Origin of the sequence: Pseudomonas sp. SWRI92 (genome assembly GCF_014268685.1) — a bacterium.
In the GTDB taxonomy this organism is placed as follows: domain Bacteria; phylum Pseudomonadota; class Gammaproteobacteria; order Pseudomonadales; family Pseudomonadaceae; genus Aquipseudomonas; species Aquipseudomonas marvdashtae.
The window spans coordinates 57,672-113,550 of sequence record NZ_JABWQY010000004.1 but is presented as its reverse complement, the minus strand read 5'-3'; the positions used below and the strand labels follow the sequence as shown (position 1 = coordinate 113,550).

Here is a 55,879-nt window from a genome sequence, read left to right as displayed (position 1 = left end):
CGCAGAAAACCGCCAGCGCCGACGCCGCCTTGAAAAAAGCCAAGATCGATTTGGCCATGAGTCGGGCACAACTGAATAAATCCTTGAAAGCGTTCGGCCATCCACCGACCTTCGAGCAGCAGTCGCAACTGATCGTGCTGCAACGCCAGTTCGAGACGGCGGAGCAGGTGCTGGCCCAACTGGAAAACAGCGCTTGCCCCGTTGCTTCAGCGCCAGCCGCCATGCTGGTAAACGACGCCGAGCTCAAGCGGGCCAAGATCCAACTGGCGATGCGTCGCGCAGAGCTGAGCAAGGCCCGGACTGCCGCGGCCTCGCAGGAGCAACTGCAAGCGTTGGAGCAAGCCGTAAAAGACGCCGAACGGCAAGTGGACGCCCATGCCGCTACCTGACCCGGTGGACGAACGACTGCGACAAGCAATGCGGCAAGTGCTGCTGGCGGCGCTGCCCGGAGTGCTGGTGTCGGTATGGGTCTACGGCTGGGGCGTGCTGCTCAACTTGCTGTTGTCAGGCCTCGCCGCACTGGCGATCGAGGCGCTGGTGTTGCGTCTGCGGCAATGGCCACTCAAGCCGGGCCTGGGCGACGGTAGCGCATGGGTCACCGCCCTCTTGCTGGCCTTGGCCTTGCCGGCGTATTGCCCTTGGTGGCTGATCGTCACCGCGGTCGCCTGCGCCTTGTTGTTTGGCAAGCATTTATGGGGCGGAGTCGGCAGCAATCCGTTCAACCCGGCGATGTTGGGGTATGCCCTGGTGCTCGTGGCGTTTCCCCAGTATCTGAGCCAATGGCCCTCGCTCCACGGCATGGGCCTGCTCGAAGGCTTGCGGCAGGTTGCTGGCATTGCCCAGGCGCCCGACGGGTGGGCCGGAGCCACAGCGTTGGATAGCCTGCAGATCAATAAAAGCCTGACCATCGATGAGCTGTTCGCCAGCGACCCGGCGTTCGGTCGCTGGGGTGGACACGGTGTCGAGTGGATCAACCTGGCCTTCCTCGCCGGAGGCCTGTTTCTGTTGCGACAACGGGTATTCAGTTGGCACGCCCCGGTGGGCATGCTTGTCAGCTTGTTCACGATCAGCTTGCTGTGCTGGAACGGCTCGGGCTCGGACTCCCACGGCTCGCCACTGTTTCATCTGCTGACCGGAGCCACCATGCTGGGCGCGTTTTTTATCGCGACCGAACCCGTGTCGGGCGCGAAGGCCCCGCTCGCCCGGCTGTTGTTCGGCGTTGGCGCAGGATTGCTGGTCTATCTGATTCGCACTTGGGGCGGTTTCCCGGATGGCGTGGCGTTTGCGGTGTTATTGATGAATCTCGGTGCGCCCGCGCTGGACCGTTTCGTCGAGGCACGACAAAGGCGTTCGGTGGCATGAAAAACGTCACGGGCATTGTAATCTTGATACTGCTGACCGGCCTTTGCATCGGCGCCACGTATGTCATGCAGATCAATACCACCGGGCGCATCGAAGCCCAGCGACAAGCGATAGCCAGCAAAACCTTGTTCGACGTATTGCCGGCTGACCGCTACGACAATCAGCCGCTGGAGCGGCCCGTCCTCGCGGCTCCGGTCACGCTATCTCACAGCACCTTGCTGGGCGGTTACCTGGCGACCCACACCGGCCGGCCCAGCGCAGTGTTGTTACGCAGCCAAGTACTGGGTTATGAAGGCAGCATCGAACTGCTGACCGCTATCGACCCGACAGGCCGGCTACTGGGAGTGAAAACACTGCGCCAGTCGGAAACTCCAGGCCTGGGCGCGGCGATCGCCGGCTGGCCGAACACATGGCTGCAAGCCTTCCACGGAAAGTCACGCCAGGCGCCTACCGATGACGGCTGGGCCTTGAAAAAGGATCAGGGCCAATTTGATCAACTGGCTGGCGCGACGGTCACGTCCCGGGCTGTGCTCCAGGCTGTACACGACGCGCTGCGTTACTTCGACGAGAACAAGGCTCGGCTGACAGGAGCGACTGATCATGAATAAACCTGCGGCCTGGACCCGTGGGCTGGTGCTCGTCCCCCTGGTGGGCGCAAGCGACTCGCTGATCAACTCGCTGCTCCTATGGTGTGCCTGGGTTCTGATCAGCTTTACTCATGGCGGCACGATGATTTTGCTGAGGCAAAGCCTCACGGCCAACCAACGGCTTCTGGCGTCCATCGTCCTGGCCGCGGCGCTGACCGCTTGCGCAGGCCTTGTTGCACAGGCTTGGATGCTGGAGCGCCACGCAGTGTTGAGCCTGTATATCGGATGGATCGCCGTGAGCTGCGTAGCGCTGGAGCACGCAACCATCGTCGAGCCCCGCATGGCTGCCCATCTCAGGCTGGCGGGACAGTTTGGCCTGTTGATCATCACCCTGGGCGCTCTGCGGGAACTGATCGGCAGGGGCCTCCCGCTGGCGCTGCTCGCCCCTGGCGGATTCATTCTGCTGGGCTTGCTGCTGGCGGCTTACCAAGCCTGGAAAACCATCAAAGCCCCATCACCCCAAGAGGAACCGCCGCGCCCATGAACGCCGCAAAACGCCTGGAAATATTTCGTCGTTTTCATGAAGACAACCCGGAGCCGAAAACCGAACTGGCCTATTCCTCTGCGTTCGAGTTGCTGATCGCGGTGATTCTGTCGGCCCAATCCACCGACGTCGGCGTCAACAAGGCTACGGCCAAACTATTCCCCGTGGCCAATACGCCACAGGCGATCCATGCCCTTGGCGTTGAAGGGCTGTCCGAATACATCAAGACCATCGGGCTGTTCAATAGCAAGGCAAAAAATGTGATCGAAACCTGTCGCCTGTTGATTGAGCGCCACGGGGGGGAAATCCCACAGACTCGGGAGGAGCTGGAGGCCCTGCCGGGCGTCGGTCGCAAGACCGCCAACGTAGTTCTCAATACGGCGTTTCGTCAGCTGACGATGGCGGTCGATACCCACATTTTCCGTGTCAGCAACCGCACCGGCTTGGCCCCAGGCAAAAATGTGGTGGAAGTGGAGAAGAAGCTGCTGAAATTCGTACCCAAGGAATACCTGCTGGATTCCCATCACTGGCTCATCCTCCACGGGCGTTACGTTTGCCTGGCGCGCAAGCCACGCTGCGGGAGTTGCAGGATCGAAGACCTCTGCGAATACAAGCACAAGACATCGGACGATTGAGGCGCTATTGCTCTTATTGATAAGTCGATTGAAAAAATCTTTTTTACCAGCCGGTGGTTTATCGATATAAGGAGCGCCAATGGCATTCTTAGCCTGGAGTCGAACCCATGAGTACTGGCAAAGAACAATTGGATGTAGAGGACGATTTCATCGCCGTCGAGGCTGACGACGCGGAACCTGCGGTCGTGGAAGTGGCGAAAACCAACCTGAGCAAACGCCGCACCATCGATAACCTGCTGGAAGAGCGTCGCTTACAGAAGCAACTCGCCGAGTATGACTTTGATCTCTGACACGTAAAAGCCTCCCTGATGGAGGCTTTTTACTGATTACGCGTAGCCGGAAACTCAAACCAAGCCATTTCGCTGTGCCAGTTCGATCAGGTCGACCAGCGAACGGGCATTGAGTTTCAACAACAAGCGAGTCTTGTAGGTGCTGACGGTCTTGTTGCTCAGGAACATCCCATCCGCTATTTCCTTGTTGGTCTTTCCGCGAGCCAGTTCCTGCAGGACCATCATTTCCCTAGCGGACAGGCGATCAACCATATCGGACTCGCTGGCATTCCCAAGGCTTGAACGAACCGTATGCAATGCTTGGTTAGGGAAATAGCTGTAGCCGGACAGCACCGCCTTTATTGCACTTAACAGCTCGGTCAAATCCTGTTGTTTGCAAACATAGCCGGCGGCGCCTGTCTGCATGCAGCGCATAGAGAAATGTCCGGGCGCTTGTGATGTCAGCACTAACACTTTCAAGGGTGACGGATTGGCGGTCAAACGAGCGATGACCTCCAACCCATCCAATTTCGGGATTCCAATATCCAGGATGACGATGTCGGGCATTTGTTCCCTGGCAATCTGTAACGCATCGACGCCATTATCTGCTTCAGCGATAACTTCATATCCATGGCGCTCCATTAGCAAACGTACAGCAAGACGAATGACGGGATGATCATCCACGATCAGCACTTTATTCATGGGCAAATCCAAATTCGCTGTTCGAGTTTTTAGAGCACGCACAATAGCCTAGTCATTTCGGCCTTGGCATGCCGCCCCCCATGACCGCTCGCACCGAAAGACATAACCTACAAGCAATACAGAAAAATCCTACAAATAACCCGAGAAATAATGTGCCACGATTTTTTCCACAGGCATGAAGCGGCTTATTCTGACGAGCCGGAAACCCTATGAACAATGCGACTTTTCCCGAAAAAACTTCCCTGACGGCAACATCAAGAGAAAGACATTTATCATAAATAGTTACTGATTTATTTATAGACAACAGCAAAAATTTCGCCCAAAGGAATGAGTTTCTGTATAAAAGATTCTATCTGATTGACGACAAAACAAAGGCACCATCGATATTCTTAACGCTTCAGAGCACGCAACACGACTTAATTCATCAATCTCAATATTCGAGCATGAAACTATTTATGAGTATCAACTATGAACAAACCACTGAGAACCGTTACCAACCCCCTGACCCTTATCGCTATATTCGCAACTTTATCCGAAAGCACCGCAGCCATTTCCCTGCCGTTCCTGGATGACCAGGATCGCGAATACTTCCTATGGTTCCTGATCAGCTTTCCGTTCTACTTGTTATTTCTATTCTTCACTACGCTCAACTTCAATTACCGCTCTTTGTATTCACCTTCGGATTTCCGCAAGGGCAAGCATTTCACGAAAAACATGGACGACTCCTCCAGGGATAGTGATCGCCCACGTCGTTCACCCGGTAAAAGACGCAGGCGTTCTGCCAGATAATCTGCCATATCAACAGGGAACTCGAGTCATCACGGGATGAGCCGGAAGGGAGGGCGGTATAAGAAATATATAAAAAAAGGCCTGCTTATAGCAGGCCGTTTTTTTTTAAAACCGGATCAGAACAACTTACGACCCTTGTTCGCCGCAATGCGCATGCGCAGGGCGTTGAGCTTGATAAAGCCGGCCGCGTCGGCCTGGTTGTAGGCCCCACCGTCTTCCTCGAAGGTCGCGATGTTGGCATCGAACAACGACTCGTCGGATTTGCGTCCGGTGACGATCACGTTGCCTTTGTAGAGCTTCAACCGCACGACGCCATTCACGTGAGCCTGGGAGGCATCGATCATCTGTTGCAGCATCAGACGCTCCGGGCTCCACCAGTAGCCGGTGTAGATCAGGCTGGCGTACTTGGGCATCAACTCGTCTTTCAAGTGAGCCACTTCGCGGTCCAGGGTGATCGATTCAATCGCCCGGTGCGCGCGCAGCATGATGGTACCGCCCGGGGTTTCGTAGCAGCCTCGGGACTTCATGCCAACATAGCGGTTCTCGACGATGTCCAGACGACCAATGCCGTGTTCGCCGCCGATACGATTCAGCGTCGCCAGAACGGTGGCCGGGCTCATTTCCACGCCATCCAGCGCGACAATGTCACCGTTGCGATAGGTCAGTTCCAGGTACTGCGGCGTATCGGGGGCTTTCTCCGGGGAGACGGTCCAGCGCCACATGTCTTCTTCGTGCTCGGTCCAGGTGTCTTCCAGCACGCCGCCTTCGTAGGAGATGTGCAGCAAGTTGGCGTCCATCGAGTAAGGCGATTTCTTCTTGCCGTGGCGCTCGATCGGGATCGCATGCTTCTCGGCGTAGTCCATCAGTTTTTCACGGGACAGCAAGTCCCATTCACGCCACGGGGCAATGACCTTCACGCCCGGCTTGAGAGCATAGGCGCCCAGCTCGAAACGCACCTGGTCGTTGCCTTTCCCGGTGGCGCCATGGGAAATGGCGTCGGCGCCGGTTTCGTTGGCGATTTCGATCAGGCGCTTGGCAATCAGCGGACGGGCAATGGAAGTGCCCAACAGGTACTCGCCTTCGTAAACGGTGTTGGCGCGGAACATTGGGAACACGAAGTCGCGGACGAACTCTTCGCGCAAGTCGTCGATGTAGATCTCTTTGACGCCCATGGCCTGAGCCTTGGCGCGTGCAGGCTCGACTTCTTCGCCCTGCCCCAGGTCAGCGGTGAAGGTCACCACTTCGCAGTTATAAGTGTCCTGCAGCCACTTGAGGATCACCGAAGTGTCCAGGCCGCCGGAATACGCCAGAACGACCTTGTTTACGTCCGCCATGCCATCACTCCACGGGTTGTACGGAAAGCCGGGAAGTCTAACGTCCAGCGCGAATAATTTACAGGGGCGCGACAGCTTATGACGACGAAGCGACAGATTATGTCGAGCGCGCGACGATCAGAGCAGGATCAGGAGGTTCGCGCCGTTGCCCCAGCGGGGGCTGCAATTTTGGTGGGAGCGACCGGCGCCGGAACCTTGCCAGGCGTCACTACCGGTGCGGCAGGCGGCGTCGCTGGCGGTGTCGTCGGCTGTGGCGTCGGAGCTTGAGTCGCCGCCACACGCGCCAGCTGCACAACCACGCGCCGGTTCTTGGCTCGATTGGCGGCGTTGGTATTAGGCACGAGGGGATAACGCTCACCGTGGAAACGTACGGTGAATTGGGATTCCTGGAAACCGTTGGCCTTGAAGAAATCCATGACGGCCAGTGCACGGCGGCGCGACAATTCACGATTGGTCAAACGGTTGCCACTGTTGTCGGAATGGCCGTCGAGTTCGACATGATTGACGCTCGGATCAGCCTTGATGAAGTCGAGCATGACCTGCAACTGCGCCTTGGCTTGGGCGTCGAGCTCAATCCCCTCGCCGGGAAAGCCGATCTGGGTTTGCTTGATCTGCTCGAAATTCTTCGGTAACAGTTTCGCTACACAGCCTTGATAATCGCTGAAAGCCTTGTTGAAACGCACAGGCAACAAGCGGACCTCCGATACCCGGCCGTCCTCGGTATTGCGTCGGACCACAGGGCTACGACCCTCCATTAGCCCGCTGATCAGACGGCCCGCCTGTACCTGGGAGCTGTCGAACAGCACATCGCCGCTGCCGATCCTGACCGAGCCCAGATTGATGTCACCTCGCCCGGGCTGCCAAGGCGCCGCAGCCGCCAGCAACGTCGCGGAGCCGCCACCCATCATCGGGTTATAGGCCTTGAGCCGGAACGTGGCCTGCTCGCCTGCCCGGCGCACGAACTCGCCGCTACCGAAATCGGTGATCGGCTGGCTCAGCCGGCACTCGAACTTGTCGCCTTCGACCGTCCACTCGATGCTCTCCAGACGGGTCTGGAAAGTGAGCGCCATCGCGGGAAGGCTGGCAAACACACTGAGCAAGGCTAGATAACGCTGGCGCACGGGATGCTCCACTGGCATTTATACGGAAATCGAAAAACACGTGGCATGACGCCTATCCGAGACACCGCACGGAATCGTGGCACACCTGAAGGGGCTATCGGTCACTTGCGGCAAAACTTGATAGCGGGTGCCCGGATCGGTCTTTTCCGGTAGCATCCCCCAGAGTTTGACCCGCCTGGAAGCCCCCCAATGTCCGACCGCCTGACCCTGCTGCGTCCCGACGACTGGCATATTCATCTTCGCGATGGTGCTGTGTTGACCCATACCGTCGCCGATGTCGCGCGCACCTTCGGGCGCGCAATCATCATGCCTAACCTGGTTCCGCCCGTGCGTAACGCTGTCGAGGCTGATGGCTATCGCCAGCGCATCCTCGCCGCGCGCCCGGCTGGCAGCCGCTTCGAGCCACTGATGGTGCTTTACCTCACCGACCGCACCCAGCCCGAGGAAATACGCGAGGCCAAGGCCAGTGGTTTCGTCCACGCGGCCAAGTTGTACCCGGCCGGCGCCACCACCAACTCGGATTCCGGCGTCACTGGCATCGACAAGATTTTCCCGGCGCTGGAAGCCATGGCCGAAGTCGGGATGCCCCTTCTGATCCACGGTGAAGTCACTCGCAGCGATGTCGACGTGTTCGACCGCGAGAAAATCTTCATCGACGAGCATATGCGTCGCGTCGTGGAGCGTTTCCCGACGCTCAAGGTGGTCTTCGAGCACATCACCACCGGCGATGCCGTGCAGTTCGTCAACGAAGCCCCGGCCAATGTCGGCGCCACGATCACTGCGCATCACCTGCTGTACAACCGCAACCACATGCTGGTGGGCGGGATCCGGCCGCACTTCTATTGCCTGCCGATCCTCAAGCGTAACACCCATCAGGAAGCCTTGCTCGACGCCGCCACCAGCGGCAGCGCCAAGTTTTTCCTCGGCACGGACTCGGCGCCCCACGCCCGCCACGCCAAGGAAGCCGCTTGCGGTTGCGCCGGGTGCTATACCGCCTACGCCGCCATCGAGATGTACGCCGAGGCGTTCGAGCAGCGCAACGCGCTGGACAAGCTCGAAGGTTTCGCCAGCTTGCACGGCCCGCGTTTCTACGGCCTACCGGTGAACACCGATCGTATTACCCTGGTCCGCGACGAGTGGACCGCCCCCGCCAGCCTGCCCTTTGGCGAGCTGACTGTCATCCCGCTGCGCGCCGGTGAAAAACTGCGCTGGCGCCTGCTGGAGGAAAACGCGTGAGTGAAGATCATTTCGACGACGAACTGGACGGCAATGCTGGTTCCGGAGGCGCTCGCCATCCCATGGCCGCTCGTTTCCGGGGCTATCTGCCGGTGGTGGTCGACGTAGAAACCGGCGGCTTCAACTCCGCCACCGATGCGCTGCTGGAAATCGCCGCGACGACCATTGGCATGGACGAAAAAGGCTTTGTGTTCCCTGACCACACCTATTTCTTCCGCGTCGAACCGTTCGAAGGCGCCAACGTCGAAGCCGCCGCGCTGGAGTTCACTGGGATCAAGCTCGACCACCCGCTGCGCATGGCGGTCAGCGAGGAAACCGCGCTGACCGACATCTTCCGTGGCGTGCGCAAGGCGCTGAAAGCCAACGGTTGCAAGCGTGCGATCCTGGTGGGGCACAACAGCAGCTTTGACTTGGGCTTTCTCAATGCCGCCGTTGCGCGGCTGGACATGAAGCGCAACCCATTCCACCCGTTTTCCAGCTTCGACACGGCGACCCTGGCCGGCCTGGCGTACGGCCAGACTGTCTTGGCCAAGGCCTGTCAGGCAGCCGACATCGATTTCGATGGCCGTGAGGCCCACTCGGCCCGCTACGACACCGAGAAGACCGCCGAGCTGTTCTGCGGCATCGTCAACCGCTGGAAAGAGATGGGTGGCTGGCAGGACTTCGACGACTGACATCGGCGCCAGATCCGGCTCTTGTGCTCTTTTGGCTCTTGTGGCGAGGGAGCTTGCTCCCGCTGGGTGGCGTAGCCGCCCCAAATATTTTGTGAGCGCTTCGCGCTCAAGCGGGAGCAAGCTCCCTCGCCACGAGATTTCGTGCTTCAGCCGACAAGTTTGGAACACCCATAAAAAAACCGGCCCATCAAGGGCCGGTTTTTTTATGCCGCGTGCGCTTACAGCTTGTCGCTGTGCTCGCCCAGATAGGCGGCTACGCCTTCAGGGGACGCGGTCATGCCCTTGTCGCCTTTTTTCCAGTTGGCTGGGCAGACTTCGCCGTGTTCTTCGTGGAATTGCAGGGCGTCGACCAGACGGATCAGCTCTTCCATGTTACGGCCCAGCGGCAGATCGTTGATGATCTGCGAACGAACCACGCCTTTGTCATCGATCAGGAACGCGCCACGGAAGGCCACGCCGCCTTCCGACTCAACGTCGTAGGCCTTGGCGATTTCGTGCTTCATGTCGGCAGCCATGGTGTACTTCACTTGGCCGATCCCGCCATTGTTGATCGGGGTGTTGCGCCAGGCGTTGTGGGTGAAGTGCGAGTCAATCGAAACAGCGACCACTTCAACGTTGCGCGCCTTGAAATCGTCCATGCGGTGATCCAGTGCGATCAGCTCGGATGGGCAGACGAAGGTGAAGTCCAGCGGGTAGAAAAACACCAGGCCGTATTTGCCTTTGATGGCCGAGGACAGGGTGAAGCTGTCGACGATTTCGCCGTTGCCGAGGACGGCAGGAACGGTGAAGTCCGGGGCTTGTTTGCCTACGAGTACGCTCATTGGATATCTCCTGGTGTAGTAACGTGAAAACAGAGTTCGTGTCAGCCTGTCACCCTCAGGCGACAGCCCTGTGACACGAACCCGCTTTGCAAGGACCGACCATCATACACCGCGCATTTGGACTGTCCTCAACGGTTTTTCAGTCACCTCGAAAATCCGTGGCACTTAACGGCGTGTCAACACCAAACCGTTCGTCAGCCTGGGGCCATTGTGACCAAAGAGGTTTAGAAACCACTTTGACAATCATTCTCGTTAACATTAAGATCCGTCTCAATTGAGTCACAACCAGCGACGGTTCTCACTTATGTATGTATGCCTCTGCACTGGCGTCACCGACGGACAAATCCGCGAAGCGATCTATGAAGGTTGCTGCAGCTACCGCGAAGTCCGCCAGGCCACCGGCGTAGCCAGCCAATGCGGTAAATGCGCCTGCCTTGCCAAGGAAGTGGTGCGTGAAACCCTCGCCAAAGTACAGACCGCCCAGGCCTCGATCCCTTATCCGGTAGAATTTACTGCCGCATAAATCCAGCTTTTTGAAGAACCGGACTCAATGTCCGGTTTTTTTATGCCTGTAAATCAATTGCTTAGCTTCCAGACGCGGAACACAAACATTCTTATTCCGATTAATTTTCATTTATTATTCAATAACTTAGGTTTGACACTCGCAAATGCGCGGCTCAAACTCTGCCTTATACACAGCTATTACAGGGCAGGCCCTCACCATGAAAGGCGACATCACAGTCATCCAGCATCTCAACAAGATCCTCGCCAATGAGCTGGTCGCGATCAATCAATACTTCCTGCACGCACGCATGTATGAAGATTGGGGCCTGAACAAGCTGGGCAAGCACGAGTACCACGAATCCATCGACGAGATGAAACACGCGGACAAGCTGATCAAGCGCATCCTGTTCCTCGAAGGCCTGCCGAACGTCCAGGACTTGGGCAAGCTGCACATCGGTGAACACACCCGCGAAATGCTTGAGTGCGACCTGCGCATCGAACGCACCGGCCACGCCGACCTGAAAGCCGCCATCGCCCATTGCGAAACCGTCGGCGACTTCGGCAGCCGCGAACTGCTCGAGGACATTCTCGAATCCGAAGAAGAACACATCGACTGGCTGGAAACCCAGTTGGGCCTGATCGACAAGATCGGTCTTGAGAACTACCTGCAATCGCAGATGGGCGAAGAATAAGCCTCGCCGAAAGCACGCCACAAAAAAGCCCCGCCCTCTTTCGAGGAGCGGGGCTTTTTGTTGCCTGGATTTCCAGGCTCACTTAAATCCTGTGGATCAAGCTTCGGTCTTGTTCGCCGCTGCCGCTTCTACAGCAGCCTTGATCGCGGACTGCAACGAACCGTCAGCCGCCATCTCGGTCATGATGTCGCTACCGCCGACCAGTTCACCGCCAACCCACAATTGTGGGAAGGTTGGCCAGTTGGCGTACTTGGGCAGGTTGGCGCGGATTTCCGGGTTCTGCAGGATGTCCACGTAGGCAAACTTCTCGCCACACGCCATCACCGCCTGGGCAGCCTTGGCCGAGAAGCCGCACTGAGGCGCATTCGGCGAGCCTTTCATGTAGAGCAGGATGGTGTTGTTGGCAATCTGGTCTTTGATCGTTTCGATGATATCCACGGAGCACCTCGGCTTAAACTTTGCGACTTCAGATGTCGACACGGTGGCGCATTGTAACGGAAAGCCGAGCTCCCTGCTCGGTCCGCCCCAGAGACAATTCTACGCAGCCGCCACCTTCACCGGAACCCCGTTAAGCGCCGCGTTGCCGGACAATTCATCGAGTTGGCATTCATCGGTCAAGTCATTGGCACTGGAACCCGGCTGCGCGCTAGCAATGGTCATCTGCACACCCGGACGGGCATGGCCCCAGCCATGAGGAAGACTGACCACGCCTCTCATCATATCCAGGCTGCCCTGCACCTCCACTTCGATCACCCCTACTCGCGAACTGACCTTGACCCGCTGTCCATCGACAAGACCCCGGCTCGCCAGGTCATCGGGATGCATCAGCAACTGATGCCGCGGCTTGCCTTTCACCAGCCGATGAAAGTTATGCATCCACGAATTGTTGCTGCGCACATGGCGACGGCCAATCATCAGCAGCTCATCCACCGCCGGCGCTCGCAACGCGGCGAAGCGCGCCAGGTCGGCGAGGATCACCGCGGGCGCGGCCTGCACCCGACCATTTTCAGTTTTCAGCCTTGCGCTGAGATTGGGTTTGAGCGCACCGAGGTCAATGCCGTGAGGATGATCAAACAGGGTCGCCAGAGACAGCTTGTGCGGCGATGCATCCCCATACGCACCTGCCCGCAGGCCGAAATCGATCATCTGTGCCGGCGGTATGGTCGGCTTGAGTTCCTTGCCGGTCCGGGCCGCAAAGGCTTTGGCCAGGCCGACGAAGATTTCCCAGTCATGCAGCGCCCCCTCGGGCTTGGGCAGGATCGCCCGGTTGAAACGGCTGACGTTGCGCACCGCGAACAGATTGAATGTGGTGTCGTAGTGATCGTTTTCCAGGGCTGAGGTCGACGGCAGGATCAGGTCGGCATAGCGAGTGGTCTCGTTGATGTACAGATCGATACTGACCATGAACTCAAGGCCATCCAGCGCCTGCTCCAGCTGCCGTCCGTTGGGCGTGGACAGCACCGGATTACCCGCCACGGTGACCAGCGCACGGATCTGCCCTTCGCCCTCGGTGAGCATTTCTTCGGCGAGGGCCGACACCGGCAGCTCGCCTGCGTATTCGGGACGCCCGGAAACCCGACTTTGCCAGCGATTGAAGTGCCCGCCCGAGGTGGTCGCCACCAGATCCACCGCCGGCTCGGTGCACAGCGCCCCGCCCACTCGGTCCAGATTGCCGGTCACCAGATTGATCAGCTGGATCAGCCAGTGGCACAGCGTGCCGAAAGCCTGGGTCGACACGCCCATCCGCCCGTAGCACACCGCTGACGGCGCGGCGGCGAAATCACGGGCCAGTTGACGGATCTGCGCCGCCGGAATCGCACAAAGCGGGCTCATTGCCTCCGCGGTAAAGCTTGCAACGGCCTGGCGCACCTCTTCGAGGCCATCCACCGGCAAATGACCGTCACGAGTCAGGCCTTCGCTGAAGAGCGTGTTGAGCAAGCCAAACAGCAACGCAGCATCACCACCGGGGCGTACGAAGACATGCTGGTCGGCAATGGCCGCGGTCTCGCTGCGCCGTGGATCAACGACCACCACCTTGCCGCCCCGGGCCTGGATCGCCTTGAGGCGCTTCTCCACGTCCGGCACGGTCATGATGCTGCCATTGGAGGCCAGGGGATTGCCCCCCAGGATCAGCATGAAGTCGGTGTGGTCAATGTCCGGAATTGGCAGTAAGAGGCCGTGGCCGTACATCAAGTGGCTGGTCAGGTGATGGGGCAGTTGATCCACCGAGGTCGCCGAGAAGCGGCTACGGGTTTTCAGCAGACCGAGGAAATAGTTGCTGTGGGTCATCAGCCCATAGTTATGCACGCTGGGGTTGCCCTGATAAACGCCCACCGCGTTCTGACCGTGGCGTTCCTGGATGCTTGCCAGGCGTTCGGCCACCAACGCGAACGCATCCTCCCAGGCGATGGGTTGCCATTCGCTGCCCATCCGCCGCATGGGCTGGCGCAACCGGTCCGGATCATTCTGGATATCCTGCAGCGCGACTGCCTTTGGGCAGATGTGCCCACGGCTGAAACTGTCCAGCGGATCACCTTTGATCGAGGTTATCGCCAGGCCCTGGCCTTCAGTTTCGGTGGTTTCGAGCGTCAGGCCACAGATGGCCTCACACAGATGGCACGCACGGTGATGAAGAGTCTTGGTCATGGCCAGTCTCTGTTTTATTCGTAGCGGCCGCTTTCGGCCGCGGGAACAAAACTATGGCCCGTGATCCCCTACCGCGCCAGCGACGTTCGTCCTGTGAATCGGCGGGCATCAGGCCAGCCGATTTCAGGGCTGCTCGGGAGGCGGCGCCAGCAACTGGATTTCCTCGATGGTCTCCACTTCCTCATGGGAAATGGGTACGCCCGTCAATTCGCCAATCAAGCGCCAATGCTCGTCAAGTCCGCTGCTGATAGTGGCCATGCGATCAATCATCCGACGACCCGCGGCCTTGGTCACTTCGTCGTCGCTGCGCAACAACTCGAATGACATGGACGTCACCGAAGCGGTCAGGTGCGTCAGGGAGCGCGCCGTCAGCCCCAGCAATTCCATCAGTTGTCGCTCTTTCGAATCCATTTCGGGGCTCCTGCATATAGGGGTTCATTTATAACCCAGGCCCTTGGTTTAGGAAATCTCACATCCGACAATGGACACTGGAAATCCAGGCACGCCAGCCGAAAACCGAGCGTTTATCGTCCCACGCCCGTCCGGCTTGTTTGCCAAGCGCCGCGGCGCCAGTGTACAAATGGGCCGCTGCTGTCAGGAAACCGGCTTTAAATACGTCATTGCAGTCCTGCCATGACCTCGCTGAAATCCCCTTTAACCGTAGCCCTATTGGTAAGAGCGACATTTAATGTCAATATCGCGCCTTCCCCCTAATTTCGTCGCCCCGTGCGGCTTTTGCCGCAGGTCTCGCCCGTTTTTCCATTAAACAAGGCTTTGAGCATCTGCGGTCAGTAACAAAAGGTAGTCAATCATGAGCGCAAGGCACTTTCTCTCCTTGATGGATTTCACGCCCGATGAGTTGCTCGGCGTCATCCGTCGAGGCGTGGAGCTCAAGGACCTGCGTAAGCGCGGCGTACTGTTCGAGCCCTTGAAAAACCGTGTACTGGGGATGATCTTCGAGAAAGCCTCGACGCGCACGCGCATTTCGTTCGAAGCCGGCATGATCCAGCTCGGTGGCCAGGCGATTTTCCTGTCGCCCCGCGACACCCAGCTCGGCCGCGGCGAGCCCATCAGCGATTGCGCCATCGTCATGTCGAGCATGCTCGATGCGGTGATGATCCGGACCTTTGCCCACAGCACCCTGACCCAATTCGCAGCCCACTCCCGCGTGCCGGTGATCAATGGCCTGTCCGATGACCTGCATCCCTGCCAGCTCCTGGCCGACATGCAGACGTTCCTCGAACACCGGGGCTCGATCCAGGGCAAGACCGTGGCATGGATCGGTGACGGCAATAACATGTGCAACAGCTATATAGAAGCGGCGATCCAATTCGATTTCCAGCTGCGCATCGCCTGCCCTGAAGGCTACGAACCCAATCCGCAATTCGTCGCCCGGGCCGGTGACCGCGTGACCCTCGTTCGCGACCCGAAACAAGCGGTCACCGGCGCGCACCTGGTAAGCACCGACGTCTGGACGTCCATGGGCCAGGAAGAAGAAACCGCCAAGCGCCTGAAGCTGTTCGCGCCTTTCCAGGTCAATCGCGCCCTGCTCGACCTGGCGGACGACGACGTGCTGTTCATGCATTGCCTGCCGGCCCATCGTGGCGAAGAGATCAGCCTCGACGTGCTGGATGATCCGCGCTCCGTGGCCTGGGACCAGGCCGAGAATCGTCTCCACGCACAGAAGGCCCTGCTCGAGTTTCTCGTCGAGCCGGCGTACCACCACGCATGAGCCATTCCTTGTTACTGAATCTGCACAACCTGGCTTGCGGTTATCAGGGCCAACGGGTCGTGCAGAACCTCAACCTGCACCTCAATGCCGGCGATATCGGCTGCCTGCTCGGCTCGTCCGGGTGCGGCAAGACCACGACCTTGCGGGCCATCGCCGGTTTCGAGCCCGTGCATGAAGGTGAGATCCAGCTGGCCGGGGAAACCATTTCCCGCGCGGGCTTTACCCTCGCCCCGGAGAAGCGCCGTATCGGCATGGTGTTCCAGGACTATGCGCTGTTCCCGCACTTGAGCGTCGCCGAGAACATCGCCTTCGGCATTCGCAAACATCCTCAAAAGGATCGCGTGGTCGAAGAGCTGCTGGAATTGGTCAACTTGAAGAACCTGGGCCAGCGCTTTCCCCATGAGCTTTCTGGGGGCCAGCAACAACGCGTGGCGCTTGCCCGGGCGTTGGCGCCCGAGCCGCAACTGTTGTTGCTCGACGAACCGTTTTCCAACCTCGACGGCGAGCTGCGACGCAAGCTCAGCCATGAGGTGCGCGATATTCTCAAGGCTCGCGGCACCAGCGCGATCCTGGTGACCCATGACCAGGAAGAGGCCTTTGCGGTGAGCGATCATGTCGGTGTGTTCCGGGAAGGTCGACTGGAGCAGTGGGATACACCTTACAACCTGTATCACGAACCGCTGACGCCTTACGTCGCCAGTTTCATTGGCCAGGGTTATTTCATTCGCGGCCGACTCGACAGCCCGGAATCGGTGCAAACCGAACTGGGCGTGCTGCGCGGCAACCGAGCCTACACCTGGCCGATCGGCGGCGCCGTGGATGTGCTGCTGCGCCCGGACGATATCGTCTATGCGCCAGACAGCCAGCTGACAGCCACTATCGTCGGCAAGACGTTCCTCGGTGCTTCTACCTTGTATCGCCTGCAATTGCCGACAGGCGCGCAACTGGAATCGATTTTCCCGAGCCATGCCGATCATCAGGTCGGGGCGACCGTGGGTATCCGAGTGGCGGCCGAGCACTTGGTATTGTTCCAGGCCTCGGGCAGCACAGCGGCACATCTGCCGCCGGTGGAAAGTGGCGTGCGACGACACAGCGCGGCCAGCTAATGCTTCGGGAGGCTTTTGCGGCGAAGGAGCAAGCTCCCTCGCCACAGGTCAACCCAGGGACAGCGTCCCGCTCGCCACCAGCGTCGCATGCCCGCCGATCTTCACCCGCTCTCCCTCCAACCGACAAAACAATGCCCCGCCCCTGGCTGAACACTGATACGCCGTAAGACCGTGCTTGTTCAGGCGCTTGGACCAGTATGGAATCAAGCTGCAATGGGTTGACCCGGTGACCGGATCCTCATTGATGCCGATCGCCGGGGCAAAGTAGCGCGAGACGAAATCGTGCTTGCTTCCCGGCGCCGTCACGATAGCGCCCGGCCACGGCAGCTTTGCCAAAGCGGCCATATCAGGCTTGCAGTCCAGCACGGCTTGCTCCGACTCCAACACCACGAACAGCTCGTTGGAGCTCAGCACGTCCACCGCCTCGACCCCCAAGGCATTCTGGACGGCCAGGGAAGCGCCCAATTCAGCCGGCACTATCGCAGGGAAATCCAACCACAGCCGGTCACCTTCGCGGCTGACGCTCAGCGCTCCAGACTTGCAGATAAAATCCAGCTGCTGCGCGGTTTCGTGATAGACCTCGAACAATACGAAAGCGCTGGCCAATGTCGCATGTCCACAGAGCGGGACTTCCGTGGTGGGAGTAAACCATCGAATGTGCCATTGCTGGTTTTCACGCACCAGGAAAGCGGTTTCAGCCAAGTTATGTTCGGCCGCGATCTTCTGCATCAAATCGTCGGCGAGCCAGGCATCGAGCCGATAGACCATCGCCGGGTTACCGCCAAACGGTCGGTCACTGAACGCATCGACCTGATGAAACGCGAGCTGCATGGCACTTCTCCTTTTTTTATAGATGCGCGAGCATGAGCCGCACCGACACCACTTATCCAGTGACAGATGAGCACAATTTTTGCCCTACAGCGCAGGATGAAGTTTTGACACCCGATAAAGCTTGAAGCCTCAGATTATCGTGGCAAGGGATTCAGGGACGCCCTATGTCGGCGAATGCCGCCCCGGTATGTTCCTTCAATACCGAAGGCGCCAATTCAACTTCCAAACCACGCCTACCCGCACTGACAAACATACTGGCGAGAGGCTGCGCAGAATTGTCGATAAACGTGCGAAGACGCTTCTTCTGCCCCAGCGGACTGATACCGCCAAGCAGATAACCCGTCGAGCGTTGAGCGGCGGCTGGATCGGCCATCTCGACTTTTTTCACCCCCGCCGCGTGGGCCAGCGCTTTCAGGTCCAGGCTTCCAGCCACGGGCACCACCGCCACCAGCAACTCGCCCTTCTCGCTGGCAGCCAACAAGGTCTTGAACACCCGCGCCGGCTCCAATCCGAGCTTTTCAGCAGCCTCCAGCCCATAGGACGCCGCCTTGGGATCATGTTCGTAGCTGTGGATGCGATGTTCGGCGCGCACTTTCTTAAGCAGATCCAACGCGGGGGTCATGGCCACTCCTGACAGAAAAACAAAAAAGGACTGTCAGGAATTCTATGCGATCAGCGGCCTAAAGGCTTTGCGGCGGTCATTCACGCCACGAATAATCGTAAAGTGACTGACGGTTCACTTTCGACCTTTGACAGTGGCGTTTCTTGTCTATATTTTTTCGAAACTGAAAGCAGAAACACGTGTCTCAAGCAACAGCCCGAGCGCAGGATGGGGATCCAGCCCTCGGTGAAAACGCGCTGACGAGTTGTATCCGACGCGCAGGACAACAAAAAGAACCGAGGTTTGAATGACGACTGCTTTACAACAACCCTCCCTTTCCAGCCAATGCCTGGCCGAGTTTCTCGGTACGGCCCTGTTGATTTTTTTCGGTACTGGTTGCGTTGCAGCGCTCAAGGTCGCGGGTGCGAGTTTCGGCTTATGGGAAATCAGCATCATCTGGGGCGTCGGCGTCAGCATGGCGATCTATCTCAGCGCAGGTATTTCCGGCGCCCACTTGAACCCCGCCGTCAGCATCGCGCTGTGCATTTTTACTGACTTCGAAAAACGCAAACTGCCCTTCTACATCATCTGCCAAGTCGGCGGCGCCTTCTGCGGTGCGCTCTTGGTCTATACGCTGTACAGCAATCTGTTCTTCGATTTCGAACAGTCTCGCCAGATGATTCGCGGCACCGAAGCCAGCCTCGAACTGGCGTCGGTATTCTCCACCTACCCGCACCCAGCACTGTCTACCGGCCAGGCCTTCCTGGTGGAAACGATCATCACCGCCATCCTGATGGGTGTGATCATGTCCCTTACCGATGACAATAATGGCCTGCCTCGCGGCCCACTGGCTCCACTGCTGATCGGCCTGCTGATCGCCGTGATTGGCAGTTCGATGGGGCCACTGACAGGCTTCGCGATGAACCCGGCGCGGGACTTCGGTCCAAAACTGATGACATTTTTCGCTGGCTGGGGTGAAATTTCCCTTACCGGGGGACGCGACATCCCGTACTTTCTGGTGCCTATTTTCGCACCGATTGCGGGAGCTTGCCTGGGTGCTGCCGCCTACCGCGGGCTGATTGCCCGTCACCTGCCCGGCGCCGTGGCTGCTACAAAGGATGCAGAGCCGACCATTGACGGCAAGCCCAGAACATCCTGAAACAGTCGGCGCAGGCTCCTGCCATTCCGGCCTGCGCCGTGGCTTCTTTCCTTATCTACGTCTCCCTTTATGAAAGACCCGAGGCAATCGACATGACCGATATTGAGAATAAAAACTACATCATTGCCCTAGACCAAGGCACGACCAGCTCGCGGGCGATTATTTTCGACCGTGACGCCAACGTGGTCTGCACAGCCCAACGCGAATTCGTCCAGCATTATCCGCAGCCAGGCTGGGTCGAACATGATCCGATGGAAATCTTCGCCACCCAGAGCGCGGTCATGGTAGAGGCCTTGGCCCATGCCGGGCTGCACCACGACCAGGTTGCCGCCATCGGCATTACCAACCAGCGCGAGACCACCGTGGTCTGGGACAAGTCCACCGGGCGTCCGATCTACAACGCCGTCGTCTGGCAATGCCGACGCAGCACCGAGATCTGCCAGCAACTCAAGCGCGACGGCCACGAGCAGTACATCAGCGAAGCCACTGGCCTGGTCACCGATCCGTATTTCTCCGGGACCAAGCTCAAGTGGATCCTCGACCACGTCGAAGGCAGCCGCGAACGCGCGCGCAACGGCGAATTGCTATTTGGCACCGTGGACAGCTGGCTTATCTGGAAATTCACTGGCGGCAAGGTCCACGTCACCGACTACACCAACGCCTCGCGCACCATGCTGTTCAACATTCACTCGCTGGAATGGGACGCGAAGATGCTCGACATCCTCGACATCCCTCGCGAGATGTTGCCGGAAGTGAAATCTTCCTCGGAAATCTACGGCCGCACCAAAAGCGGCATTGCCATCGGCGGTATCGCCGGCGACCAGCAAGCCGCCCTCTTCGGCCAGATGTGCGTGGAACCGGGCCAGGCGAAGAATACCTACGGCACCGGCTGCTTCCTGTTGATGAATACCGGCGACAAAGCCGTCAAGTCCAACCATGGCATGCTCACCACCATCGCCTGCGGCCCGCGCGGCGAAGTGGCGTACGCCCTGGAGGGCGCGGTGTTCAATGGCGGCTCCACGGTCCAGTGGTTGCGCGATGAACTCAAGATCGTCAACGACGCCCTCGATACCGAATACTTCGCCAACAAGGTCAAGGACAGCAACGGTGTGTACCTGGTGCCGGCGTTCACGGGCCTTGGCGCGCCGTACTGGGACCCTTACGCCCGCGGCGCACTGTTCGGCCTGACCCGTGGCGTACGGGTCGATCACATCATCCGCGCGACGTTGGAATCAATCGCCTATCAGACCCGCGACGTGCTCGATGCCATGCAGCAGGATGCCGGCGAACGCCTCAAGTCCCTTCGTGTGGACGGCGGCGCGGTGGCCAACAACTTCCTCATGCAGTTTCAGGCGGACATTCTCGGCACCTTGGTCGAACGCCCGAAAATGCGCGAGACCACCGCACTGGGCGCAGCGTACCTGGCCGGTTTGGCATGCGGCTTCTGGGGCAGCCTAGAAGAGTTGCGCGGCAAAGCAGTCATCGAGCGCGAGTTCGAGCCGCAGTTGGATGAACAGGCCAAGGAAAAACTCTACGCCGGCTGGAAAAAAGCCGTCAGCCGCACCCGCGATTGGGAGCCACACGAAGACGCCGAGTAAGCCGAAGCCGGGCACGATGAGGATCTGAAACTGGTCGGGAATGGATTCCTGCGGCATCATGGGCAAATTTTGTACGGCAGCCCAAAGGAAGCCCCATGAATCTGCCTCCCCGCCAGCAGCAAATCCTCGAACTGGTCCGCGAACGCGGCTATGTCAGCATCGAGGAAATGGCGCAGCTCTTCGTCGTCACCCCGCAAACCATCCGCCGCGACATCAATCAATTGGCGGAAGTGAACCTGCTGCGCCGCTACCACGGCGGCGCCGCCTATGATTCGAGCGTGGAAAACACTGCCTACGCCATGCGCGCCGACCAGATGCGCGACGAAAAGCAACGCATTGCCGAAGCCATCGCCGCCCAGATTCCCGATCACGCCTCGCTGTTCATCAATATCGGCACCACCACCGAGTCGATTGCGCGGGCACTGCTCAATCACAACCATCTGAAAGTCATCACCAACAACCTGCACGTGGCGTCGATCCTCAGCGCCAAGGATGACTTCGAAGTCCTGATTGCCGGGGGCAACGTACGCCGTGATGGCGGCGTGGTAGGCCAGGCCAGCGTCGACTTCATCAACCAGTTCAAGGTGGACTTCGCCCTGGTGGGTATCAGCGGGATCGACGAAGACGGCAGCCTGCTGGATTTCGATTATCAGGAAGTACGGGTTTCCCAAGCCATCATCGCTAATGCGCGACAGGTCTTGCTGGCGGCCGATTCCAGCAAGTTCGGGCGCAACGCCATGGTCCGCCTGGGCCCGATCAGCCTGATCGACTGCCTGGTGACCGACCAACAGCCAGTGCCGGCCCTGGCGCAATTGCTGAGCCAGCACAAGATTCGGTTGGAAGTGGTCTGACTACCCTCCCCTTGTGAGGAGAGATTATTCCCTCCTCACTAAGTTTGCCCAGGCAATTGCGCCTGCCTCCATGTTCGAAAATTTTCCTTCAGCGTCGTTCGATCAGTATTTTCAATCGAATTCGACTGGCCGTTGCTGTGCTTATGGGCTAGTATTTTCGCAAATGAACATTTATGTTCGAATTCAAATATTACGAAAAGAGCCCGAGGCCAGCCGATGCCCACTTCTACCTTGCCTACGCCCCCTCTCGCAGAGATCTATGATGTCGCCGTCATCGGTGGCGGAATCAACGGCGTGGGGATTGCCGCGGACGCTGCCGGTCGCGGCCTTTCGGTGTTCCTTTGTGAAAAGGACGACCTCGCCAGCCATACCTCTTCGGCCAGCAGCAAGTTGATCCACGGCGGTCTGCGCTATCTCGAACATTACGAATTCCGCCTGGTGCGTGAAGCGCTGGCCGAGCGCGAAGTGCTGCTGACCAAAGCCCCGCACATCGTCAAGCAAATGCGCTTTGTGCTGCCCCATCGGCCGCACCTGCGTCCTGCCTGGATGATTCGCGCCGGCCTGTTTCTTTACGATCACTTGGGCAAACGCGAGCAACTGGCCGGTTCCAAGAGCCTGAAGTTCGGCGCCGACAGCGCATTGAAAAGCGAAATCACCAAAGGCTTCGAGTACTCCGATTGCTGGGTAGATGACGCACGACTGGTGGTGCTCAACGCCATGGCGGCCCGTGAAAAAGGCGCGCATATCCACACCCGCACCCGCTGCGTGAGTGCTCGCCGCAGCAAGGGCCTGTGGCAACTGAACCTGGAACGCACCGATGGCAGTCTGTTTTCCATCCATGCCAAGGCGCTGATCAACGCCGCCGGGCCGTGGGTCGCCAAGTTCATTCGCGATGACCTGAAGCTGGAATCGCCCTACGGCATCCGCCTAATCCAGGGCAGCCACCTGATTGTTCCGAAGCTCTACGAAGGCGAGCATGCGCACATTCTTCAAAACGAAGACCAGCGCATCGTGTTCACCATTCCGTACCTGAACCAGTTCACCCTGATCGGCACCACCGATCGCGAATACACCGGCGACCCAGCTTCAGTGGCGATTACCGAGGGCGAAACCGATTACCTGCTGAAGGTGGTCAACGCGCACTTCAAGAAGCAGATCAGCCGTGACGAGATCCTGCACAGCTATTCGGGCGTTCGCCCGCTATGCAACGACGAATCCGATAACCCATCCGCCGTGACCCGGGACTACACCCTCGCGCTCTCCGGCGGCGGCGAAGAAGCTCCATTGCTGTCAGTGTTCGGCGGCAAGCTGACCACCTATCGCAAGCTGGCCGAATCGGCCATGGCGCAGCTGGCTCCCTATTTCACACAGATGCGCCCAAGCTGGACCGCCCTGGAAACCTTGCCCGGCGGCGAAAACATGACCACGCCGCAGGCGTTGTGCTCGGCCATTCGAGACAAATTCGACTGGCTGCCGACCGATATCGCCCGCCGCTGGGCCACCACTTATGGCAGCCGTACCTGGCGGATGCTTGAAGGGGTGCACAGCCTCGGCGACCTGGGCGAACACATCGGCGCAGGACTCTACACCCGGGAAGTCGACTATCTGTGCAGCGACGAATGGGCCGTCGATGCCCAGGACATTCTCTGGCGTCGCAGCAAGCTGGGCCTGTTCACCAGCGCCTCGGAGCAAGAGAAACTGCAACAGTACCTGGACAAGGTCGAGCACAACCGACGCAAGATCGAAGCGGCCTGAAATCACCGCCGACTAAATGAAAGCCTCCGGATCGAAAGATTCGGGGGCTTTTTGCTGCCTGACGCCCTTTCCCCGAGCACACGGCCTAGGCGGCGCATTCGGTTTTCCGAACGCAACCCGACGGTCAATTCGGCAAACCGGATAAATAACCAACCGAAAAGCTGACACAAAACATTAATTTCATTATAAAACAATCAGTTAATCATATAGCGCTGGCCTGGCACGAGTCATGCTCTACACTCGTGGAGACGAACGCCTGTACGCCAACACAACAGGAGCTGCCAGGCATTCGAAGCACTCAGGGCCGGTTGAACCGGCCGAATAAAAAAAACAATGTCGAGGAAACATCGATGCGCATCGTTCCCCATCTCCTGGGCGCAGCCGTTGCTGCCGCTCTGATCAGCACTCCGGTTTTCGCAGCCGAACTGACCGGCACGCTGAAAAAGATCAAAGAGTCCGGCGTCGTTACGCTCGGCCACCGCGACGCCTCCATCCCGTTCTCCTATATTGCGGACGCTTCCGGCAAGCCGGTCGGCTATTCCCACGACATCCAACTGAAAGTCGTCGAAGCGCTGAAAAAAGAGCTGGACGTGCCGAACCTGCAGGTCAAGTACAACCTGGTCACCTCGCAAACCCGTATTCCCCTGGTGCAGAACGGCACCGTGGACCTGGAATGTGGCTCCACCACCAACAACGTTGAGCGCCAGCAACAAGTCGCTTTCTCCGTTGGTATCTTCGAGATCGGCACCAAGCTGTTGTCCAAGAAAGATTCCAAATACAAGGATTTCGACGACCTCAAGGGCAAGAACGTCGTGACCACCGCCGGCACCACCTCCGAGCGACTGCTCAAGGCCATGAACGCCGACAAGCAGATGGGCATGAACGTCATCTCCGCCAAGGACCACGGCGAATCCTTCCAGATGCTGGAATCGGGCCGCGCCGTCGCGTTCATGATGGACGACGCCCTGCTGGCCGGTGAAGCCGCCAAAGCCAAGAAAGCCGATGATTGGGCCGTGACCGGTACGCCACAGTCCTATGAAATCTATGGCTGCATGATGCGCAAGGGCGACGAGCCGTTCAAAAAGGCCGTGGATGATGCCATCAAGGCCACCTACGCTTCGGGTGAGATCAACAAGATCTACGAAAAATGGTTCATGCAGCCCATCCCGCCAAAAGGCCTGAACCTGAACTTCCCGATGAGCGAAGAACTCAAGAAACTGATCGCCACCCCGACCGACAAAGCGGCTGACGAAAAGAAATCCTGATTTCTGACTAACCTTATCTCCTGGAAGGGCCCGGCTCTTCCAGGAGAGTGTCATTCCCTGCTGGCAATAATGGAAACACTCGAACGGTGAGGTCGAGCCGTCGGTGTGTGCCTGATCGTCAAGATTAGGCGGGAAAGGACTTCCCCCTGCAGATATTTGTACATCGATCGATCTGAGGGGAGACCCTAATGAATTACAACTGGGACTGGGGTGTGTTCTTCAAGTCCACCGGCGTGGGCAGCGAGATCTATCTCGACTGGTACGTGGCCGGCCTGGGCTGGACCATCGCCATCGCCGTCGTCGCCTGGATCATTGCCCTGCTGCTGGGCTCGATCCTGGGCGTGATGCGCACCGTGCCGAACCGGCTGGTGTCGGGCATCGCGACTTGCTACGTGGAGCTCTTTCGTAACGTGCCGTTGCTGGTTCAGCTGTTCATCTGGTACTTCCTGGTGCCGGACCTGCTGCCCGCGGACATGCAGGAATGGTACAAACAGGACCTGAACCCGACCACCTCGGCCTACCTGAGCGTTGTCGTCTGCCTGGGCCTCTTCACCGCTGCGCGGGTTTGCGAACAGGTGCGCACCGGTATCCAGGCGCTGCCGCGCGGCCAGGAATCCGCCGCACGCGCCATGGGCTTCAAGCTGCCGCAGATCTACTGGAACGTGCTGCTGCCCCAGGCCTACCGGATCATCATTCCGCCGCTTACCTCGGAATTCCTCAACGTCTTCAAGAACTCCTCCGTGGCCTCGCTGATCGGCCTGATGGAGCTGCTCGCGCAGACCAAGCAGACCGCTGAGTTTTCCGCCAACCTGTTCGAAGCCTTTACCCTGGCGACGCTGATCTACTTCACCTTGAACATGAGCCTGATGCTGCTCATGCGCATGGTCGAGAAGAAAGTCGCGGTGCCCGGCCTGATCTCCGTGGGGGGTAAATAATGGAATTCGACTTCACAGGCATCATCCCGGCCATTCCCGGCTTGTGGAACGGCATGGTGATGACCCTCAAGCTGATGGTCCTGGGCGTCGTCGGCGGGATCATCCTGGGGACGATCCTGGCGCTGATGCGCCTGTCCCACAACAAGCTGATTTCCAATATCGCCGGCGCCTACGTCAATTATTTCCGCTCGATCCCGTTGCTGCTGGTCATCACCTGGTTCTACCTGGCGGTGCCGTTCGTGCTGCGCTGGATCACCGGCGAGGACACGCCGATCGGTGCGTTCGGCTCCTGCGTCGTGGCGTTCATGATGTTCGAGGCGGCGTACTTCTGCGAAATCGTCCGGGCCGGCGTACAGTCGATCCCCAAGGGCCAGATGGGTGCGGCACAGGCGCTGGGCATGAACTATGGCCAGGTCATGCGTTTGATCATCCTGCCCCAGGCGTTTCGCAAGATGACTCCGCTGCTGCTGCAACAGAGCATCATCCTGTTTCAGGACACCTCGTTGGTCTACACGGTCGGCCTGGTGGACTTCCTCAATGCTTCGCGGGCCAATGGCGACATCATCGGCCGCTCCAATGAGTTCCTGATCATCGCAGGTCTCGTGTACTTCACAATCAGCTTTGCCGCCTCGCTGCTGGTCAAGCGTCTGCAAAAAAGGTTCGCCGTATGATCTCTATCAAAAATATCAACAAGTGGTATGGGGACTTCCAGGTACTGACCAATTGCAGCACCGAGGTCAGCAAAGGTGAAGTGGTGGTGGTGTGCGGGCCGTCGGGTTCGGGCAAGTCCACGCTGATCAAGTGCGTGAACGCGCTGGAGCCGTTCCAGAAAGGCGACGTCGTGGTCGATGGCACATCCATCGCCGACCCGAAGACCAACCTGCCGAAACTGCGTTCGCGCGTGGGCATGGTGTTCCAGCATTTCGAACTGTTCCCGCACCTGACCATCACCGAGAACCTGACCATCGCGCAGATCAAGGTGCTGGGCCGCAGCAAGGAAGAAGCCACCAAGAAAGGCCTGCAATTGCTTGAGCGCGTCGGTCTCTCGGCCCACGCCCACAAGCACCCTGGCCAACTCTCCGGTGGCCAGCAGCAGCGCGTGGCGATCGCCCGTGCCCTGGCGATGGACCCGGTGGTCATGCTGTTCGACGAACCCACCTCGGCCCTTGACCCGGAAATGGTCAACGAAGTGCTCGACGTGATGGTGCAACTGGCCCACGAAGGCATGACCATGATGTGCGTGACCCATGAAATGGGCTTCGCCCGCAAAGTGGCGAACCGGGTGATCTTCATGGACCAAGGCCAGATCATCGAAGACTGCCCGAAAGAAGAGTTTTTCGGCGACATCAGCGCCCGCTCCGAACGCGCCCAGCATTTCCTTGAGAAAATCCTGCAACACTAAGCGTCGCCTTCCTTGGACACGCTTGCCCTTGTGGTGAGGGAGCTGGCTCCCTCACCACCGGAGCGCGTTTGAAGGACGACCGCCGCCACACTGGTTGACCCAAGGCTTCTGTGATGAAATGCGACCCCACCTTCTATCGCGCCGCGCCGCCATCACTCGCCGTGAAACCCCGCCTGATCCGCCATCTGTTCCTGCCGCCGCTGATCATTGCCCTGATGATCGGCCTGGGTTACCTCGGCTTCTGGATCAGCGAGCACTATGGCATTCGCGGCCTGGCCGAGAACGGCGAGCGCCAGCTGGAACTGCATGCCCGTGCGGTGGAAAGCGAAATCAGCAAATACACCTACTTGCCCAGCCTGCTGGAGCTTGAATCGAGCGTCGCGCAACTGCTCGACGACCCGACACCCGAACACCGCAAGACCGTCAACGATTATCTTGAAGGCCTGAACCGGCGTAGCCGCAGCCGGGCCATCTACGTCATGGATACCACCGGCCGGGTGATGGCCACCAGCAACTGGCGCGATGTCGACAGTTACCTGGGTGAAGACCTGTCCTTCCGCGCCTACTTCCAGAATGCCGTACGCGGCCAGCCGGGGCGGTTCTACGGCATCGGCAGCACCAACGGCGAACCCGGTTATTACCTCGCCCATGGCTTGGAACAACAAGGCAAGATCATCGGTGTGGCCGTGGTCAAGGTACGCCTCGAAGCCATGGAGGAGCGCTGGCAGCGGGCACGCCTGGAGGCCTTCGTCAGCGACGAGAACGGCATCATCATCCTCTCCAGCGACCCGGCGCGACGGCTCAAGTCCGTACGCCCGCTGAGCGATGAAACCAAGGAGCGCCTGGCCCGCAGCCTGCAATATTACTGGTTCCCGTTGAATGAGCTGATCCCCTTGGCGCGGGAGCGGCTGGGCGAAGGCATGGAAAAACTGACCTTCCCCGCCAATACCGAAATCGCCGCCGAACAGCAGGCGATCAGCTACCTGTCACAGACCCGCCCGTTGAGCGACACACCGTGGAATTTCACCTTGCTCACGCCGCTTGAAGACTTGCGTCGCCAAGCGATCAACCAAGGCATCCTGGTGGCCGTGGCGTTTGCCTTGGTGGCCTTCCTGTTGATCGCCTGGAACGAGCGGCGCAAGGTGATCGCCACTCGCCTCGCGGCCCGCGAAGCGTTGCAAGAGGCCAACAACCAACTCGAACGTCGGATTACCGAACGCACCACTGACCTTCGCGCCAGCAACGAACGGCTCAAGGGCCAGATACGCGAGCGACGGCAGGCCGAAGAGACCTTGCGCCGCGCCCAGGATGAACTGGTACAGGCCGGTAAACTGGCGGCCATCGGCCAGATGTCCACCAGCATCGCCCATGAACTCAACCAGCCGCTGGCCGCCCTGCGTACCCTGTCGGGCAATACCGTGCGCTTCCTGGAGCGCGGCCAGCTGGACACCGCCAGCACCAACCTCAAGACCATCAATGAACTGATCGACCGCATGGGCCGGATCACCGCCAGCCTGCGCGCCTTTGCCCGGCGCGGCGACGACAAGGGCCGGGCCAGCCTGGGCAAGGCCGTCGAGGCGGCGCTGCAATTGCTCGGCGGGCGCCTGGAGAAACTCGGCATCCAGGTTCACTCGGCTTTCGAAGACGTCCAAGTACAAATCGACCAGACTCGCCTGGAGCAGATCCTGGTCAACCTGATCGGCAATGCACTGGACGCGATGCAGGTCCAACCCGAGCCGAAACTGTGGCTTGTCGGCGAAACCAGCGATGGCAAATACCGCCTGCGGGTGCGCGATAACGGTCATGGCATCGACCCGCAAGCGCGCAAGCACCTGTTCGAACCGTTCTTCACCACCAAACCCGGCGAACAGGGCCTGGGCCTTGGCCTGACGCTGTCGGCGAGCCTGAGCGCCGCCGCTGGCGGGCACCTGGGCGTCGAGCATCCGGAGGACGGTGGCACCACGTTTGTCCTCAGTTTACCGTTGGTAAGCCTTTCACCTGCCGAGCCGCTATGAACAACGACCTGAGCGTATTGATCGTCGAAGACGACCCCCATGTCCTGTTGGGCTGCCAGCAAGCCTTGACCCTGGAAGACATTCCCTGCATCGGCGTGGGCAGCGCCGAGGAAGCCCTGGAGCGGGTCGACGATAACTTCGCCGGCATCGTCATCAGCGACATCCGCCTGCCGGGCATCGATGGCCTGGAGCTGCTCACTCGCCTCAAGGCGCGCGACCGCAGCCTGCCGGTGGTGTTGATCACCGGTCACGGCGACATTTCCATGGCCGTCGGCGCCATGCAGAAAGGCGCCTATGACTTCATGGAAAAACCGTTCTCTCCCGAGCGCCTGGTCGATGTCGCCCGCCGCGCCCTGGAGCAGCGCAGCCTGGCCCGGGAGGTGTCATCGCTGCGTCGGCAACTGGCCGAACGCGATTCGCTGGAAGGCCGGATCATCGGCCGTTCGCCGGCCATGCAGCACCTGCGCGCACTGATCGCCAACGTCGCCGACACGTCGGCCAATGTGCTGATCGAAGGCGAAACCGGCACCGGCAAGGAACTGGTCGCCCGCTGCCTGCATGATTTCAGTCGGCGCCACGACAAGCAGTTCGTCGCGCTGAACTGCGGGGGGCTGCCGGAGAACCTGTTCGAAAGCGAAATTTTCGGCCACGAGGCCAATGCCTTCACCGGAGCTGGCAAACGCCGGATCGGCAAGATCGAGCACGCCGACGGCGGCACGCTGTTTCTCGATGAAGTGGAAAGCATGCCCCTGCCCTTGCAGATCAAGCTGCTGCGCGTGTTGCAGGAACGCACCCTGGAACGTCTGGGTTCGAATCAAAGCGTGGCGGTGGATTGCCGGGTGATCGCCGCCACCAAGTCCGACCTCGACGAAATGGGCCGGTCCGGACAGTTCCGCAGCGACCTGTATTACCGCCTCAACGTGGTGACCCTGGAACTGCCGCCGCTGCGCGAGCGGCGCGAAGACATCCTGCAACTGTTCGAGCATTTCCTCCAGCAGTCGTCCCTGCGCTTCGACCGCACCGTGCCGGAGCTGGACAACCAGACCCTGTCGAACCTGATGAGCCACGACTGGCCGGGCAACGTGCGTGAACTGCGCAACGTCGCCGAACGTTACGCCTTGGGCCTGCCGGCGTTCAAGAAGTCCGGCGCCAGCAGTGGCAGCCATGGCCTGGCCTTCGCCGAAGCAGTGGAAGCCTTCGAGCGCAATCTGCTGATGGACGCGTTGCAACGCAGCGGCGGCAACCTGACCCAGGCCAGCCAGGAACTGGGCATGGCCAAGACCACGCTGTTCGACAAAGTCAAAAAATATGGCTTGAGCCACTGACGGGGACGTAGACCTGTGGACCTGATTTTCAAGGCGGCGCTCGGCGCAGCCGTGGTGGTGATCCTGGCGATGCTCGCCAAGACCAAGAACTATTACATCGCTGGGTTGGTGCCGCTGTTTCCGACCTTTGCCCTGATCGCCCACTACATCGTCGGCAAGGGCCGCTCGGCGGAGGACCTGAAGACCACCATCGTGTTTGGCATGTGGTCAATCATTCCGTACTTCGTCTATCTCGTAACCCTGTACGTGATGGTCGACCGCATGCGCCTCGAAGCCTCATTGGCCGTAGCCACCGTCGCCTGGCTAATGGCGGCGACGGTGCTGGTCAGCGTCTGGGTACGGCTTCACGGTTGAACGCTGTGATCAATAACCGACGGTGAACCGCGTCCGCGAAAACTGCGGTGTTTCCACTTCATCGATCATCGCAATGGCGTAGTCGGCAAAGCTGATCCAACTGCGTCCGGTGTTATCGAACAGCAGGTGGTCCTTGCCCACTCGGAACTGGCCGGTGCGCTCGGTTTCGACGAACTCCGCCGAAGGCGACAAAAAGGTCCAGTCCAAGTCCTGCTCATTGCGCAGCACGTCCAGGAACAAGGCGCCGGCCGTGGCCTCAGGCAGGTACTCCTCTGGAAATTCCTTACTGTCGATCACCCGGCTGTTATCCGGCAGCAGCAACGAACCGGCCCCGCCGACCACCAGCAAGCGCTTGACCCCGGCGGCCTTCACTGGCGCGATGACCTTGTCGGCCGGCACGGTGGCAAAGTGCACGGCACTGATTACCACGTCGTGGCCGGCGATGGCCGCAGTCAACGCCTCGCTGTCCAGTACATCCAGCTGCTTGCTGACCACCCCGGCCCGATCACCGATTTTCGCGGTGTTGCGGGCAATGGCCGTCACGCTGTGACCACGGCGCAGAGCCTCTTCCAACAGTTGGCTACCCGCACGCCCGGTGGCGCCGATGATTGCGATTTTGCTCATGTGATTCTCCAATGAATTGGCAATGTCAGAAATACATGCTCTTGTGGCGAGGGGATTTATCCCCTCGCCACAACAGCGCTCGAGTTACAGATCGGTGGTCACCACTTCATCTCGCCCTTCGCCACCTTGGCACTGAGCTCAAGGGAGCTGTCTTCACCCAGGTCCGGATAGCGTAGTTTCATGGCGCGGATCAGTGCGGCGGAATCCTTGGCCTTGGCGGTCTCTTCGTCGAAGGCCTTGATGTAGCCAGCGGTGAACGTCACCGGCGCCAGGGAGCGGGCGCTTTCACCCAGGTAATGGCCGGGAACCACGGTGGCCGGTTGCAGCTTTTCGATGTTACCCAGCGTGGCCAGCCAATCCTTGTGAGACTGCGGCGTCTGGGTATCGGCCATCCACACATGAATGTTCTCGGCTACCACGACGCCGCCCAGCACAGCCTTGATCGAAGGAATCCACACAAAACTACGCTCCGGCTGTGGGCCCTTCAGGCCGATAATCTGCAAGCGCTTGCCTTCCAACGTCAGGCTGTCGCCCTGGAGCACCTGAGGCACGATGGCCTTGGTTGGGGCATCGGTCTTCAGGATCGGCGCCCAATATTTCAGCTTGCCGTCCATGGTGTGCTTGATGTGATCGACGGTCGGCGCCGACGCCAGCACCTTGGCCTCAGGGAACGCGGCGGTGAGGGTTTCCAAGCCAAAATAGTAGTCTGGATCGCCATGGCTGATGTAGATCGTGGTCAGTTGCTTGCCACTGGCGCGAATCTTCTCGACGACTTGCTCAGCCTGGGATTTGCCGAACTGGGCGTCGACGAGAATGGCTTCTTTTTCACCACTGACCAACACTGACGTCACCGGAAAAATCGCCGCCGCGCCGGGGTTGTAGACGTCGAGCGTCAAGTCGGCGGCCCAGGCCTGGGCCGTGAAAGCCAGGGCGGCGGTTGCCAGCAGCCAGCGCTTGATAGGGGTGAATCCGGTCATGAAGTGCTCCATCGTCCAAAGGCCCGCAAGGGAATGAAACAGAGCTTAGTTGCCAGAGTCGTTACAAAAAATGCCATGCTGGGACACAGTTTGTTTCTGAAAGCGGGCAAATCATGGATCGTCTACAAGCAATGCGGGTGTTTGTCACCGTGGTGGACCTGGGTAGCCAGTCCGCGGCGGCCGAGCACCTGGACCTTTCGCGGCCGGTGGTGTCGCGGTATCTGGCGGAGCTGGAGGATTGGGTTGGCGCGCGGCTGATGCACCGCACCACCCGCAAGCTGAGCCTGACGGCCGCCGGCAGCGAGATCCTGCCGCGTTGCCGGCAGATGCTCGAGCTGTCCAGCGACATGCACGCCGCCGTGAGCACGCCGCAAGACGCGCCTCGAGGCCTGCTGCGCATCACCGCCAGCCCCTCGTTCGGCCAGGCCCAGTTGGCATCCGCCATGGCCGACTTTGTCCGGCGCTACCCAGGCGTGAGCGTCGACCTGCAGATGCTCGACCGCACGGTGAACCTGGTGGATGAACGCATTGACCTGGCGATCCGCATGAGCAACGACCTCGACCCGAACCTGATCGCCCGCCGCCTCACGGTGTGCCGTTCGGTAATCTGCGCTTCGCCCCGCTACCTGCGCGAGCATCCGACGCCGCAACGCGTGGAGGATTTGAGCCGGCACAATTGCCTGACCCACTCCTACGTCGGCAAAAGCCTCTGGCATTTCGAACAGGACGGCGAGCCCGTGTCGGTGCCGGTCCAAGGCAACATCAGCGCCAACGAAGCCAGCACCCTGCTACAGGCGACGATCGCGGGCGCCGGCGTGGCGATGCTGCCCAGCTATCAGGCCGGTCCCCACATCCAGAACGGTGAACTGGAACGCCTGCTGGCCCACGCTGAACCTCGCCGGATGAACATGTACGCGGTATACGCGTCGCGCAAACACATGCCATCGGCGCTGCGCAGCTTGCTGGATTTCCTGGTGCAGAGATTTCCCGAAACGCCTGAATGGGATGCGGGGCTCTAACGTCCCTCGGGCATAAGGATTTGCTGCGCTCGCAACGGTGTCCCCGGGATTTCACCAATAGCCCGCCCCAAGGCATACTTGCCACCCATCGTATTCCAGAACCCAAAGCCGCCCCATGCGTATCCACGTCAGTTTCATCGACCGCGTCGGCATCACCCAGGAAGTCCTGGCCTTGCTCGGCGGTCGCAATCTCAATCTGGATGCCGTGGAGATGGTGCCACCCAACGTCTACATCGACGCCCCGACCCTCAGCCCGCAAGTGCTGGATGAATTGCGCGAGGCATTGTTCAGCGTGCGTGGCGTGCAGGCGGTAACCGTGGTGGACATCCTGCCGGGCCAACGCCGGCACTTGCAGCTCGATGCGTTGCTCGCGGCGATGACCGACCCTGTCCTGGCGCTTGACAGCGCTGGCAAGGTGTTACTCGCCAACCCGGCGCTGATCGCCCTCTACGGCCGTGAGCCGGCCGGGGAAAGCGTGGCCGAGCTGTTCGGTGATGCGGCATTGCTCGATGCCCTGTTGGAGAATGGTTTTCGCCTGCCGCTGCGGGAAATCACCCTCAACGGCCAGACGCTGCTGCTGGACGCCACCCCGATCACCGACGCCGGGGCGCTGCTGACGCTGTATCAGCCCAATCGCATCGGTGAACGCCTGTCGGCCTTGCATCATGACCACGCCGAAGGCTTCGACGCGCTGTTAGGCGAATCCCCGGCGATCCGCACCCTCAAGGCCCGGGCCCAGAGGGTCGCGGCCCTCGATGCGCCGCTGCTGATCCAAGGTGAAACCGGCACCGGCAAGGAGCTGGTAGCCCGCGCCTGTCACGCCATCAGCGCCCGTCACGGCGCGCCATTCCTGGCCCTCAACTGTGCGGCACTACCGGAAAACCTGGCCGAGAGCGAACTGTTCGGCTATGCCCCCGGCGCCTTCACCGGCGCACAACGCGGCGGCAAGCCGGGGCTGATGGAGCTGGCGAACCAGGGCACGGTATTCCTCGATGAAATCGGCGAGATGTCGCCCTACCTGCAAGCCAAGCTCCTGCGGTTCCTGAACGACGGCAGCTTCCGCCGGGTGGGCGGCGACCGGGAGATCAAGGTCAACGTGCGGATCCTCAGCGCCACCCACCGCAACCTGGAAAAAATGGTCAGCGAAGGCTCGTTTCGCGAAGACCTGTTCTACCGCCTGAACGTGCTCAACGTCGAAGTCCCGCCACTGCGCGAGCGCGGCCAGGACATCCTGCTGCTGGCGCGGTATTTCATGCAGCAGGCCTGTGCGCAGATCCAGCGTCCGGTCTGCCGCCTGGCCCCTGGTACCTATCCGGCGCTGCTGGGCAATCGCTGGCCGGGCAACGTGCGGCAACTGCAGAACGTGATCTTCCGCGCCGCCGCTATCTGCGAAAGCAGCCTGGTGGACATCGGCGACCTGGACATCGCCGGCACCAGCGTGGCGCGTCAGGGCGATGTGGAAGTCGAAAGCCTGGAGCAGGCCGTCGAAGCGTTCGAAAAGCAATTGCTCGAATCGCTGTACACCAATTATCCCTCCACCCGCCAACTCGCCAGCCGCCTGCAAACCTCGCACACCGCGATCGCCCATCGGCTGCGCAAGTATGGGATCTCCGGCAAGCCTTAGTCGGGTTGCGCTCGGAAGCACGTCAAAAACGACCTCGACCGTACTGAAAGCGCTACAGCGGAACGATATCGCTACACTCGGCGCTGAGCTGCGCTGGGTAAGGCTTTGATCCCATGGTGATTTTTTCCTGCCTGGATACTGTAGCGATTTCGCTACAGTTCAAAAGCATCTCGCTTTTAAAAATCTACTTAAGAGACTGAAAAATAAGGGATTTAAAACATTGGCCACGTTCTTGCTATGGCTATAGCCATTCGGCCGGGCCAAGCCCCGCGCCTTTCTTCGCGTCCACCAGACGAAATCTGGCCCCAGGAGTTTCCATGAGCGAGTTGCGTTTCACTGAAGATCACGAATGGCTTCGCACCGAAGCCGACGGCAGCGTTACCGTTGGCATCACCGCATTCGCCCAGAACGCCTTGGGTGACGTGGTCTATGTTCAGTTACCGGAACTGCAGGCCTACGACAAAGGCGCCGAAGCCTCTACCGTGGAATCGGTGAAAGCCGCCAGCGGCGTGTACATGCCTTTGGACGGTGAAGTGCTCGAAGTGAACCCGGCCTTGGAAAGCAATCCGGAATTGGTCAACGAAGACCCGCTGGGCGAAGGCTGGTTCTTCCGCTTTAAACCGACCGACGCCGACGCAGTGGCTAAGCTGTTGGATCAAGACGCCTACGATCGCCTGATCAAAGCCAACGCCGAAGCCTGAGGAGCCACGACATGACCGTTAATCTCGGCACCGCCAACGAATTCATCGCCCGCCACATCGGCCCGCGTGCAGACGACGAGCAAGCCATGCTCGAGCGCCTGGGCTTCGACTCCCTGCAAGCCCTGAGCGCCAGCGTCATCCCGGAAAGCATCAAGGGCACCAGCGTGCTGGACATGGGCGATGGCCAGAGCGAAGCCGACGCACTGGCCTCGATCAAGGCCATCGCCGCGAAGAACCAGCTGTTCAAGACCTACATCGGCCAGGGCTACTACAACTGCCACACCCCGTCGCCGATCTTGCGCAACCTATTGGAAAACCCGGCCTGGTACACCGCCTACACGCCGTACCAGCCTGAAATTTCCCAGGGCCGCCTCGAAGCGTTGTTGAATTTCCAGACACTGATCAGCGACCTCACCGGCCTGCCGATCGCCAACGCCTCGTTGCTGGACGAAGCCACCGCCGCCGCCGAAGCCATGACCTTCTGCAAGCGCCTGAGCAAGAACAAAGGCAGCAACGCGTTCTTCGCCTCCGTCCACAGCCACCCGCAAACCCTTGACGTGCTGCGCACCCGTGCCGAACCCCTGGGCATCGACGTGGTGGTGGGCGATGAGCGCGAACTGACCGATGTGAGCACGTTCTTCGGCGCGTTGCTGCAATACCCGGCCAGCAACGGCGACCTGTTCGACTATCGCGAACTGACCGAACGCTTCCACGCGGCCAATGCACTGGTGGCGGTCGCGGCTGACTTGTTGGCCCTGACGTTGCTGACCCCACCGGGTGAATTCGGCGCCGACGTCGCCATCGGCAGCGCCCAGCGCTTCGGCGTACCACTGGGCTTCGGCGGCCCGCACGCGGCGTATTTCTCCACCAAGGACGCGTTCAAGCGCGACATGCCGGGCCGTCTGGTCGGTGTTTCCGTGGACCGTTTCGGCAAGCCGGCCCTGCGCCTGGCGATGCAGACCCGCGAGCAACACATCCGCCGCGAGAAAGCCACGAGCAACATCTGCACCGCCCAAGTGCTGCTGGCCAACATCGCCAGCATGTACGCGGTGTACCACGGCCCTAAAGGCCTGACCCAGATCGCCAATCGCATCCATCACCTCACCGCGATCCTCGCCAAGGGCCTGGGCGCGCTGGGCCTGGACGTCGAGCAAGAGAGTTTCTTCGACACCCTGACCCTGCACACCGGCGCACAAACCGCCGCCCTGCTCGACAAGGCCCGTGCCCAGCGCATCAACCTGCGCGTAGTGGATGCTGAGCGCCTGGGCCTGTCCCTGGACGAAACCACCAGCCAGGCTGACGTGGAAAATCTCTGGGGACTGTTCGCCGACGGCAAGGCGCTGCCAGACTTCGCGGCCCTGGCCGCCAATGTCCAAAGCCGTATCCCGGCGGCGCTGGTGCGCCAGTCGGCGATCCTCAGCCACCCGGTGTTCAACCGCTACCACTCCGAAACCGAGCTGATGCGCTACCTGCGCAAGCTCGCCGACAAGGACCTGGCGCTGGATCGCACCATGATCCCGCTGGGTTCCTGCACCATGAAACTCAACGCCGCCAGCGAAATGATCCCGGTGACCTGGGCCGAGTTCGGCGCCCTGCACCCGTTCGCCCCTGCCGAGCAGAGCGCCGGCTACCAGCAACTGACCGACGAGCTGGAAGCCATGCTCTGCGCCGCCACCGGCTATGACGCGGTGTCGCTGCAACCCAACGCCGGTTCCCAGGGCGAATACGCCGGCCTGCTGGCGATCCGTGCCTATCACCAGAGCCGTGGCGAAGACCGCCGCGACATCTGCCTGATCCCGTCTTCGGCCCACGGCACCAACCCGGCCACCGCCAACATGGCCGGCATGCGCGTGGTCGTGACCGCCTGCGATGCCCGTGGCAACGTCGACATCGAAGACCTGCGCGCCAAAGCCATCGAGCACCGCGAACACCTCGCCGCGCTGATGATCACCTACCCGTCCACCCACGGCGTGTTCGAGGAAGGCATCCGCGAGATCTGCGGCATCATTCATGACAACGGCGGCCAGGTGTACATCGACGGCGCCAACATGAATGCGATGGTCGGCCTCTGCGCACCGGGCAAATTCGGCGGCGACGTGTCGCACCTGAACCTGCACAAGACTTTCTGCATCCCTCACGGCGGTGGCGGCCCGGGCGTCGGCCCGATCGGCGTCAAGTCGCACCTGGCGCCGTTCCTGCCGGGCCACGCCAACATGGCGCGCAAGGAAGGCGCGGTGTGCGCGGCACCGTTCGGCAGCGCGAGCATCCTGCCGATCACCTGGATGTACATTCGCATGATGGGCGGCGCCGGCCTCAAGCGCGCCTCGCAACTGGCGATCCTCAACGCCAACTACATCGCCCGTCGCCTGGAAGAGCATTACCCAGTGCTCTACTCCGGCAGCAACGGCTTGGTGGCCCACGAATGCATCCTCGACCTGCGTCCGCTCAAGGACAGCAGCGGCATCAGCGTCGATGACGTCGCCAAGCGCCTGATCGACTTCGGTTTCCACGCCCCGACCATGTCGTTCCCGGTGGCCGGCACGTTGATGATCGAGCCGACCGAAAGCGAATCCAAGGAAGAACTGGACCGCTTCTGCGACGCCATGATCTGCATTCGCGAAGAAATCCGCGCGGTGGAAAACGGCAGCCTGGACAAAGATGACAACCCGCTGAAGAACGCCCCGCACACTGCGGCGGAACTCGTCGGCGACTGGACTCACCCGTACAGCCGCGAACAAGCAGTCTACCCGGTGGCGTCGTTGATCGAAGGCAAGTACTGGCCGCCAGTGGGCCGGGTCGACAACGTGTTCGGCGACCGCAACCTCGTGTGCGCCTGCCCATCGATCGAAAGCTACGCTTGACCTGAATGGAGGGCAGTCCATCTGCCCTTCGCTCCTTGCGCATGTGAATGCTCGCCTGCGCAAGGGATATAGGTCATACCTCTCACGTCGATCCTCATAAAAAGAAACCGGAGAAACACCATGTCGTTAAGCGTGTTCGACCTGTTCAAGATCGGCATCGGCCCTTCCAGCTCCCATACGGTCGGCCCGATGCGTGCCGCCGCCCGTTTCGCCGAAGGGCTGCGTCGTGATGACCTGCTCAATGCCACTGCCAGCGTCAAGGTCGAGCTCTACGGCTCGCTCGGTGCCACGGGCAAAGGACACGGCAGTGACAAGGCCGTGCTGCTGGGCCTGGAAGGCGAGCACCCGGACACCGTGGACACCGAAACAGTCGACGCCCGCCTGCAGCAGATTCGCAGCAGCGGTCGCCTGAACCTGTTGGGTGAACACTCCATCGAATTCAATGAAAAGCTGCACCTGGCGATGATCCGCAAACCGTTGGCCTTTCACCCCAACGGCATGATCTTCCGCGCCTTCGACGCGGCGGGCCTGCAAGTGCGCAGCCGCGAGTACTACTCGGTGGGTGGAGGTTTTGTGGTCGATGAAGGCGCGGCCGGCGCTGACCGGATCGTCGAGGACGCCACGCCCCTGACTTTCCCGTTCAAGAGCGCCAAGGACCTGCTCGCCCATTGCACTACCTACGGCCTGTCCATCAGCCAAGTGATGCTGACCAACGAAAGTGCCTGGCGCCCCGAAGCCGAAACCCGCGCCGGCCTGCTGAAAATCTGGCAGGTGATGCAGGATTGCGTGGCCGCTGGCTGTCGCAACGAAGGGATTTTGCCAGGCGGGCTGAAGGTCAAGCGCCGTGCCGCGGCGCTGCATCGACAGCTGTGCAAGAACCCGGAAGCCGCCCTGCGCGACCCGTTGTCGGTGCTGGACTGGGTCAACCTGTACGCCCTGGCGGTCAACGAAGAAAACGCCTATGGCGGGCGCGTCGTGACCGCGCCCACCAACGGCGCGGCCGGAATCGTGCCGGCGGTGCTGCATTACTACATGCGCTTCATTCCGGGCGCCAATGAAGATGGCGTGGTGCGGTTCCTGCTGACCGCCGCCGCCATCGGCATCTTGTACAAGGAAAACGCCTCCATCTCCGGCGCCGAAGTCGGCTGCCAGGGCGAAGTCGGCGTGGCTTGCTCCATGGCTGCCGGCGCCTTGTGCGAAGTCTTGGGCGGTACGGTGCAGCAAGTGGAAAACGCCGCCGAAATCGGCATGGAACACAACCTCGGCCTGACCTGCGACCCCATTGGTGGCCTGGTGCAAGTGCCGTGCATCGAGCGCAACGCCATGGGCTCGGTGAAGGCCATCAATGCGGTGCGCATGGCCATGCGCGGCGACGGGCATCACTTCGTCTCCCTCGATAAAGTCATCCGCACCATGCGCCAGACCGGCGCCGACATGAAAAGCAAATACAAGGAGACCGCCCGCGGCGGTCTGGCGGTCAACATCATCGAATGCTGATGCGTGCCATCCACAAATTCCAGGAGCTGATATGTCCACCGAACAACTGTTGAAAACCCCGCTGCATTCGCTGCACCTTGAACTCGGCGCGCGCATGGTGCCATTCGCCGGCTACGACATGCCGGTGCAATACCCACTGGGCGTAATGAAGGAACACCAGCACACCCGCGATCAGGCCGGCCTCTTCGACGTGTCCCACATGGGCCAGATCCGGCTGACCGGGGCGGGTGCCGCCAAGGCCTTGGAAAGCCTGGTGCCGGTGGACATCATCGACCTGCCGGTGGGCATGCAGCGCTATGCCATGTTCACCAACGAGAACGGCGGCATCCTCGATGACCTGATGGTCGCCAACCTGGGCAATGACGAACTGTTCCTGGTGGTCAACGCGGCCTGCAAGGATCAGGACCTGGCCCACCTGCGCGCCCACATCGGCGACCAGTGCAGCATCGAGCCGCTGTTCGAAGCCCGCGCCCTGCTCGCCCTGCAAGGCCCGGCCGCCGTCACCGTGCTCGCACGCCTGGCGCCGGACGTGGCGAAGATGACCTTCATGCAGTTCCAGCGCGTTACGTTGCTGGGCGTGGATTGTTTTGTCAGCCGTTCGGGCTACACCGGTGAAGACGGCTTCGAGATCTCCGTGCCGGCTGCCGATGCGGAGAAACTCGCCCGTGCCCTGCTGGCCGAACCGGAAGTCGCGGCCATTGGCCTTGGCGCCCGTGATTCGCTGCGCCTGGAAGCCGGCCTGTGTCTCTACGGCCACGACATGAACACCGAGACCACGCCAATCGAAGCCAGCCTGCTGTGGGCCATTTCCAAGGTCCGACGCGCCGATGGCGCCCGCGCCGGTGGTTTTCCTGGGGCTGAAACCGTTTTCGCCCAACAACAGGGCGGTGTGGCCCGCAAACGCGTCGGCCTGCTGCCCCAGGAACGTACACCGGTGCGCGAAGGTGCCGAGATCGTCAACGAAGCGGGCGAGACCATCGGCACCGTGTGCAGCGGCGGTTTCGGCCCGACCTTGGGCGGGCCGTTGGCGATGGGTTACCTGGACAGCGCTTACGTTGCACTGGATACGCAAGTCTGGGCCATTGTTCGTGGGAAAAAGGTGCCTTTGCTTGTAAGCAAAACGCCATTTGTTCCACAGCGCTACTATCGCGGTTGATTAGTTGTTTCTATAAGTAACGCGGTTGCGTTGTACGTGCACTAATGTGTAACGCAACCGCCATAAAAGGGTGCATGTTTAGATATTCACGCGCGCTTATAACGCCACGGAACAACTGGACTTGCCTTTCGAATAAGCCTTCCCCAGCGAAACTTCTAAACTGCCACCAAGATGAGCAATTCCGGGCCCTTGAGGGGGGTTGTATTTTCGCTGGAAGTTGGCGTAGAGTTTCGTCACTGTGTTTGCATGGGTCGCTTGGATCGTGACCTGGGCAGTAGCCTACGAAGTTAGCTACATCCCGTTCGACGTCATCTTACTTTCCTGCAACCCAGCCCCAGTACTCTTTCGCCTGGAAAGAGGCTGTCATTAATTTAGCGTCAAGGAAATAAGAAAATGTCCCAACGTCAGAGCGGTACCGTCAAGTGGTTCAACGACGAAAAAGGTTTTGGTTTCATTACTCCTGAAAGCGGTCCGGATCTGTTCGTACACTTCCGTGCTATCCAGGGCAACGGCTTCAAGAGCCTGAAAGAAGGCCAGAAAGTCACTTTCGTTGCCGTGCAAGGCCAGAAAGGCATGCAGGCTGACGAGGTTCAAGCCGAAGCCTGAGGCTTTCGCGAACTAAAAAGCCCCTGATTGATATCAGGGGCTTTTTTATGGCTGCAAATCCGTAAAATGGCTTCTTTTTTCCGCCGAGGCCCTCATGCCGAAACACCTGCTCACCCCCCAGGGCGACTTTCCTCCCGCCGGCTTGGGTCGTCGCCTGGCGGCGATGTTCTATGACTTTCTGCTGTGCACGGCGCTGCTGATCGTGACCGGCGGCGTGTACAAGATGATCCAGATGGCAATCATCGGCGAAGAAAAGATGCGTGCCCTCACCGACGCCGGCGCGCTGGACGGAGACCCGCTGCTGTCCACCGTGCTGTTATTCGTGCTGTTCGGTTTTTTTGCCAAGTTCTGGACCCACAACGGCCAGACCCTGGGCATGCAGGTCTGGTGCATCCGCGTACAGAATGCCGACGGCACCGCCATCAGCCTGTGGCAGGCGCTGTTGCGATTCGTGGTGTCGATTGCGTCGTTGCTGCTGGTGGGCGCAGGCTTCATCTGGGCGCTGTTCGACAAGCGCCAGCGCAGCTGGCATGACATCTACTCGGATACGCAGCTGGTGCGGGTTCCGAAGAAGACCAAGTAAGAACACCACATGTTTGATCGTTCCCACGCTCCGCGTGGGAACGCCTCTACGGACGCTCCGCGTTCGGCTTTTTGGGACGCAGAGCGTCCCTGGCTACATTCCCACGCGGAGCGTGGGAACGATCATAGGCCTCAAGACTTCTTGAAGCCTCGAATCTTCCAACAATCAGGCATTCCCCGCCAACTTCATCCGCGCTGCCTGGGTGAAGTCCAGCATGCGCTTGAGCGGGCGAATCGCGTGGGGGATCAAGGCCGGGTCGACGAAGATCTCGTTGCTGCCGTCTTTCAGCGCCTGGAGCGTGCGCTCCAGGGTGTTCATCGCCATCCACGGACAATGTGCACAACTGCGGCAGGCCGCGCCGTTGCCGGCCGTTGGTGCTTCGATGAAGACTTTGTCGGGGCACAACTGCTGCATCTTGTAGAAAATGCCGCGGTCGGTGGCGACGATCAGCGTCTTGTTCGGCAAGCTCTGCGCTGCGGCAATCAACTGGCTGGTGGAACCCACGGCGTCCGCAAGCTCGATCACCGACGTCGGCGATTCCGGGTGCACCAGGATGGCGGCGTCCGGGTACAGCGCCTTCATGTCTTCCAGCTGCTTGGACTTGAACTCTTCGTGGACGATGCAGGCACCGTCCCAGAGCAGCATGTCGGCGCCGGTCTTGCGCTGGATGTAGGTGCCCAGGTGTTTGTCCGGTCCCCAAATGATCGTCTCGCCGTTGTCCATCAGGCTCTCGACGATTTCCAGCGCGCAGCTGGACGTCACAACCCAGTCGGCCCGGGCCTTGACCGCCGCCGAAGTGTTGGCGTAGACCACCACGGTGCGCTCCGGATGCTGGTCGCAGAACGCCGAGAACTCATCCACCGGGCAGCCCAGGTCCAGGGAGCAGGTGGCTTCCAGGGTCGGCATCAATACGCGTTTTTCAGGGTTGAGAATCTTGGCGGTCTCGCCCATGAACTTGACCCCGGCCACCACCACGGTCTTGGCCGGATGGGCGTTGCCGAAGCGGGCCATTTCCAGGGAGTCGGACACGCAGCCGCCGGTCTCTTCGGCCAGGGCCTGGATGATCGGATCACAATAGAAGTGCGCGACCAGCACCGCGTCCTGAGCCTTGAGCTCGGCGGCAATGGCGGCGCGGTACCAGGCCTCTTGCTCGGCGGTCAGCGGCTTGGGCTGCTTGGCATCGAGATGGGCCTGGACCAGAAGGCGTTCGGAAATTTGCGTCATATTCGCAAGACCTATGGGCGCATTTGCGCGAAAGTCGAGTATACACCCGGCTCCGGACCACTCGGGTACCGCCGGGAAAGTGAGTATCTATCAGGCACGGGACAGCGTGAAGCCGGCAAGGCTACAGAATATCCCGCCGTTGCAAAAGATCATTCTGACCTGCGCCCGACCACCGAAACGGACGCGTCCAGCAAGCTGACTGAAATGTAATCACCCGCCGCGTCCGGCTGTGTCATCTTCTTTTCCAACCGGCACAGGGCAGCGCTTCTGTGCCTGCTTCAAAATCGAGCGATGGATTGAACGGCATGCAATCGAACACTTCCAGGCGAACTTTCGTAAAGGGCCTGGCCGCAGGAGGCCTCCTGAGCGGCCTCGGCCTTTGGCGCCCGCCCGTCTGGGCCGTCACCAGCCCCGGCCAGCCCAACGTACTCACCGGCAGCGAATTCGATCTGTTCATCGGCGAGAGCCCGGTCAATTTCACCGGCAGCCCACGCACCGCACAAACCATCAACGGCGGTATTCCCGGCCCGCTGCTGCGCTGGCGCGAAGGCGATACCGTGACCCTGCGAGTGCGCAATCGCTTGGAGGACACCACGTCCATTCACTGGCACGGCATCCTGCTGCCGGCCAACATGGACGGCGTGCCGGGACTGAGCTTCAAGGGCATCGAGCCCGGTGGCGTGTACGTGTATCAATTCAAGGTCCGGCAAAACGGCACCTACTGGTACCACAGTCACTCCGGTTTCCAGGAACAGTCCGGCGTCTACGGCCCGCTGGTGATCGACGCCAAGGAACCCGAGCCCTTCCAGTACGAACGGGACTACGTGGTGATGCTCACCGACTGGACCGATGAAGACCCCGGCGACATCCTGAGCAAGCTCAAGAAACAATCGGACTACTACAACTACAACAAACGCACCGTCGGCGACTTCATCGACGACGTGGGCAAGAACGGCTGGGCCAGCACCGTGGCCGATCGCAAGATGTGGGCCGAGATGAAGATGAACCCCACTGACCTCGCCGACGTCAGTGGCGCCACCTACACCTACCTCATGAACGGCCAGGCGCCGGACATGAACTGGACCGGCCTGTTCAAACCTGGCGAACGCCTTCGCCTGCGCTTTATCAACGGCTCGGCCATGAGCTATTTCGACGTGCGCATTCCCGGCTTGAAGATGACGGTGGTGGCCTCCGACGGCCAATACGTCACACCGGTGAGCGTCGATGAGTTCCGGATCGCCGTGGCCGAAACCTACGACGTCATCGTCGAACCGACCCAAGAGGCCTACACGCTGTTCGCCCAGTCGATGGACCGCACCGGCTATGCTCGCGGTACGCTCGCTACCAAGGCCGGGTTGTCAGCGCCAGTACCGCCACTGGATCCCCGACCCTTGGTCACCATGGACGACATGGGCATGGGCGGTATGGATCATGGCTCGATGCAGGGCATGGATCACAGCCAGATGCAGGGCATGGACAGCATGCTCTCGCATCCCGATACCGAGAAAGACAACCCCTTGGTAGACATGCAGGCCATGAGCGCCAAGCCCAAGCTCGACGACCCGGGCATCGGCCTGCGCAACAACGGTCGCAAGGTGCTGACTTATTCGGACTTGCGCAGCACATTCCCCGACCCCGACGGCCGCGACCCCGGCCGAACGATCGAGCTGCACCTGACCGGGCACATGGAAAAATTCGCCTGGTCGTTCAACGGCGTGAAGTTCTCCGACGCCGCGCCACTGCTGCTCAAGTATGGCGAACGCCTGCGCATCGTGCTGATCAACGACACCATGATGACCCACCCTATCCACTTGCACGGCATGTGGAGCGACCTGGAAGATGAGAACGGCCAGTTCCTGGTCCGCAAACACACCATCGACGTGCCACCGGGTTCCAGGCGCAGCTACCGCGTGACCGCTGATGCGCTTGGACGCTGGGCCTATCACTGCCACCTGCTGTTCCATATGGAAATGGGCATGTTCCGTGAAGTCCGGGTGCAGGAATGAGGAGCCGACCATGATCAGCCTGTTGAAATACCCCAGCCTGCCCGTGGCCGCCCTTGCCCTCGGCACCAGCGTTTCGGCCTGGGCGGCGAGCGACACGATGCAAGGCATGGATCACAGCCAGATGCAGGGGATGGACCATGGCCAGATGCAAGGCATGGACTCGATGCAGGGCATGGAGCCGATGCAGTCGGCCCCCGTCACCAGCCGCACGCCAATCCCGGAGCTGACCGCTGCCGACCGCGCCGCCGTCTATGAGGATCATGGCGGGCATGCGGTGCATGACAGCGCCATCCATTGGTTTTTTCTCATCGACCAACTCGAATGGCAAGACGCCAATGACGGCAGCGCCCTGAGCTGGGATGCCTCCGGCTGGATTGGCGGCGACATCGATCGTCTATGGCTGCGCTCCGAAGGCGAGCGCCTCAACGGCAAGACTGAAGAAGCCGAGCTCCAGGCCCTGTGGGGACATGCCATCAGCCCGTGGTGGGACGTGGTGGCCGGCGTGCGCCAGGACTTCAAGCCAGGCGATCCGCAAACCTGGGCCGCGTTCGGTGTGCAAGGCATGGCGCTGTACAACTTCGAAGCCGAGGCCACCGCGTTCATCGGCGAAGGCGGCCAGAGCGCGGCACGCCTGGAAGGCGACTACGACATCTTGCTGACCAACCGTCTGATCCTGCAGCCCACCGCCGAAGCCAACTTCTACGGCAAGAACGACCCCGCCCATGGCGTCGGCTCGGGACTGTCAGACACCGAAGTCGGCCTGCGGCTGCGCTACGAAATCCGCCGCGAGTTCGCCCCCTATATCGGCGTCACCTGGAACCGTGTCTACGGCAATACCGCCGATTACGCCCGGGATGAAGGCGAAGACCGCAGCGAAGCACGCCTGGTGCTAGGCGTGCGCCTGTGGTTCTGATCCGCTGACCTGCTTCACTTAAAACTAAAAACGAGCTGTAGGAGTCCTTGCATGTCATTCATCAAAACCGCTGTCGCCTTGTCCGCCGGCCTGTTGTTCAGTGGCTTGGCCCAGGCCCATCCGAAACTGCTGTCCTCCACGCCAGCCGAAGGCGCCGAAGGTGCGGCACCGGCGAAGATCGAGCTGCACTTTTCCGAAAATCTCATTACCAAGTTCTCCGGCGCCAAGCTGGTGATGACCGCGATGCCCGGCATGTCGGCCCATGCGCCGATGGCCATGGCGGCCAGGGTTTCCGGCAGCGACGATCCAAAAACCATGGTTATCACGCCGAATGCCCCACTCAGCGCCGGCACCTATCAAGTCCAGTGGCGCGCGGTATCGTCCGACACTCACCCGATCACCGGCAACGTCACGTTTAAGGTGAAGTGAGTCGATGAGCGACTCGATCAACATCGCGCTGCGCTTCGCCCTGTACCTGGACCTGATGTTGCTGTTCGGCCTGGCCGCGTTTGGCCTCTACAGCCTGCGAGGCCAGGAACGGGTGTCCGGCGCGCAGTTGCCTTTCGCGCCGCTGTTGGTGATCACGGCGCTGCTGGGTGGGTTGCTCTCCTTGGCTGCGATGGCGTGCATGGCCTGGGCCATGAGCGGCGCTTCGGCGTGGGCCGAACTGTGGCCGCACATTGAAATGATGGTACTGGAAACCGAGGTCGGCTTGGCTTGCACGTTGCGCATCGCGGCGTTGCTGCTGGCCGGTTTTGCCGTGGCGCTCAATAAACCTTGGCCGACGGCCAGCCTGGCCCTGGTCACCCTGGGCGGGGCTGTGGCGCTGGCGACGCTGGCCTGGGCAGGTCACGGCGCCATGAACGAAGGGTCACGCCGCAACTGGCACTTCATCACCGACTTCCTGCACCTGTGGGCGGCAGGTGGCTGGATCGGCGCCTTGGCCGCGTTTGCCCTCCTGCTTCGCCAGGCCGAACCTCAGCTGGCGATACTGGTCCGGGCATTGGTTGGGTTTGAAACCGTCGGGGCGGTGATCGTGACAGTCATCAGCGTGACAGGCGTGGCCAATTATCTGTTCATCGTCGGCCCAAGTGTCGCAGGGCTGTTCGACAGCACTTATGGTCAGTTGCTGACGTTCAAGCTCATCTTGTTCTCGGTCATGCTGGTGTTCGCCGCGCTGAACCGTTTTCGCCTGACTCCGCTGCTGGAACAGGCCCGACAGACCGGCGAGCACCGCATCGCGGTAAGTGCGCTGCGGCGCAGCATGGCTTTGGAGTTATTCGTAGCCGTCGTGATTCTTGGATTGGTGGCGTGGCTTGGGACGCTGAGTCCGGCGATGGAATGACCGTCTCGCGCCCCATGAGTCCGTGGCGAGGGAGCTTGCTCCCTCGCCAAAGGCCGAGTGGGCGGCATTTAATTATTCGATAAGCCCCGCCAGTTTTCAGTTTGCCCAAAGCAGGTTGCCGCAGCCTTAATAGCGCTTTGTTCTGGCCAAGGCCCTGTTATGGAAAACATTCGAACCTCAAGCACCCACGCCGTCTGGCTGATGGTCAGCATCGTGCTGGTGGCACTGAATCTGCGGCCTTCGATGGCTGCGGTCGGGCCGTTGTTATCGGCCATTCGCGGCGAGGTGCCCTTGAGTTTCAGCATGGCATCGCTACTGACCATGTTGCCGGTCATGGCGATGGGCCTGGCGATGTTCCTGGGCATGCGCGTTGCCCTGCGCATCGGTGAACACCGCACCGTCGTCCTGTCGCTGTTGATCATCGCTATCGCCACGGCGTCGCGCTTGTATCTGGACAGCGCCGCTGGATTGATCGCCAGTGCGGTCGTGGCCGGAATCGGGATCGCCCTGATCCAGGCGGTGATGCCGGCACTGATCAAGTCGCGCTTCGCCGGCAACGTCTCGCTGTTCATGGGGCTGTATGTCACGTCGATCATGGGCGGAGCGGCCATTGCCGCGTCGTTCTCTCCCCTCGTCCTGGCGCAGACCGGCAGTTGGCGCACCGGCCTGGCGATCTGGGCGCTGCTGGCCGTGGTCGCACTCGGCTGCTGGTACGCACAACGCCGCGCCGTAACGCCCTTGCCTGAAACACCGGCGCGCCCACAGGCATCGTTCTTCACCAGCGGGCGGGCCTGGTTGCTGGCACTCTTTTTCGGCATGGGTACCGCGTCCTACACCTGCGTCCTGGCCTGGTTGGCGCCGTATTACCTGGAAAAAGGCTGGAGCGAACAGCAAGCCGGCCTGCTGCTGGGGTTTCTCACCGCGATGGAAGTGTTGTCCGGCCTCGTCACGCCGGCAATAGCCAACCGCAGTCAGGATAAACGCTTGGTATTGGCCGCGCTGCTGGCCCTGATCATGGCTGGCTTCTGCGGCATGATCCTCAGCCCGGAACGCTTGAGCCTGCTGTGGCCATGCCTGCTGGGGTTGGGTATCGGCGGCCTGTTCCCGATGAGTCTGATCGTGTCCCTCGACCATCTGGAAAGTCCACGCCGTGCCGGTGCGCTGACGGCGTTCGTGCAGGGTATCGGCTACCTGATCGCCGGGCTCTCGCCATTGATTGCCGGGATGATTCGCGATCAGTCGGGCAGCTTCGAATGGGCCTGGTGGTCGCTCACAGCGGTAACAACGCTGATGCTGCTGATGGTGTTGCGCTTCAATCCCAAGCAATACGCGCGGCGGATTGGCTAGGCATCGACCGTAACGGCAAGTATAAAGGTCCCTTTCTTCAGGGACAGGGACGGTACGTACGGATGGCGCCGAGAACAACCGATGCTCATTAGCAACCAGCTCAGAAAGCTGGACATGCAAGACTTGATGGTGTTTGTCGCGGTATACGAACAGGGCAACGTCACCAAGGTCTCCGAAGCACTGTGTGTCAGCCAGTCGACCGTGAGCTACTGCCTGAAGAAACTGCGCATCAGCTTCGAAGACGAGCTGTTCATCAACACTCGCAGTGGCATGTGCCCCACCCACAAAGCCGCCGCCATGTACGGCCAGATACTTGAGATCCTCAAGACGATCAACCAATGCCACGTGGGCAAGCAGGCGTTCGATCCGAGTCAGGCAGCAGTAACCTTCACCGTTTGCGCGCCGGAGTATTTCGAACTGCTGATCCTGCCGAAACTCGTTAAACGCTTCATCGGCAGCAGTTTTCCGGTGGTCATCAACATCACCAAATTCCAGCGGGATATCCCGGTGGGCGCATTGGAGGAAGATCGCTTCGATCTTGTCGTGTGTTTCGGCCCGAATTTCCATGGCGACAGCCAAGGCTTGCACTCACAGACCCTGCTCGAAGATGAGCTGATGTGCGTGGTCGATAAACATTTCTCGGGACCCAACGAAGCGTTAAGCCTGGAGGACTTCGTCGCATGCAAGCATATCTTTCCGACACCTTGGACGTCTGACACCAACATGATCGATGGCTGGCTCGATCGACAGGGTCATAGGCGGCAGATCGTTGCCCGAGCCAACAGCTACGTGGCAGCGTTGAACCTGGTCGCCGGAACCGACTTTATCCTGACGCTGCCCAAGCGCATCCAGGCATTGCTTTGCGACAAAGAGAAATTCGCCGAGCGCCAGCCACCGGCGGGCCTGCCGAACTTTACGCTGGACATGGTGTGGAACGAGAAAGCCAGCCAGGACAGCGCCAATATCTGGTTGCGCCAGCAGATCATGCAAGTGTGTTCGGAGGAAGGATTGCGCTGACTCCGATCAGGCCAGCGAACTTTTCTGCAGGCAAAAAAAAATCCGGAAATCCTCACTTGCGTGGGCCTTCCAGACTTTTAAAACTACAGAAAATGGTGGGTCGTGTGGGATTCGAACCTACGACCAATTGGTTAAAAGCCAACTGCTCTACCAACTGAGCTAACGACCCTCTGTGTGGTGGCGCGTATAATACTGATTTCTAAGGACTATTCAACACTTAATTTGAAATAAATCAAAAATAAGGGGTTGGATCGCTTACGCCCGCCGCTGCGAAGCCTTCGGCACGCAGTCGGCAGCTGTCGCACTTGCCACAAGCGCGGCCCTGATCATCGGCTTGGTAGCACGAAACGGTCAGGCCATAGTCCACGCCCAGCTTCACTCCCGCCTTGATGATGTCGGCCTTGCTGAGGTTTTGCAGCGGCGCCTGGATGCGGAAACCCTGTCCTTCTACGCCGGCCTTGGTCGCCAGGTTGGCCATGCGCTCGAACGACTCGACGAATTCCGGGCGGCAGTCCGGGTAACCGGAATAATCCACGGCGTTGACGCCAATAAAGATGTCGCGGGCCTGCAGCACTTCGGCCCAGCCCAGCGCCAGCGATAGGAACACGGTGTTGCGCGCCGGCACATAGGTCACCGGAATGCCTTCGCTCGGCGCCTCGGGCACGTCAATGGAGCTGTCGGTCAGGGCCGAACCACCAATGCCGTTGAGGTTCAGGCCGATCACCTTGTGCTCGACTACGCCGAGGTCACGGGCTACCCGCTCGGCGGCATGAAGCTCGGCGCGGTGACGCTGGCCGTAATCGAAACTCATGGTGTAGCAGCTATAGCCGTCTGCTCGGGCCATGGCCACGACGGTTGCCGAGTCCAGGCCACCGGACAGCAGGATGACCGCGCGCTTTTCAGAAATCGTGTCTTGCTCAATCATGTCAGCGCCCCGGCTCGTCGTTCCAAAGATATTTATGCAGCTGCAATTGCAGGCGCACCGGCAAATTGTCCGCCACGACCCAATCGGCCAGTTCCCGGGCATTGAGGTCGTGATGACTCGGTGAAAACAACACCTCGCCGGCCCGCCGGTCGAGACCATACTGGATCAGTTTGGACACGGCCCAGTCGTAGTCTTCCCTTGAGCAGATGACAAACTTGACCTGATCGTTGGGGGTCAACAGCTCGACGTTCTCGTAACGGTTGCGATGCGCTTCCTTGGAACCTGGGGTTTTCAGGTCCAGGACGCGACTGACCCGTGGGTCGACCGGCGAAATGTCCAGGGCGCCGCTGGTTTCCAGCGAGACCTCATAGCCGGCATCGCACAACTGCTTGAGCAATGGGATGACGTTGGGTTGCGCCAAGGGCTCACCGCCGGTGACGCAAACATAGCGGGGGCGAAAGCCGGCCACTTGTTCGAGGAGATCGTCGAGGGTTCGCAAGGTGCCGCCGCTGAAGGCATAGGCACTGTCGCAGTATTGGCAACGCAACGGGCAACCGGTGAGGCGCACAAATACAGTAGGCAGCCCGGCCGTCCGCGTTTCACCCTGCAACGAGTAAAAAACTTCGGTAATTCTCAATGTGTCTTGCATAGTCGCCACGGGCGTAACAGCTAAACAGGCTGTCCGCCTCCGTCAGGCACTTCAAGCAACCCCGCCAACGCGTAGATCCCAAGAAGCGTGTTTCAGAAAAAGGGCGTGAATTCTAACGAAAAAACCCGCGACAAGCGCGGGTTTCTTCCAAGCGGGTCAAACAGCCTTACATGCGCTGCAGATCGCGCTGGGCCAGCTGGGCGGCGGAGGTACCCGGGTATTGGGCCACCACCTGCTGCAGAATGCCTTTTACCTTGTCGGTATGACCAAGGCGGCGTTCCACGTCAGCCAGCTTGTACAGCGAATCCGGCACCTTGGCGTGCTTGGGATACAGCTGCGAGACCTTGGCGAACGCCTGGCCGGCACCTTGCAGGTCACCTTTGGCCAGGTTCACTTCACCCAACCAGTATTGGGCATTACCCGAGTACTGGCTGTTGGGGTATTTGCGCAGGAAAGCGGAGAAGGCCTGGCTGGCCTTATCGAAATCCTTGGCCTTGATCAGGTCGAAGGCGGCATCGTAATAGAGCTTTTCCTTCGCCGGATCAGCCGGCTCACCACCGGCTGCAGGTGCTGCTGCCCCGGCGCCTGCGGCTGCACCGGGAGCGTTCAAGTCGCCACCGGCAGGAGAATTCTCAGGAGTCGCGGCAGGTGCAACGCCGGTTCCTATGCGCCGATCAAGATCCTGGTATCGCTCCAGGTTTTCTTGCTTCATGCGCGAAATATCATTTTGCAGTTCTTCGATCACACCCTGTTGGCGCGAGATCTGATCCTGCATTTGCTGCAGTTGGTTGAACAGCTGGCCCTGTGCCGAGACAGGGGCCGAAACCCCTCCCCCGGCATAGGCGCCGTTCGTACCGTAACCTGCAGGCGGATAACTGCTCCCGCTATTATCATAGCCGGTCTGGTTATCGACCACAGGAACCGCAGCCCACGCCGCAAGCGGCGCGAGGCTGAGAGCCAGAACAGTTACAGCACGACGGCACGTTCGCATGACGAATTACTTACGCAGTTCGACGCGACGGTTTTGAGCCCAGGACTGCTCGTCGTTGCCGGTAGCAACTGGACGCTCTTCGCCGTAGGAAACCAGTTCCAGCTGAGCTGGGGAAACACCTTGCAGTACCAGGTAGCGTTGAACGGCTTTCGCACGACGCTCGCCCAGTGCCATGTTGTACTCACGAGTACCACGTTCGTCGGTGTTGCCTTCCAGAACAACGCGAGCGCCGTTTGCTTTCAGGTCTTTGGCGTGAACGTCCAGAGCGCGCATGGCTTCTGGCTTCAGGTCCGAGCTGTCGTATTCGAAGTAGAAGGTGGTGATTGCGCGCAGAGCAGCTTCTTCGCTCAGGGAGCCGTCAACTGCACCAGTGTTAGCGCCGTAACCAGCGTTTGGATCAACAGCGCCTTCACCGGCGTTGTCGCCGCCTTTGGACGAGCAACCTACAGCTACAGCCATGGCCAGAGCCAGCGCAGCAAATTTACCAAACTTCAGCATTTCCATCGTGAAACTCCTAATGAACCCCAGTGTGTTAAGTAAAACGTATTGCGCCGCGTCAGTTCAGGTAAGGGGACCAGGACGGTTCTCTGACTTCGCCTTGAGCGGTAGGAAGCGGGAGCCTCACGCGTCCATTAATGGACACGAGCATCAAGACTCCCCGGCCCTGCTGGCGGGTGGCGTAGATTACCATGGTGCCGTTGGGCGCAACAGTAGGTGACTCGTCCAGAGTGCTATCAGTGAGGATTTTTACGCTACCGCGCTGCAAATCCTGGGCCGCCACCTTGAAATTGGTGAATCCATCCTGGCGATGGATCATCACCAGGGTCTTTTCGTCCGCCGACAGTTTAGGGTTGGCGTTGTAGTTACCCACGAACGTCACCCGCTCGGCACCGCCGCCACCGGCGCTGGTCTTGTAGATCTGCGGTTTGCCGCCACGGTCGGAGGTGAAGTAGATGGTCGAGCCATCCTTGCCCCAGAACGGTTCGGTGTTGATGCCCGGGCCATTGGTGACGCGGGAAATCGAACGCGACGCCAGGTTCATCACATAGATGTCCGGGTTACCGTCCTTGGACAGCACGAACGCCAGGCGGGTACCGTCCGGCGACCAGGCTGGCGCGCCGTTCAGGCCTTCGAAGTTGGTAATCTGCTCGCGACGACCGGTGTCGATGTGCTGCATGAAGATGCGTGGACGCTTCTGTTCGAACGATACATAGGCGATACGCTTGCCATCGGGGGCGAAACGCGGCGACAGGATCGGCTCGCGCGACTGCAGCAGGGTCACTGCACGAGCACCGTCATAGTCGGAACGCTGCAGGGTGTAGCGGGTATTTTTCTCGGAGAAGCGTTCGGCTGTCACGTAGAGCATGCGAGTAGAGAACGCGCCCTTGATGCCGGTGAGTTTCTCGAACGACTGGTCGGAGATGTAGTGCGCCATGTCGCGCAGCTGGTCGACGCTGCCCGACACGCTGCCGGTCAGCACTTGCTGCTCGGTGGCGACGTTGAACAGGGCGTATTGCACCTGCAGGCGACCGCCGGCCGGAACGATGCTGCCGACCATGATGTACTGGGCGCCCAGGGCCTTCCAGTCACGGTAGATGACTTCGCTGGCCTGGGTCGGCAAGCCGATCATGTTCTGCTTCGGAATCGGCGCGTAGTAACCCGAGTTGCGCAGGTCGTTGCCGATGATTTCAGCCATGTCGTCCGGCAGGACGCTGCCGCCCTGCCAACCGAACGGAACGACGGCGATAGGGGTCGCCCGGTCGCTGCCGCTGGTGACCAGGATGTTCTTTTCCTCTGCTACCGCTATCCCTGCCAGGCAGCAGATAACGACAAGCATTGATCGAAGAAGGTTTCTCACAAGGCTAGATCCTCAGGTGTGAATGTCATCTTGAACGAACGATAGGGAGCAAAATCGCTCGGCTTCATTCCTTGCATTTCCGTCAATCGCCCAATGTTCTTGACCGCCGCGACCGCCGAAGCGTCGAACGGACCATCGCCACTGGACTTGGCCACGCTGACCGAGGTAACCGTACCGTCGGGCAACATGCCGATTTGCAATACTACCGTCATGCCTTTGCGCGCCGAAGGTGGACGAGCCCAGCCTTCCGCCGCTCGTGCGCGAATCAGATCGTCGAAGCTGCCGGCGACTTCATCGCCCTGCTCATCGGCCAATGCCTGCTGGCGCTCCGGCGTGTCGGAAAGCAAATCTGCCAAGGCCTGGGCCTTTTTCTCTTCGGCGGATTTACGCGCTGCGTCCTGGGCCTTTTTCTTGGCGGCGTCGGCGGCGGCTTTCTTCTTCGCGTCTTCGGCGACTTTCTTTTTCGCCTCGTCAGCTTCAGCTTTCTTCTTGGCGTCTTCGGCCGCTTTTTTCTTCGCGTCCTCGACAATCTTTTTCTTCGCTTCTTCAGCGGCCGCTTTCTTGGCCTCTTCTTCAGCGGCTTTCTTGGCTTCTTCTTCGGATTTCTTCTTGGCTATATCAGCCAATTGTTTCTCTTCTGCCTTCTTGGCCTCGGCGGTTTTCTTCGCTTCGTCGGCTTTCTTGGCTTCGTCTGCCTTCTTCGCCTCATCGGCCTTCTTGGCTTCTTCGGCCTTTTGAGCAGCTTCCTCTTTCTTTTGTTCCGCTGCTCTCACCGCTTCCTGCTCGACCTTTTTCTGCTCCATCTGCTCGACTTCAGTCTGGCGCGCGGCGGATTTCTTCGCCTCGCCAGCCAGCTTCTGGTTGGTCTGCGTAGTCGCCTGGCTTTTCGACTTGAGCTGGTACAGGGTCGCCTGCACGATCGGCTTGGCCGGCGGCAGCTCCGGGGTCATGGCAAAACTGACGAACAGCATACCGAACACCAGCACGTGCAGGCCGATGGCCAGGACACTGGGCCAGAAGTAGCTTTCCGAGGCGGACGGCTCTCGCTGTTGTTGCATCAGGGGGCCTCGGTGATCAAGCCAACATTACCGACCCCGGCTTTCTGCAAACC

The 55,879-nt window shown here is 60.2% G+C and carries 56 protein-coding genes, 1 tRNA gene and 1 pseudogene (2 of these 58 only partly in view); 38 read left to right on the top strand and 20 right to left on the bottom strand.

Annotation, left to right across the window (positions count from 1 at the left end):
• From rsxB to HU762_RS09260, 6 genes are all read left to right on the top strand, one after another.
• On the top strand, positions 1-389 hold the end of the coding sequence (rsxB, locus tag HU762_RS09285) for an electron transport complex subunit RsxB (protein ID WP_186635736.1). It extends 628 nt beyond the left edge of the window; only the last 389 of its 1,017 coding nucleotides appear in the window; the start codon falls outside the window, past its left edge; its stop codon occupies positions 387-389.
• Complete coding sequence (locus HU762_RS09280; RefSeq protein WP_186635733.1) at positions 376-1,362, top strand: RnfABCDGE type electron transport complex subunit D; 987 nt, start codon at positions 376-378, stop codon at positions 1,360-1,362. The genes rsxB and HU762_RS09280 overlap by 14 nt, the downstream gene beginning before the upstream one ends.
• Positions 1,359-1,970 carry an RnfABCDGE type electron transport complex subunit G gene (locus tag HU762_RS09275; RefSeq protein ID WP_186635730.1) on the top strand — a complete coding sequence of 204 codons (612 nt, stop codon included), beginning with the start codon at positions 1,359-1,361 and terminating at the stop codon, positions 1,968-1,970. The genes HU762_RS09280 and HU762_RS09275 overlap by 4 nt, the downstream gene beginning before the upstream one ends.
• Positions 1,963-2,493 carry an Rnf-Nqr domain containing protein gene (locus tag HU762_RS09270; RefSeq protein WP_186635727.1) on the top strand — a complete coding sequence of 177 codons (531 nt, stop codon included), beginning with the start codon at positions 1,963-1,965 and terminating at the stop codon, positions 2,491-2,493. Before HU762_RS09275 ends, HU762_RS09270 begins: the two co-directional genes overlap by 8 nt.
• Positions 2,490-3,128, top strand: a complete 639-nt coding sequence (gene nth / locus HU762_RS09265) for an endonuclease III (RefSeq protein ID WP_186635724.1) — start codon at positions 2,490-2,492, stop codon at positions 3,126-3,128. Before HU762_RS09270 ends, nth begins: the two co-directional genes overlap by 4 nt.
• 107 nt (positions 3,129-3,235) lie before the next feature.
• Positions 3,236-3,418: a hypothetical protein gene (locus HU762_RS09260; RefSeq protein ID WP_186635721.1), complete on the top strand. Its 183-nt coding sequence runs from the start codon at positions 3,236-3,238 to the stop codon at positions 3,416-3,418.
• 54 nt (positions 3,419-3,472) lie between these two features.
• Here the strand turns inward: HU762_RS09260 and HU762_RS09255 are convergent, their stop codons facing one another.
• Positions 3,473-4,099 (bottom strand): response regulator transcription factor, encoded by a 627-nt coding sequence (locus tag HU762_RS09255; protein WP_186635718.1) that lies wholly within the window; start codon positions 4,097-4,099, stop codon positions 3,473-3,475.
• 468 nt (positions 4,100-4,567) lie between these two features.
• Between HU762_RS09255 and HU762_RS09250 the strand changes: the two are divergent.
• A pseudogene (locus tag HU762_RS09250) lies at positions 4,568-4,825 on the top strand (hypothetical protein); the annotation flags it as partial.
• Positions 4,826-5,004: 179 nt separating this feature from the next.
• On the opposite strand, the gene HU762_RS09245 reads toward HU762_RS09250, so the two are convergent.
• Both HU762_RS09245 and HU762_RS09240 read right to left on the bottom strand, forming a co-directional pair.
• Complete coding sequence (locus HU762_RS09245) at positions 5,005-6,222, bottom strand: argininosuccinate synthase (RefSeq protein WP_003204943.1); 1,218 nt, start codon at positions 6,220-6,222, stop codon at positions 5,005-5,007.
• A 128-nt stretch (positions 6,223-6,350) separates the two neighbouring features.
• Positions 6,351-7,343 carry an OmpA family protein gene (locus HU762_RS09240; RefSeq protein WP_186635715.1) on the bottom strand — a complete coding sequence of 331 codons (993 nt, stop codon included), beginning with the start codon at positions 7,341-7,343 and terminating at the stop codon, positions 6,351-6,353.
• A 189-nt stretch (positions 7,344-7,532) separates the two neighbouring features.
• Between HU762_RS09240 and pyrC the strand changes: the two genes are divergently transcribed.
• Positions 7,533-8,579, top strand: a complete 1,047-nt coding sequence (pyrC, locus tag HU762_RS09235) for a dihydroorotase (RefSeq protein WP_186635712.1) — start codon at positions 7,533-7,535, stop codon at positions 8,577-8,579.
• Complete coding sequence (gene rnt, locus HU762_RS09230; RefSeq protein ID WP_186611625.1) at positions 8,576-9,253, top strand: ribonuclease T; 678 nt, start codon at positions 8,576-8,578, stop codon at positions 9,251-9,253. Before pyrC ends, rnt begins: the two co-directional genes overlap by 4 nt.
• 218 nt (positions 9,254-9,471) lie before the next feature.
• Here rnt and HU762_RS09225 read toward each other — a convergent pair whose 3' ends face one another.
• Positions 9,472-10,074 (bottom strand): peroxiredoxin, encoded by a 603-nt coding sequence (locus tag HU762_RS09225; RefSeq protein WP_003204949.1) that lies wholly within the window; start codon positions 10,072-10,074, stop codon positions 9,472-9,474.
• A 304-nt stretch (positions 10,075-10,378) separates the two neighbouring features.
• Between HU762_RS09225 and HU762_RS09220 the strand changes: the two genes are divergently transcribed.
• Entirely contained in the window at positions 10,379-10,597 is a 219-nt protein-coding gene (locus tag HU762_RS09220) for a bacterioferritin-associated ferredoxin (RefSeq protein ID WP_003178704.1), read from the top strand.
• 199 nt (positions 10,598-10,796) lie between these two features.
• A complete protein-coding gene (bfr, locus tag HU762_RS09215) occupies positions 10,797-11,270 on the top strand; it encodes a bacterioferritin (protein WP_186635709.1) in 474 nt (157 codons plus the stop codon).
• A 96-nt stretch (positions 11,271-11,366) separates the two neighbouring features.
• Here bfr and grxD read toward each other — a convergent pair whose 3' ends face one another.
• The 3 genes from grxD to HU762_RS09200 form a co-directional block, all read right to left on the bottom strand.
• Positions 11,367-11,708 (bottom strand): Grx4 family monothiol glutaredoxin, encoded by a 342-nt coding sequence (gene grxD, locus HU762_RS09210; RefSeq protein WP_186635706.1) that lies wholly within the window; start codon positions 11,706-11,708, stop codon positions 11,367-11,369.
• A gap of 99 nt (positions 11,709-11,807) precedes the next feature.
• Complete coding sequence (locus tag HU762_RS09205) at positions 11,808-13,916, bottom strand: molybdopterin oxidoreductase family protein (RefSeq protein WP_186635704.1); 2,109 nt, start codon at positions 13,914-13,916, stop codon at positions 11,808-11,810.
• 123 nt (positions 13,917-14,039) lie between these two features.
• Complete coding sequence (locus tag HU762_RS09200) at positions 14,040-14,327, bottom strand: hypothetical protein (protein ID WP_186635701.1); 288 nt, start codon at positions 14,325-14,327, stop codon at positions 14,040-14,042.
• A 400-nt stretch (positions 14,328-14,727) separates the two neighbouring features.
• Between HU762_RS09200 and argF the strand changes: the two genes are divergently transcribed.
• Both argF and HU762_RS09190 read left to right on the top strand, forming a co-directional pair.
• Complete coding sequence (gene argF, locus HU762_RS09195; RefSeq protein ID WP_186635699.1) at positions 14,728-15,648, top strand: ornithine carbamoyltransferase; 921 nt, start codon at positions 14,728-14,730, stop codon at positions 15,646-15,648.
• Positions 15,645-16,754: an ABC transporter ATP-binding protein gene (locus HU762_RS09190; RefSeq protein WP_186635697.1), complete on the top strand. Its 1,110-nt coding sequence runs from the start codon at positions 15,645-15,647 to the stop codon at positions 16,752-16,754. The genes argF and HU762_RS09190 overlap by 4 nt, the downstream gene beginning before the upstream one ends.
• A 48-nt stretch (positions 16,755-16,802) precedes the next feature.
• Here the strand turns inward: HU762_RS09190 and HU762_RS09185 are convergent, their stop codons facing one another.
• Together HU762_RS09185 and ybaK are read right to left on the bottom strand one after the other, a co-directional pair.
• Entirely contained in the window at positions 16,803-17,585 is a 783-nt protein-coding gene (locus HU762_RS09185; RefSeq protein ID WP_186635694.1) for a PhzF family phenazine biosynthesis protein, read from the bottom strand.
• A gap of 151 nt (positions 17,586-17,736) precedes the next feature.
• A complete protein-coding gene (gene ybaK, locus HU762_RS09180; RefSeq protein WP_186611633.1) occupies positions 17,737-18,207 on the bottom strand; it encodes a Cys-tRNA(Pro) deacylase in 471 nt (156 codons plus the stop codon).
• 286 nt (positions 18,208-18,493) lie between these two features.
• Between ybaK and HU762_RS09175 the strand changes: the two genes are divergently transcribed.
• The 11 genes from HU762_RS09175 to HU762_RS09125 all read left to right on the top strand — a co-directional run bounded on the left by HU762_RS09175 (position 18,494) and on the right by HU762_RS09125 (position 30,845).
• Positions 18,494-19,345 (top strand): MIP/aquaporin family protein, encoded by an 852-nt coding sequence (locus HU762_RS09175; protein WP_186635691.1) that lies wholly within the window; start codon positions 18,494-18,496, stop codon positions 19,343-19,345.
• A gap of 92 nt (positions 19,346-19,437) precedes the next feature.
• Positions 19,438-20,943 carry a glycerol kinase GlpK gene (glpK, locus tag HU762_RS09170; protein ID WP_186635688.1) on the top strand — a complete coding sequence of 502 codons (1,506 nt, stop codon included), beginning with the start codon at positions 19,438-19,440 and terminating at the stop codon, positions 20,941-20,943.
• A 95-nt stretch (positions 20,944-21,038) separates the two neighbouring features.
• Entirely contained in the window at positions 21,039-21,794 is a 756-nt protein-coding gene (locus HU762_RS09165; RefSeq protein WP_003204973.1) for a DeoR/GlpR family transcriptional regulator, read from the top strand.
• A 216-nt stretch (positions 21,795-22,010) separates the two neighbouring features.
• Positions 22,011-23,549 carry a glycerol-3-phosphate dehydrogenase gene (gene glpD / locus HU762_RS09160; protein WP_186635685.1) on the top strand — a complete coding sequence of 513 codons (1,539 nt, stop codon included), beginning with the start codon at positions 22,011-22,013 and terminating at the stop codon, positions 23,547-23,549.
• A gap of 350 nt (positions 23,550-23,899) precedes the next feature.
• Complete coding sequence (locus tag HU762_RS09155; protein ID WP_186635681.1) at positions 23,900-24,814, top strand: glutamate/aspartate ABC transporter substrate-binding protein; 915 nt, start codon at positions 23,900-23,902, stop codon at positions 24,812-24,814.
• 188 nt (positions 24,815-25,002) lie between these two features.
• On the top strand, positions 25,003-25,749 hold the full coding sequence (locus tag HU762_RS09150; RefSeq protein WP_053124568.1) for an amino acid ABC transporter permease: 747 nt from the start codon (positions 25,003-25,005) through the stop codon (positions 25,747-25,749).
• Complete coding sequence (locus HU762_RS09145; protein WP_186635678.1) at positions 25,749-26,420, top strand: ABC transporter permease subunit; 672 nt, start codon at positions 25,749-25,751, stop codon at positions 26,418-26,420. The genes HU762_RS09150 and HU762_RS09145 overlap by 1 nt, the downstream gene beginning before the upstream one ends.
• Positions 26,417-27,151, top strand: a complete 735-nt coding sequence (locus tag HU762_RS09140) for an amino acid ABC transporter ATP-binding protein (protein WP_186635675.1) — start codon at positions 26,417-26,419, stop codon at positions 27,149-27,151. The genes HU762_RS09145 and HU762_RS09140 overlap by 4 nt, the downstream gene beginning before the upstream one ends.
• Positions 27,152-27,264: 113 nt before the next feature.
• Positions 27,265-29,166, top strand: coding sequence for a sensor histidine kinase (locus tag HU762_RS09135; protein WP_186635672.1), 1,902 nt, complete (start codon positions 27,265-27,267; stop codon positions 29,164-29,166).
• Positions 29,163-30,491, top strand: a complete 1,329-nt coding sequence (locus HU762_RS09130; RefSeq protein ID WP_186635669.1) for a sigma-54 dependent transcriptional regulator — start codon at positions 29,163-29,165, stop codon at positions 30,489-30,491. Before HU762_RS09135 ends, HU762_RS09130 begins: the two co-directional genes overlap by 4 nt.
• Positions 30,492-30,515: 24 nt before the next feature.
• Positions 30,516-30,845 carry a GlpM family protein gene (locus HU762_RS09125; protein ID WP_186636267.1) on the top strand — a complete coding sequence of 110 codons (330 nt, stop codon included), beginning with the start codon at positions 30,516-30,518 and terminating at the stop codon, positions 30,843-30,845.
• 9 nt (positions 30,846-30,854) lie between these two features.
• Here HU762_RS09125 and HU762_RS09120 read toward each other — a convergent pair whose 3' ends face one another.
• Both HU762_RS09120 and HU762_RS09115 read right to left on the bottom strand, forming a co-directional pair.
• Positions 30,855-31,469: an NAD(P)-dependent oxidoreductase gene (locus HU762_RS09120; RefSeq protein ID WP_186635666.1), complete on the bottom strand. Its 615-nt coding sequence runs from the start codon at positions 31,467-31,469 to the stop codon at positions 30,855-30,857.
• Positions 31,470-31,567: 98 nt separating this feature from the next.
• A complete protein-coding gene (locus HU762_RS09115; RefSeq protein ID WP_186635663.1) occupies positions 31,568-32,446 on the bottom strand; it encodes an MBL fold metallo-hydrolase in 879 nt (292 codons plus the stop codon).
• A gap of 113 nt (positions 32,447-32,559) precedes the next feature.
• Between HU762_RS09115 and HU762_RS09110 the strand changes: the two genes are divergently transcribed.
• From HU762_RS09110 to HU762_RS09075, 8 genes are all read left to right on the top strand, one after another.
• On the top strand, positions 32,560-33,465 hold the full coding sequence (locus tag HU762_RS09110; protein WP_186635660.1) for a LysR family transcriptional regulator: 906 nt from the start codon (positions 32,560-32,562) through the stop codon (positions 33,463-33,465).
• A 115-nt stretch (positions 33,466-33,580) separates the two neighbouring features.
• Positions 33,581-35,089 (top strand): sigma-54-dependent transcriptional regulator, encoded by a 1,509-nt coding sequence (locus HU762_RS09105; protein ID WP_186635657.1) that lies wholly within the window; start codon positions 33,581-33,583, stop codon positions 35,087-35,089.
• Positions 35,090-35,406: 317 nt separating this feature from the next.
• Positions 35,407-35,790 (top strand): glycine cleavage system protein GcvH, encoded by a 384-nt coding sequence (gene gcvH / locus HU762_RS09100; protein WP_186635654.1) that lies wholly within the window; start codon positions 35,407-35,409, stop codon positions 35,788-35,790.
• Positions 35,791-35,801: 11 nt separating this feature from the next.
• A complete protein-coding gene (gcvP, locus tag HU762_RS09095) occupies positions 35,802-38,651 on the top strand; it encodes an aminomethyl-transferring glycine dehydrogenase (protein WP_186635651.1) in 2,850 nt (949 codons plus the stop codon).
• Between the two features lie 120 nt (positions 38,652-38,771).
• On the top strand, positions 38,772-40,148 hold the full coding sequence (locus HU762_RS09090) for an L-serine ammonia-lyase (RefSeq protein WP_186635648.1): 1,377 nt from the start codon (positions 38,772-38,774) through the stop codon (positions 40,146-40,148).
• A gap of 31 nt (positions 40,149-40,179) precedes the next feature.
• Positions 40,180-41,304 (top strand): glycine cleavage system aminomethyltransferase GcvT, encoded by a 1,125-nt coding sequence (gcvT, locus tag HU762_RS09085; protein ID WP_186635645.1) that lies wholly within the window; start codon positions 40,180-40,182, stop codon positions 41,302-41,304.
• A gap of 393 nt (positions 41,305-41,697) precedes the next feature.
• Complete coding sequence (locus tag HU762_RS09080) at positions 41,698-41,910, top strand: cold shock domain-containing protein (RefSeq protein WP_003175786.1); 213 nt, start codon at positions 41,698-41,700, stop codon at positions 41,908-41,910.
• 94 nt (positions 41,911-42,004) lie between these two features.
• The gene (locus HU762_RS09075) at positions 42,005-42,493 is read left to right on the top strand and encodes an RDD family protein (RefSeq protein ID WP_186635642.1); all 489 of its coding nucleotides are present in this window, start codon (positions 42,005-42,007) and stop codon (positions 42,491-42,493) included.
• A 165-nt stretch (positions 42,494-42,658) separates the two neighbouring features.
• On the opposite strand, the gene nadA is transcribed toward HU762_RS09075, so the two are convergent.
• Positions 42,659-43,717 carry a quinolinate synthase NadA gene (nadA, locus tag HU762_RS09070; protein ID WP_186635639.1) on the bottom strand — a complete coding sequence of 353 codons (1,059 nt, stop codon included), beginning with the start codon at positions 43,715-43,717 and terminating at the stop codon, positions 42,659-42,661.
• 305 nt (positions 43,718-44,022) lie between these two features.
• On the opposite strand from nadA, the gene HU762_RS09065 reads away from it, so the two are divergent.
• The 6 genes from HU762_RS09065 (at position 44,023) to HU762_RS09040 (ending at position 50,345) form a co-directional block, all read left to right on the top strand.
• Positions 44,023-45,723, top strand: a complete 1,701-nt coding sequence (locus HU762_RS09065; RefSeq protein ID WP_186635636.1) for a copper resistance system multicopper oxidase — start codon at positions 44,023-44,025, stop codon at positions 45,721-45,723.
• 10 nt (positions 45,724-45,733) lie between these two features.
• Positions 45,734-46,636 (top strand): copper resistance protein B, encoded by a 903-nt coding sequence (locus HU762_RS09060; RefSeq protein WP_186635633.1) that lies wholly within the window; start codon positions 45,734-45,736, stop codon positions 46,634-46,636.
• Between the two features lie 51 nt (positions 46,637-46,687).
• Entirely contained in the window at positions 46,688-47,065 is a 378-nt protein-coding gene (gene copC / locus HU762_RS09055; RefSeq protein ID WP_186635630.1) for a copper homeostasis periplasmic binding protein CopC, read from the top strand.
• A 4-nt stretch (positions 47,066-47,069) separates the two neighbouring features.
• Entirely contained in the window at positions 47,070-47,981 is a 912-nt protein-coding gene (gene copD / locus HU762_RS09050) for a copper homeostasis membrane protein CopD (protein WP_186635627.1), read from the top strand.
• Between the two features lie 159 nt (positions 47,982-48,140).
• A complete protein-coding gene (locus tag HU762_RS09045) occupies positions 48,141-49,328 on the top strand; it encodes a cyanate transporter (protein WP_186635624.1) in 1,188 nt (395 codons plus the stop codon).
• Positions 49,329-49,409: 81 nt separating this feature from the next.
• Positions 49,410-50,345: a LysR family transcriptional regulator gene (locus HU762_RS09040; protein ID WP_186635621.1), complete on the top strand. Its 936-nt coding sequence runs from the start codon at positions 49,410-49,412 to the stop codon at positions 50,343-50,345.
• Between the two features lie 93 nt (positions 50,346-50,438).
• On the opposite strand, the gene HU762_RS09035 is transcribed toward HU762_RS09040, so the two are convergent.
• From HU762_RS09035 to tolR, 8 genes are all read right to left on the bottom strand, one after another.
• Positions 50,439-50,514: transfer RNA gene (locus HU762_RS09035), tRNA-Lys, on the bottom strand.
• A gap of 63 nt (positions 50,515-50,577) precedes the next feature.
• A complete protein-coding gene (gene queC / locus HU762_RS09030; RefSeq protein WP_186636264.1) occupies positions 50,578-51,252 on the bottom strand; it encodes a 7-cyano-7-deazaguanine synthase QueC in 675 nt (224 codons plus the stop codon).
• A 19-nt stretch (positions 51,253-51,271) separates the two neighbouring features.
• On the bottom strand, positions 51,272-51,919 hold the full coding sequence (queE, locus tag HU762_RS09025; protein ID WP_186635618.1) for a 7-carboxy-7-deazaguanine synthase QueE: 648 nt from the start codon (positions 51,917-51,919) through the stop codon (positions 51,272-51,274).
• A gap of 166 nt (positions 51,920-52,085) precedes the next feature.
• On the bottom strand, positions 52,086-52,910 hold the full coding sequence (gene ybgF, locus HU762_RS09020; protein ID WP_186635615.1) for a tol-pal system protein YbgF: 825 nt from the start codon (positions 52,908-52,910) through the stop codon (positions 52,086-52,088).
• 6 nt (positions 52,911-52,916) lie between these two features.
• A complete protein-coding gene (gene pal, locus HU762_RS09015; RefSeq protein WP_003178634.1) occupies positions 52,917-53,414 on the bottom strand; it encodes a peptidoglycan-associated lipoprotein Pal in 498 nt (165 codons plus the stop codon).
• Positions 53,415-53,466: 52 nt separating this feature from the next.
• Positions 53,467-54,747: a Tol-Pal system beta propeller repeat protein TolB gene (gene tolB, locus HU762_RS09010; protein WP_186635613.1), complete on the bottom strand. Its 1,281-nt coding sequence runs from the start codon at positions 54,745-54,747 to the stop codon at positions 53,467-53,469.
• Between the two features lie 17 nt (positions 54,748-54,764).
• The gene (gene tolA / locus HU762_RS09005; RefSeq protein ID WP_186635610.1) at positions 54,765-55,826 is read right to left on the bottom strand and encodes a cell envelope integrity protein TolA; all 1,062 of its coding nucleotides are present in this window, start codon (positions 55,824-55,826) and stop codon (positions 54,765-54,767) included.
• Positions 55,826-55,879, bottom strand: partial view of a protein TolR gene (gene tolR / locus HU762_RS09000; RefSeq protein ID WP_162277330.1) — the end only. 399 nt of this gene lie beyond the right edge of the window; 54 of the gene's 453 nt are visible here — the last part of the coding sequence; its start codon lies off the right edge, out of view; it ends in the stop codon at positions 55,826-55,828. The genes tolA and tolR overlap by 1 nt, the downstream gene beginning before the upstream one ends.

What these genes read in the sequence shown, in the direction of transcription:
- copC (WP_186635630.1), top strand. Translation starts at nt 46,688, where the DNA reads ATGTCATTCATCAAAACCGCTGTCGCCTTGTCCGCCGGCCTGTTGTTC.
- HU762_RS09175 (WP_186635691.1), top strand. Translation starts at nt 18,494, where the DNA reads ATGACGACTGCTTTACAACAACCCTCCCTTTCCAGCCAATGCCTGGCC.
- HU762_RS09045 (WP_186635624.1), top strand. Translation starts at nt 48,141, where the DNA reads ATGGAAAACATTCGAACCTCAAGCACCCACGCCGTCTGGCTGATGGTC.
- HU762_RS09255 (WP_186635718.1), bottom strand. Translation starts at nt 4,099, where the DNA reads ATGAATAAAGTGCTGATCGTGGATGATCATCCCGTCATTCGTCTTGCT.
- gcvH (WP_186635654.1), top strand. Translation starts at nt 35,407, where the DNA reads ATGAGCGAGTTGCGTTTCACTGAAGATCACGAATGGCTTCGCACCGAA.
- tolA (WP_186635610.1), bottom strand. Translation starts at nt 55,826, where the DNA reads ATGCAACAACAGCGAGAGCCGTCCGCCTCGGAAAGCTACTTCTGGCCC.
- HU762_RS09145 (WP_186635678.1), top strand. Translation starts at nt 25,749, where the DNA reads ATGGAATTCGACTTCACAGGCATCATCCCGGCCATTCCCGGCTTGTGG.
- HU762_RS09275 (WP_186635730.1), top strand. Translation starts at nt 1,359, where the DNA reads ATGAAAAACGTCACGGGCATTGTAATCTTGATACTGCTGACCGGCCTT.
- HU762_RS09190 (WP_186635697.1), top strand. Translation starts at nt 15,645, where the DNA reads ATGAGCCATTCCTTGTTACTGAATCTGCACAACCTGGCTTGCGGTTAT.
- tolB (WP_186635613.1), bottom strand. Translation starts at nt 54,747, where the DNA reads ATGCTTGTCGTTATCTGCTGCCTGGCAGGGATAGCGGTAGCAGAGGAA.
- HU762_RS09225 (WP_003204949.1), bottom strand. Translation starts at nt 10,074, where the DNA reads ATGAGCGTACTCGTAGGCAAACAAGCCCCGGACTTCACCGTTCCTGCC.
- HU762_RS09185 (WP_186635694.1), bottom strand. Translation starts at nt 17,585, where the DNA reads ATGCAGCTCGCGTTTCATCAGGTCGATGCGTTCAGTGACCGACCGTTT.
- HU762_RS09120 (WP_186635666.1), bottom strand. Translation starts at nt 31,469, where the DNA reads ATGAGCAAAATCGCAATCATCGGCGCCACCGGGCGTGCGGGTAGCCAA.
- nth (WP_186635724.1), top strand. Translation starts at nt 2,490, where the DNA reads ATGAACGCCGCAAAACGCCTGGAAATATTTCGTCGTTTTCATGAAGAC.
- HU762_RS09155 (WP_186635681.1), top strand. Translation starts at nt 23,900, where the DNA reads ATGCGCATCGTTCCCCATCTCCTGGGCGCAGCCGTTGCTGCCGCTCTG.
- HU762_RS09135 (WP_186635672.1), top strand. Translation starts at nt 27,265, where the DNA reads ATGAAATGCGACCCCACCTTCTATCGCGCCGCGCCGCCATCACTCGCC.
- HU762_RS09245 (WP_003204943.1), bottom strand. Translation starts at nt 6,222, where the DNA reads ATGGCGGACGTAAACAAGGTCGTTCTGGCGTATTCCGGCGGCCTGGAC.
- HU762_RS09110 (WP_186635660.1), top strand. Translation starts at nt 32,560, where the DNA reads ATGGATCGTCTACAAGCAATGCGGGTGTTTGTCACCGTGGTGGACCTG.
- HU762_RS09130 (WP_186635669.1), top strand. Translation starts at nt 29,163, where the DNA reads ATGAACAACGACCTGAGCGTATTGATCGTCGAAGACGACCCCCATGTC.
- bfr (WP_186635709.1), top strand. Translation starts at nt 10,797, where the DNA reads ATGAAAGGCGACATCACAGTCATCCAGCATCTCAACAAGATCCTCGCC.
- nadA (WP_186635639.1), bottom strand. Translation starts at nt 43,717, where the DNA reads ATGACGCAAATTTCCGAACGCCTTCTGGTCCAGGCCCATCTCGATGCC.
- HU762_RS09040 (WP_186635621.1), top strand. Translation starts at nt 49,410, where the DNA reads ATGCTCATTAGCAACCAGCTCAGAAAGCTGGACATGCAAGACTTGATG.
- HU762_RS09205 (WP_186635704.1), bottom strand. Translation starts at nt 13,916, where the DNA reads ATGACCAAGACTCTTCATCACCGTGCGTGCCATCTGTGTGAGGCCATC.
- HU762_RS09165 (WP_003204973.1), top strand. Translation starts at nt 21,039, where the DNA reads ATGAATCTGCCTCCCCGCCAGCAGCAAATCCTCGAACTGGTCCGCGAA.
- queE (WP_186635618.1), bottom strand. Translation starts at nt 51,919, where the DNA reads ATGCAAGACACATTGAGAATTACCGAAGTTTTTTACTCGTTGCAGGGT.
- argF (WP_186635699.1), top strand. Translation starts at nt 14,728, where the DNA reads ATGAGCGCAAGGCACTTTCTCTCCTTGATGGATTTCACGCCCGATGAG.
- HU762_RS09115 (WP_186635663.1), bottom strand. Translation starts at nt 32,446, where the DNA reads ATGACCGGATTCACCCCTATCAAGCGCTGGCTGCTGGCAACCGCCGCC.
- HU762_RS09270 (WP_186635727.1), top strand. Translation starts at nt 1,963, where the DNA reads ATGAATAAACCTGCGGCCTGGACCCGTGGGCTGGTGCTCGTCCCCCTG.
- HU762_RS09105 (WP_186635657.1), top strand. Translation starts at nt 33,581, where the DNA reads ATGCGTATCCACGTCAGTTTCATCGACCGCGTCGGCATCACCCAGGAA.
- HU762_RS09220 (WP_003178704.1), top strand. Translation starts at nt 10,379, where the DNA reads ATGTATGTATGCCTCTGCACTGGCGTCACCGACGGACAAATCCGCGAA.
- HU762_RS09140 (WP_186635675.1), top strand. Translation starts at nt 26,417, where the DNA reads ATGATCTCTATCAAAAATATCAACAAGTGGTATGGGGACTTCCAGGTA.
- HU762_RS09150 (WP_053124568.1), top strand. Translation starts at nt 25,003, where the DNA reads ATGAATTACAACTGGGACTGGGGTGTGTTCTTCAAGTCCACCGGCGTG.
- HU762_RS09075 (WP_186635642.1), top strand. Translation starts at nt 42,005, where the DNA reads ATGCCGAAACACCTGCTCACCCCCCAGGGCGACTTTCCTCCCGCCGGC.
- HU762_RS09090 (WP_186635648.1), top strand. Translation starts at nt 38,772, where the DNA reads ATGTCGTTAAGCGTGTTCGACCTGTTCAAGATCGGCATCGGCCCTTCC.
- HU762_RS09200 (WP_186635701.1), bottom strand. Translation starts at nt 14,327, where the DNA reads ATGGATTCGAAAGAGCGACAACTGATGGAATTGCTGGGGCTGACGGCG.
- HU762_RS09280 (WP_186635733.1), top strand. Translation starts at nt 376, where the DNA reads ATGCCGCTACCTGACCCGGTGGACGAACGACTGCGACAAGCAATGCGG.
- gcvP (WP_186635651.1), top strand. Translation starts at nt 35,802, where the DNA reads ATGACCGTTAATCTCGGCACCGCCAACGAATTCATCGCCCGCCACATC.
- HU762_RS09065 (WP_186635636.1), top strand. Translation starts at nt 44,023, where the DNA reads ATGCAATCGAACACTTCCAGGCGAACTTTCGTAAAGGGCCTGGCCGCA.
- HU762_RS09080 (WP_003175786.1), top strand. Translation starts at nt 41,698, where the DNA reads ATGTCCCAACGTCAGAGCGGTACCGTCAAGTGGTTCAACGACGAAAAA.
- ybaK (WP_186611633.1), bottom strand. Translation starts at nt 18,207, where the DNA reads ATGACCCCCGCGTTGGATCTGCTTAAGAAAGTGCGCGCCGAACATCGC.
- gcvT (WP_186635645.1), top strand. Translation starts at nt 40,180, where the DNA reads ATGTCCACCGAACAACTGTTGAAAACCCCGCTGCATTCGCTGCACCTT.
- copD (WP_186635627.1), top strand. Translation starts at nt 47,070, where the DNA reads ATGAGCGACTCGATCAACATCGCGCTGCGCTTCGCCCTGTACCTGGAC.
- glpK (WP_186635688.1), top strand. Translation starts at nt 19,438, where the DNA reads ATGACCGATATTGAGAATAAAAACTACATCATTGCCCTAGACCAAGGC.
- HU762_RS09060 (WP_186635633.1), top strand. Translation starts at nt 45,734, where the DNA reads ATGATCAGCCTGTTGAAATACCCCAGCCTGCCCGTGGCCGCCCTTGCC.
- pyrC (WP_186635712.1), top strand. Translation starts at nt 7,533, where the DNA reads ATGTCCGACCGCCTGACCCTGCTGCGTCCCGACGACTGGCATATTCAT.
- glpD (WP_186635685.1), top strand. Translation starts at nt 22,011, where the DNA reads ATGCCCACTTCTACCTTGCCTACGCCCCCTCTCGCAGAGATCTATGAT.
- HU762_RS09260 (WP_186635721.1), top strand. Translation starts at nt 3,236, where the DNA reads ATGAGTACTGGCAAAGAACAATTGGATGTAGAGGACGATTTCATCGCC.
- ybgF (WP_186635615.1), bottom strand. Translation starts at nt 52,910, where the DNA reads ATGCGAACGTGCCGTCGTGCTGTAACTGTTCTGGCTCTCAGCCTCGCG.
- pal (WP_003178634.1), bottom strand. Translation starts at nt 53,414, where the DNA reads ATGGAAATGCTGAAGTTTGGTAAATTTGCTGCGCTGGCTCTGGCCATG.